Below are 57671 nucleotides of genomic sequence, written 5' to 3'. Positions count from 1 at the left end.
TACGAATCAAATCGATCACCTCTAATCCATAGAGCTTAGGGACCTGATCCTCACGGGCATTGAAAAAGTAGTCGAAGTACTTGGCATTATTCAAATGCCGAAGTGGATCACAATCCTGAAATCGGATGACCACTCTACTTTCTGTCTCTTTGGGATAGTGTTTCTCAGCGTCGTATTCAAACATGGGCTTAATCAATCAGTTCTTTTGATTCAATCAACTTCACTCCTTTTCCCTCCATTTCTTCCAAGGCCAGCTTGCCATCTTCTGGATTTAGATTCACAGCTCTTGTCACATCCTGAAGGAGGTAGGTTTCAAAGCCCAAAGATAAGCCATCCAAAGCTGTAAATTTCACACAATAATCCTGGGCTAAGCCGCATACAAAGATCCTTTCAATTCCTCTTTCCTTCAAATAATCTCCCAAACCAGTATCTCCTCTGCGGGCATTATCAAAAAAACCGGAATAAGAATCTACTCGAGGATTGGTGCCTTTTTGAAATACTGCTTCCCAATTACTAGGATCTAGATCTTCATGGAATTCTGCCCCATGTTCTCCTTGTACGCAGTGAACTGGCCAAAGAATTTGATTGATGCCATCTAAATCAACCTGTTCACCGGGCTTTTTGCCACTGTGATTTGCTGCGAAGCTTAAATGATCTTCCGGATGCCAATCTTGCGTAGCGACTACGCAAGAAAATAAAGGCTGAATGGAATTGATTAGCGGGATGATTTGATCTCCTTCGCTAACCTCCAATGCTCCTCCAGGCAGGAAATCATATTGTACATCAACTATAATTAATGCGTCCTTATCAGTTAGATTCATCTTCAATTTCTTTAGCTTTTAAAACCAAGTCCATGCGCAAATGGTGCAGATTTTCTTCCAAACCAACCGGATAAACATGGGGATTGACTAGTCGCTTATGGGTTTTGTCAAAGGTCTTCAATTGATCCTGAGTCCGCTTCCTGATGGACTGAATATCCGGACATTTATAGACTTTTTTCCCTTTTTCAAAAATCGGCTTTAGCAATTCCTCACTTTGATAAAAAGCAGGCATAATCCGCTTTCTTCGAGTAGCATCAATAGGATCGATGATTACAGTTCCTTTAGAATCAACTTCTTGACCCTCGAGGTAAATCATATCTGCGACAGCTTTTCCGCCTGAAAAATACCTTCGGACATTGTGCACCCCTGGAATATTGATTTTCAGTGATTGCTGGGAAACTTTGATTTTTGGAATCCATTCACCCTCAGGACTCTTAATTCCCGAAAGTTTATACACCGCTCCCAATGCCGGCTGATCAAAGGCAGTGACTAATTTGGTACCTACACCCCAAACATTAATCGAGGCTTCCTGGGTTTTCAAGGAAGAAATCAAGTACTCATCCAAATCATTGGATGCAACGATTTTCGCATTGGGAAAGCCTGCTTGATCTAGGAGTTCACGGGCTTGATTGGAAAAGTAAGCCAAATCACCGCTGTCGATTCGGATTCCGATGAGTTCCTTTCCCATGCTTCGAAGCTTTTCTCCTACTTTGATGGCATTTTTCACTCCCTGAATCGTATCATAAGTATCCACCAAGAAGACAGACTGATCAGGAAACGCATCTGCATAAGCTTCAAATGCCTCCAACTCCGTCTCAAAGGACATAATCCAGCTGTGAGCATGAGTACCAGAAACAGGAATCCCAAATAACCTACCCGCCATGACATTGCTTGTAGAAGTACATCCCCCGATAAAGGCCGCTCGACTTGCGGCAAGCGCTCCGTCAATCCCTTGAGCTCTCCGAAGACCAAATTCAAGGACAGGTTCTCCCTTTGCTGCCAAGGTAATTCTAGCAGCCTTGGTTGCAATCAAGGTTTGAAAGTTCAGGATATTAAGTAGTGGGGTTTCGAGTAATTGACACTGAATCAGGGGACCTTTCACTCGAAGCATGGGAGCATTGGGGAAAACGATAGTCCCCTCTTCCACTGCCTCGATATCACAGGAAAAACGCATCTCACTGAGGTAATCCAGGAAACCCTTTTCGAATTGGGGAGAACCGTCAGGAGCTTTCATCTCTTTCAGGTAATCTAGATCCTTTTCTTCGAATCGAAAATTTCTACAATAATCCACCACATATTCCAATCCGGCAGCTACGGTAAAACCACCATTAAAAGGGTGCTTTCTAAAAAAAAGGTTAAATACAGCCTCCTGATCCCCTTTTCCCGCCTTCCAATAGGCATAAGCCATGGTCAGCTGATAAAAATCGGTAAGCAGAGCAAGGCTGCCAGTGTAGAGGTCTTTGGTGATTTTCATAAAATTTTACTTTCCATCAAAAATAAAGGAGTCAAACGGGTATCAAGAATTTTTTAGGGAATTTTTCAATGAAACAGAAGCCTTTTCTCTTCTAGTCAAGATTTTATTTACCTATTTTGATTACATTTTTACGAGTGAACACGACTTATTATTGAAAGCGGATGAAGCTAGAAAAAAACTTGAGCGATCAAGAAATTACTGAAATGATCCAGAGGAATTCGAATCCGAATAAGGCAATAGCACAGCTTTACGAACAGCATTATGATATGCTAGAAAGCATGGTTATACAAAATTCAGGAACAGAAGAGGAGGCTGCAGATATCATTCAAGAATCCATGCTAGTGATGGTTCAAATGATCAAGTCAGGAAAGTTCAGAGGCGAATCTACGATCAAATCCATGCTTTACAGCATTTCCAAAAATAAATGGATATCCGAAATCAGGAGAAAAAGAAGTAGTCTGGCACGACATGAAAATTACTTGACAAAACATGAAGAAAATGAACTGGATGTCAGCGAGGCAATCACCCGTCAGGAGAATTTAAATTTCGTCATGACTTTGTTTGATAAGCTTGGAGAAACTTGCAAAAAAATACTCAAGCTCTTCTACTACGAAGACATGGCCATGAAAGAAATCTGCGAGAAAATGGAGTTCAGCTCAGAGCAGGTATTGCGGAACAAAAAATATAAATGCCTCAAATCATTAATTGAATCAGTAAAGTCTTCTCCCCAAATCGGAGAGCAACTCTTGAAATCATTAAGAAATGAAAAATAAACTAGACTTATTCATTTTGGAAGATTACCTAGACGGTAAACTCAGCATGGACCAAAAGCAGGCCATTGAAGAGGAAATACAAAACAATCAATCACTGGCTGAAGAAGTCGATGCCTTGAAAATCAGCCGGGAAGCAATAGAATTGGCTGGTTGGAAATCAACAATTCAGGATGTGCAAGCTTCCTACTTATCCGAAAGAAAAGAGAAACCATCCGATGGCACCAAAACCATCTCCAACTTTCAACAATGGAGCATTCGAGTGGCAGCTTCTATGACGATTCTACTTGTAGGCTTAGCCTCATTTTTGGTAATTTCTACTACACCTCAAGGCGTAAATGAAGATTTTCTTTCCTATAATATCCCAGTAATGAGAGGTGAAACCGCTGAGATTTCTTCTTTGAAAAAGGCCTTTAATGAGTCTGATTTTGAAGAAGTGATAGCGCTGGCAAAAGGCAACAATGATTTGACCATAGAGGGAAAATTTATACTAGGGATGGCCTTCCTGGAGCTAGGGGAAGGTAAGCTTGCTGTCGATGAATTACGGGAGATTGAGACTATCAATGAATCCTCTTCTGAGAAAATGTATGTAGAAGAGATAGACTATTATCTCATGCAAGGCTACCTTCTAAGTGGCGAATATGATCTAGCTCAAAATCAACTTGAAAAAATCCGATCAAATCCGAGACACAAGTATCACCAAACCATAAATCGCTGGGATGAACTAAAAATCAAAATTTTGGATTTGAAATATTAATCAGATCAAGCTGAGAAAAAAAATTAAAAAAAATCCTTCGAAGCGGTTACAAATATTTATCCGGCTCCGACCTACTACCAAACAATCAAAAATACTAAACCATGAAAAGATACCCATTAATTGCAGCAGTTGCCACTATGATTGGCTTTGCATCTTGCTCTGAAGAAAATGATCCTATCGCTATCGGAGATGGTGATGTACAAATGGCTGTAGGCGTTAAACTCGCCAATTCATCCAATCCAAATTCAAGAATCTTGGAAGAAGGAGTACAGATTAATTCCGGGTTTATCCAAGTCAAGGAAATCGAATTAGAAGTCGAAGGAGAAGATGACAATGGAAGATTCGAGCGAGAAATTGAATATTCATTCCCAGAGATCAAAAAGATCAATTTTGATCAGTTCTCTTCTGATGCTGACTTTTTCATCAATATAGCCTCAGGTACTTACGAGGAAATCGAGTTTGAAGTGGATCTGATTGATCACCGAAATGAACCAAGTATTTACCTCGAAGGGACATTTACAAAAAGTGACGGCAGCTCGGTTCCCCTACGTCTTGAAGTTTATGGAGATGATGACGATGATTTGGATTTCGAGTTAGAATTGGAAGGAGATGATGATGAGTTATTCTTCTTCGATGGATCCAATAATCCTTTCGCCTTGATGGAGATAGATGCAAGTAATTGGTTTTTAGCTGTATCCATTGGAGATTTAGAGGATGCGGAGCTCACTGATGGTGTTTTGGTGATTTCCAGAGACCAAAATGAAGATATCTACGATAGAATTCTCGAGCGCATAGAAAACTCCTTAGATATCGAGCTAGAGTTGGACTAGGGCACTGACTCTTTCGATCCGATCCGGCAGAGTAATTTGCCGGATTTTTTTATTCTAAATCCGACTGATTTTCTATCTCCGGCGAGAAATTAAAAACCAATAAATCAATCCGGCCAAAATCAGGATAATTCCTACAATGAGAATAAGCTTAATCATGGAATTCCAAATAGATTTCTCCTGAATCTGACCTACCAGGACAAAATTGGTCCAATAAGGAGTATCCCGAAACTGTACCATTTCTGGATCTTGGAGTAAGCTTAGCTTTGCCTCCCTCAGTGCCTCAGCATAAGTCAAACCCGCGTCTAGCCCCTTGTAAAACTCTTTTGATAAATAGGCTGCTACCCGATCTTCTGTGAGCCACAGCGTGGATATAAGATTATCAGCTCCTGCAAATGAAAAAGCCCGAGCCAGACTGACAAGACCTTCTGATTCACTGAATTTGCCAGAGCCAGTCTCACAGGCACTCAAAAACACCAATTCGACCTGGTCAAAAGCTTGATACCTCAATTCATTTTCGAAAAGTCTAAAATCTCCTTCAGGATAAAATGCCACAAAAGATGCCTCATTATCTTCATCAGAAGCGATGGCATGGGTAGCTAAATGAATAACTTTATTTTGATCTGCTTGAGCTAGAAATCGCTGAAGTGTGGCTTCAGCGCCCTGAATCTTCAAGCCCGGCAAGCTCTCAATTTCAGCTCCTGATCCAAGTAAAACAGGAAGTCCCAATCCCTCTGGACCTGAGCTCCTATCAAAAGGTGCAAAGCTTATCATGCTCGATCCATTCCAAGAAGAAAGTTCTTGAGTTTGAATTTGGAGGGCCGAAAATTGGTAGCTGATCGGTAGTTTTTCGATGAGCATCTCTCCATCAACGTAAAGCTCATCAAAGGAAACACCAGAGAAAGCACCGTGTGGAACAATCATTAACAGTTTGGATTGATTGATTTCATTTTCCCAATTTTCAAAAATTCGCACACTCAGTGAATCAATAAATTCAGGGGTTTGATATCGCATCCCAGACTTCCAAGATCTAATTTGCTCTTTCCAAGACAGTACCTTATCTCGATCCTTTTCACTCCAATCAAATAGTTTCCAGTCAAGATTTTTATTGCTCAGCAATGAAATGACTAGGTAATCATCAGCTTCAAAAAAGGATAGTAAAATAGTCTTGTCAGGCAGTCTATTTTGAATGTTTGCTAGAGTAAGATTAGCAGAGTCCTCTTCTGTTTGGGAAAACTCCTTGATCTCATCACGAAGTCTAGATAGGCTGACCTGTAATTCGGTGTATTCAGATTTGAGATCTACGAGCTGAGATTCATCAAAATTCTCATATTGATCCCGATAATTTCTAGCTAGTTTTTGCAGAATCAATTGCTCTTCTTCTAGGAATTTCTTTGGAATAGCTGATTTTTGCCTTCTTTTTGATTCCAGGATACCCAGCCTGAGCGCCGTTGACTTACTCTGCTCTGCCCAAAGGAATACTTGATTTTTGATTCTTTCTTCATTACTGCTTCGGAAAAAAGCTATTAACTGGCTAATTGCAAGTTGGTAGGCTTGCAAAACCTGATCACCCAAAAATATTCTGGCCTCATCATTATCGAAATTCGCTGATATGAATTCGGCTAATGCAAAGGCAGATTCATAAGATTCCCAGCCTAATTCGAAGAATTCGGCTTCTTGGTTTATCCTGTATAAACTCCAAGCTGCATGAGCCTTAGAGACTAAGCTTTCGAAAAGAGTAACTGCACCCATTCCCAAGGAAAGTTCTTTGGGGTTGTCAAAGATATCTTCTGAAATAAAACTGGGATGTAACTCTCTGACAGATAAATGATAATAAGAGACTGCTTCTTGAAGCCTCTCTTGCTTTGATTTAAAATCCCCAAAGTTGGCTAAGAAGATACCCCGTTGATAGTTTTTAGGAGGTATTTGGAGGCTATCCAAGGCAAACTCTGTGGCCTGAAGCAGGCTATCTGCTTTTGATAGATTATTTTGAATTAGATACGCCTTCGTTTGGAGGTTCAAATAGGATAAGTAATTCGTACCAGAAACACCATCGATCTGACTTAGTACTTCCAAAGCATCTCCTCCCCTTTTTTCCTTTAGAAAAGTATTTGCCAAGTTAATCCGAACTTGATTGGAGTTGATGTTCCAATCAAGGAGTTGGAGGTAAATTGAACGCGCACTATCGTATTCTTCTAAATGGTAAAGTGCTGAGGCTTTATTGCTCAAAAAACTATAGCGGGCAAATTGTGCATAATCTCCGGAAGTCTCCAAGTATGACTCTGCCTGTGTGAAATATTGAATACTTTGAAGATAATTCCCGGTCTCGAAGTAGTAGACTCCCAAGGCATTAAAAAGCCGCTCTGGAAAGGTCCCTGTACTGATTTGATCCTGAAGACGTTCAGCTTCTTTCAGGTGAAAAATGGCACTATCTAATCTACTCATCCGAAAAAGCACCTCACCGAGGTACAAGTTTGAGGCATAGACCAAAGTATCTGGCTTTTGAAATGCCTTTGCGAAAAATAAGGCCTTTCGATAGGAATTTGCAGCCTCTGATTGCAAGCCATAAATTACTTGAAGGTTACCCAAGTGCTCTGCGGCCCTTATAAAATCAGTGACTGCCTCAGAATCTGGAACCTCAGAGAGAATCTCAGAATAGATTTCCATGGCCATTCTATCATCAGTCTCCTCTGGATATGGCAAAAAATAAAGAGAATCCGCTTTTTGGATTAATTGATTGTCCTCCTGTCCATTGACATATAGAGGTAGAAAAATAATACTAAAACATAAAAGACGACTCCAAAGATTCGACACAATAAAGGGCTTTTAAAGCCCCTATTGTAGATTTGCCACTATTACAATAAATGGTGGTCTAGGCACTCTTCGGGGCCTGGTTTGATTTGCAATCCTGAAATTAGACGATTTTCCCGATCTAAGTTCATTGATTAGATCACTTTTTTCTTCAATATCATCCAAAAGAGCTTGTGGAATGTCAGCAACTGTTTCATAATAGAAAAAGCGCAATGGAATAGAATTTAATGCTTCTCCACTCAAATCAGCCAGTCTGTAAAACAACTCAACATCAAGAACTTCTCCATTGATTGGAGTCGCTCCAAAAGCACCATTTTCCACTGTCTCCAATAAATCAAAAACTCCATCACTTGAAATCTCGAAGCCTAGATCCTCTAACAACTGACCTGTAGGATTGTCAGTATCAAAGTCACAACTGCTATCGCCATCATCATCATCGTCATCATCACAGGGGAGAGTAAGTCCAGGAACTCCATTGTATATGGGAGCTGCCAAGGTTTGATTTTGATCCAAAACATACACTCCATCCAGGTAATTGACTCCTCCAATAGTCAGAAAAGTCTCACATGTCTGGTTGCTTCCCTGAGGAGTAAATGTGATTTTGTATTTAAGACCTGTTTCACTCGCATTGATATCGATAACTCCTGAACTAGGATCGATTGCCAAGCCATTTGGACTTGCTTCGAAAGTTCCTTGGATAGGATTAGTAGGGCTTACAAGTATATTTTGGGTGGCATTCAAATAATATATCGTATCAGCATAAGCAAACTGGTTACAGTCAAAATTTGACTGACCATTTCCTAGAGGATCTTCCGTTTCTTCTACACAAGAAAAAATGGAAAGGAATATCAGCGCGAATGCTATTAGTGATAGAAAAGATTTAGGGCTCATCTTTAAAGGTTTTCTTTTAAGTCGCATCTCACTTTCAAAATGTAACCACTTCATACTACTTTTCTCTTAAATTCAATAATATTCCCAGTACAACCAAGCCCATACCTACGTAAGAACCAAGCGTAAAAGTCTCTTCGAAAAAGATATATCCAAAAAACAATGCATAAATCATTCCCAAATATGTTAGGCTTGAAACTTTAGACACATTTGAGTTTTGATATGCTAAAGTCAGGAAGTATTGTGCGGCCTGGGTACAGATTCCAATCCAAAGCAATATCGCCCAATCCCAACCCACGGGATTTACCCAATTGAATAATACAATGACTGAGGCAATGGGTAAAGTCACCAGAGGAAAGTAAAAAATAATCACCAAAGGGTGCTCGGTATTCTTCAATTTTCGGATCACATTGTAAGCCAAGCCCGAAAAAAGTGCAGAAATAATTCCTATGCTGGCATAAAGCAAATCCACTCTCGGATCGAAACCTTGCACCACAATCACACCGAGAAAGGCCAAACCAAAATAGAAAAATTGAATAGGCTTGACCCGTTCCTTAACTAGAAATATCCCCAAAATCGTGGTGAAAATCGGCGAAAGGTATTGAATAGTTACAGCACTTGCCAATGGGATTTTTTGAAGGGTGTAGAAAAAGGTAATCAATCCGATCGATCCAACTACACCTCTGATTACCAGTAGTTTTTTATTATTTCCAAAGACATATACACCCTGACTTTTCAGAAAAGCATAACTGAAAATAAGGCTAAAAATGGATCGAAATAGGATGATTTCGATCGCCGGAATATGAGGGATGAACTTTACAGACACATTCATCAAGGCAAAGAATATTCCTGCCAAAATCATGGACTGCACGCCGGATAGTTTCAAGGTCGGGGTATATTTTAATCAGTTGGAGCAAGTAAGAAAGAAAGAATCATTTTTCATTACTTTGAGTTCAAGCTAACAAACAGTTTTAAATACAGTTTCAAACTCATGGCATTAAAAATCGGAACCCAAGCACCAGACTTTTCTGTAAAAGGAACCTCTGAACTTACACTGAATCTACACCAAGATCTATCTGGGAGAAGCTTTGTATTATACTTTTATCCGAAGGACTTCACCCCCGGCTGTACCGCGGAGGCTTGTGAGTTTAGAGATCAATTTGAAGCATTTCGGGATTTGGATATTCCTGTCTTTGGAGTTAGTAGAGATTCTATCGAGACACATGAGAAGTTCAAAAAAACACATAAACTACCCTTTGAGCTTTTGTCAGATGAATCCGGAAAAGTTTGCAAAGCATACGACGCGCTCATTCCACTCATCAAAATGCCCAAGCGAATCACCTATTTCATCGATTCGGACATGAAAATTGCCGGAGTATTTCAGGATATGTTTGAATCAAAAAAGCATATCGAGGCCATGCTGAAAAAGTTAAAAAAATAGGCTAGACCATTACGCCATCCTTCATTTCCAGCTTTCGATCAGCCATGGCTGCCAGCTCTTCATTGTGAGTGACGATGACAAATGCCTGTCCTAGTTCATCCCGAAGCTTAAAAAAAAGCTCATGAAGCTGATGGGCATTTTGCGTATCCAAGTTTCCACTTGGCTCATCTGCGAAGATAATTTTGGGATCATTGATCAAAGCTCTGGCCACAGCCACTCGCTGTTGCTCCCCTCCCGAAAGTGCAGAAGGCTTATGATCCAATCGATGACTGATGGATAGGATTTCCGCTAGTTCTGAAGCCCTTTTTTTCAACTTAGACTCGGATTGCCCTTGGATAAATCCCGGGATCAGAATGTTTTCTAAGGCCGTAAATTCCGGCAAAAGATTGTGAAACTGAAAAATGAAGCCTACCGTCTGATTGCGAAAGGTGGCTAGCTTATCTCGATTCAGGGCGAAGATATTTTTCCCTTCAATCAAAACCTCTCCGGAATCAGGCTCATCTAAAGTGCCCAAAATGTGTAAAAGCGTACTTTTACCAGCACCGGAGGAACCTACGATGGAAACAATCTCCGAAGATGATATTTCAAGGTTTACTCCTTTCAAAACATGAAGGTTTCCGTATGACTTATGAATCTCTCTGGCAGTCAGCATTATAGATTTCTTTCTAAAGGATTAGCAAGTTGGATATTTTTAGAAAATGGGAATTAAAGGCTTTTTTTTGATAAAAAAGGATTTTTTCAGGTTTGATTTATAAAGCTGAAGGGCTTAACTTCGCCAAAAATTTTGAGCAATGAACATACACGAGTATCAGGCGAAAGAAGTATTGAAAGGTTACGGAGTCCGAATTCAAGAAGGAATCGTAGCAGACAGTCCAGAAGCTGCCCACGAAGCTGCAGTTAAGTTGAACGCGGAAACAGGTACCTCTTGGTATGTGATCAAAGCTCAAATCCACGCTGGTGGTCGAGGAAAAGGTAAAATCCAAGAAACCGGTTCAAATGGTGTGGTTTTGGCCAAAAAACTTGAGGAAGTAGGTGAAAAAGCTAAGAATATCCTTGGCGGAACACTTGTAACTCATCAGACGGGTCCAGAAGGCAAGAAAGTGAGCAAAGTTTTGATTGCTGAGGACGTTTACTATCCGGGCGATTCAGAACCAAAGGAATATTATCTATCTATCCTCCTAGATAGAGCCAAAGGTTGCAACGTAATCATGGCTTCTACAGAAGGCGGAATGGATATCGAAGAGGTTGCAGAAAAATCTCCTGAGAAAATCATCAAAGAATGGATCGATCCGAAAGTAGGATTGCAAGGCTTTCAGGTAAGAAAGGTTGCTTTCAAGCTTGGTCTTAGCGGAAATGCTTTCAAAGAAATGGTCAAATTCATCGCTGCTCTTTACAAAGCATACGAAGGAACTGACTCCTCTCAGTTTGAGATCAATCCTGTATTGAAGACTTCAGATGACAAAATCCTAGCAGTAGATGCTAAGGTAAACCTTGACGACAATGCATTGTATCGTCAGAAAAACCTTGCTGAGCTTCGCGATATCTCTGAAGAAGATCCATTGGAAGTGGAAGCTGGTAAATCTGGTCTAAACTACGTGAAGCTTGACGGAAACGTAGGTTGTATGGTGAATGGAGCCGGACTAGCGATGGCAACCATGGATATGATCAAATTGTCCGGTGGTGAGCCTGCAAACTTCCTCGACGTAGGTGGAGGTGCTAACGCTACTACAGTTGAAGCCGGATTCAGAATTATCCTTCAGGATCCTAATGTTAAGGCAATTTTGATCAACGTATTCGGAGGAATCGTAAGATGTGATAGAATTGCTAGCGGAGTTGTTGAAGCTTACAAATCTATTGGCGATATTCGCGTTCCAATTATCGTAAGACTTCAAGGTACCAATGCAGAAGAAGGTGCCAAGATCATCGATGAATCAGGATTGAAGGTCTTCTCAGCGATTACATTGAAAGAAGCAGCTGAAAAAGTACAAGGAGTACTTCAAAGCTAAATCGGAATAAGCACTCGTAGTTCAACTGGATAGAATATCGGATTTCGGCTCCGAGGGTTGAGGGTTCGAATCCTTCCGAGTGCACAAAGCTCAGACTTAGGTCTGAGCTTTTTTTTTGCCTTTAAATCCTTTTTTTCTCCAAAGATTGAAATCTAGAGCCCTTTTTTTTCAAATCTGTACAAACCTCTTTTTTTAGAAAAAGGAAAAAACTTTTTGAAAATTTTTATTTAACTTACTTTTTCAAAATAATCCAATTCAGCTTTTGAAATTGTCGGCAAAATATACGTTTTACACGCTATTACTTACATGTTTATTCGGATGGGGATGTACTGGCACTTCATCCAATTCGCCTGAGTTGGTAGCTGTAGACCAAATCAGCTACAACTTTCATATTCGCCCCATCCTTTCTGATAAATGCTTCGCCTGCCATGGACCCGACGCCAATAAGCGGGAAGCTGGATTAAGATTGGATACTGAAACAGGAGCCATCGAAGCCCTTAAAGAAAACCCGGGTAAATTCGCTTTGGTAGCTGGAGATCCAAATGCATCAGAAGTCTATCATAGAATTACATCGGAAGACCCATCCGAACAAATGCCGCCTCCCGAGTCCAATTTGAAGCTTTTGGATTCTGAGATCGAACTAATCAAAAAATGGATTGAGCAAGGAGCTGCTTACGAACCTCATTGGGCTTTTGTCAAGCCAGAAAAAAAACAAATCCCTGAAGCTTCTGACTGGGCTAGAAATGAAATTGATCATTTCACCTGGAAGAAGATGAAAGAAAAAGGGCTAGAACCCAATCCAGAAGCCGAAGATTATGAATTGATCAAGCGAACGAGTTTGGATCTGACTGGCCTTCCTCCTAGTCCGGAAATTTTGGAACGATACCAGGGTTTTGAAGGAGAAAATACTTACGAAGACTTATTGAATAATCTTCTTTCAGAGCAGAGCTTCGGAGAAAAGTTAGCGATCCTTTGGCTGGATATTTCAAGATACTCGGACAGCTATGGCTATCAAGATGACAATATCCGAACCCAATGGCCCTATCGGGATTGGCTCATTCATGCCTTCAATAATAATTTACCTTACGATCAATTCATCACATGGCAACTGGCAGGGGACCTACTTCCCAATCCGACCAAGGAAACTATTTTGGCCACAGCTTTCAACAGAAATCATAAATACACCGAAGAAGGAGGCGTGATAGATGAAGAATACCGCATCGAATATGTTTTGGATAAAACCAACACCTTCAGCACAGGGGTACTCGGCATTACTATGGAATGCGCACAATGTCACGACCACAAGTACGATCCCTTTTCCCAGAAAGAATATTTTGAACTTTTCGCCTTCTTCAATAATAGTCGGGAAAAAGGTTTTGAAGGAGATGTCAGCGTCTCTCAACCTGCCAAAACACCCATTCTCTGGGTAGAGCAGGAAGACTTGGGAGGAATTTTGGACTTCATCAATCATCCGGACACTACTAAACTGAGTATTTCCGTGATGGGCGAGTTAGATGAGCAAGAAGCCCGTACAACTTACATCTTGGATCGTGGCGTATATGACGCCCCCACTGACCCTGTAAATCCATCCACGCCAGCATCCATCCTGGAGTTTTCGGATGATCTCCCCAAAAATCGACTGGGACTGGCTCAATGGGCAACCAATAAAGACAACCCTTTGACTGCCAGAGTATTTGTTAATTTGATTTGGCAAGAAATCTTCGGAACAGGCATCGTAAAATCGGCAGGGGACTTTGGTATGCAAGGGGACCTTCCCTCCCATCCCGAACTGCTGGATTGGCTTGCTGTAGACTTTATGGAAAACGGTTGGGACATCAAACGGCTTCTAAAACAAATCCTTTCTTCGGCCACCTATCGACAATCTGCTCAAATTACAGACAAACATCTCAAAACCGATCCGGAAAACGTGTATTTGGCTCGAGCTCCCAGGTTGAGATTACCGGCTGAAAATATCCAGGATTTGATATTGGCAAGTAGTGGTCTTCTGGTGCAAAAAGTCGGAGGGCCTAGCGTAAAGCCTTATCAGCCTGATGGAATTTGGGAAGCAGCAACCTCGGGCAGGGGAGAATTGGCAAAGTATGAGCAGGATACTGGAGAAAGCCTTTATCGAAGAGGAATTTACAATTTCATCAAACTGACTGTCCCACCTCCAAAAGCAATCATCTTTGACGCTAGTAATCGAGATCGATGCGAAGTAGGAAGAGGAAGAACCAACACGCCCCTTCAGGCTCTTGTCATGCTCAATGACCCCATGGTTTTGGAAGCTGCTCGTGTTCTGGCGAGTGAGCTGAACGATAAACATTCAGATGCTGAAGCAGCCATTGAAGAAGCTTTCAAACGCATACTCTGTAGACCGATGAAAGCCTCGGAAGCCTCCTTGATTTCTGACTATTTTGAAGATCAGTTGGAGCGATTTGAGTCAGAACCGGAGACTATCAAGCCAACGCTCGATGTGGGTGAATATCCACTCCGGGAAGAGGATGTAAATCCCAGAACTGCTGCACTGATGCAGGTGATTGTCAGTCTCTACAATTTAGAAGAAACGATAACCAAAATATAGACATGGAGAAGGAGTTTTTGGAGCATGGATTAAGTTTGAATCGAAGGAAATTCCTTTCCAGATTAAGTTTGGGCTTAGGAAGTGCCGCCTTAGGTTCTCTTTTGATTCCAGACCTTTTTTCAGGCAAATCAGAAGAAGAAGATGCTATCATGGCCGCTTTGCCACACTTTGCTCCCAAAGCCAAGCGTGTCATTTACCTTTTTCAAAATGGGGCTCCCTCCCAGCTTGAGTCCTTTGATTACAAACCTCTTTTGCAGAAAAACTACGGGATGGATTTACCTGAATCTATCCGGATGGGACAGCGATTGACGGGTATGACCGCCGGACAGGATAAGTTTCCTTTGGTTGGTTCCTATTATGACTTCAATCAATATGGGGAAAGCAGGGCGTGGATTTCCTCGATTTTCCCCTACACCGCCAAAGTAGTAGATGACATCTGTATCATCAAGTCCATGCATACAGAGGCCATCAACCATGATCCTGCTTTGACCTTCTTTCAAACAGGTGCTCAGGTAGGAAACCGACCTAGCATGGGTTCTTGGCTAAGTTATGGACTTGGAAGTGAAAACAACAACCTTCCGGCCTTTTGCGTGCTTCTAAGCCGCGGCAGAGGAAATGGTCAGGGTGTTTACAGTAAGCTTTGGAGCAATGGCTTTTTGGATGCCACTCATCAAGGTGTACAGTTCTCAAATTCAGAGGATCCAGTGCTTTATCTTCGGGACCCTCATTCCATGAGTAGAAATGAACGGAGAAAAATGCTGGATCACATTGCCGCCATGAATGATCTGAGCTTCAAGGAATTCAACGATCCGGCTATCACTGCAAAAGTCCAGCAATACGAGATGGCTTTCCGAATGCAGACTGCTGTACCGGAAATCACCGATGTCTCCAAAGAGCCTGATTCAATCGTCAAGCTATACGGACCAGATTGTCTCGTTCCGGGAACCTATGCTGCCAACTGCCTACTAGCACGAAAATTATCTGAAAGCGGCGTTCGCTTTGTTCAATTGTATCACCAAGGCTGGGATCAGCATGATAATCTCCCCAGTCAAATGGCTATGCAGGCTAAAGATGTAGATCAAGCTTCTGCTGCACTGATTACAGACTTGAAACAGCGAGGACTTTTGGATGAGACCCTTGTTATCTGGGGAGGGGAATTTGGAAGGACTAATTACTGCCAAGGAAAAATAACACTGGAAAACTACGGTAGAGATCATCATCCTCGAGCTTTCTCCATTTGGATGGCTGGAGGTGGCGTGAAGTCTGGAATGGTCTATGGAGAAACTGATGAATTTGGCTACAACATCACCGAAAACCCAGTTCATGTCCATGATTTCCAAGCCACAATTCTTCATTTGATGGGAATAGATCACGAAAGGCTTACTTATAAACATCTTGGAAGAAGGTACAGGCTGACAGATGTTTCCGGTCATGTAGTCAAAGATATTTTAGTCTAAATGGCCCGATCCCGCATTAACGTATCAGCAATTCTAGAAAACCTACTTTTCGTCTGGTTTGGCTTTTCCGCGATTCTATTAGTCGGAATAGAAATCGCAAGCATTCCTCCATTTCTTCAAGTATTGGGAAGAGCTCACCCCCTACTTTTACACTTCCCCATAGTTTTGGTGATGGGTGGATTGTTGTTTTGGATTTTGCCAAGGTCTTACAAAAGTGAAGCATACGCACAGATTGCTCCTTTTCTTCTGCTTTTGGGTGCAAACTTCTCCGGAATCACGGTAATCGCAGGTTTAGTTTTATCCAGTGAAGGATATGAAGGCGATGCGCTCTTTTGGCATCAGTGGGCCGGTATGATCACCTTTTGGGGAGGAAGTTTTTTCTATTTTTTTCAAAAAAGAAAGCAAAAAGCACTTCAAATTCCTTCTATCCTTTTGATGCTTTGTATTGTTTTGACCGGACATTGGGGAGCTGCCATCACGCATGGGGAGGATTTCTTACTAGCTCCACTCAAAACAGCTGAACCTGAGGTCACGCTAGCTGAGGCGGAAGTTTTTGAGCACCTAGTCCGACCGATTCTAAAGAGCAAATGCGAAAGCTGCCATCGAGATGGAAAGGTAAAAGGCGAGCTTCGGATGGATATTGTAGAAGGCTTACAAAAGGGTGGCAAATCAGGACCTTTTGTCCTTGCTGGCGACCTTGACAACTCCCTTTTAATTCAACGAATCAATCTGCCCTTGGAAGAGGAAGAGCACATGCCTCCCAAGAATAAAACCCAGCTCACCGATGAGGAAATGAATATTTTGACTGCTTGGGTCAATTCAGGAGCTAGTTTTGATCAAAAAGTCGCTGATCTTCCTGAAGAGCATGAATTATTTCAATTTGCGTCTAATACTTTCGCTAATAAGCCCGAATACGATTTTGATGCAGTATCTGATGAAAAACTTGAAGAGCTGAATACATTTTTCAGAAAAGTAAATCCCATCTATCCTGAGTCCCCTGCATTGGAACTCTCCTACTTTGGAATTGCCGCTTTTGACCCAAATTCGCTTTCTGACTTGCAGGAGATTAAGACTCAATTGATTTCCTTGAATTTGGACAAAATGCCTCTTGGTAATGCTTCTCTGGATTTTTTAAATGACTTTCCAAATCTTGAAAAGTTATCCTTGAATTTTGCAGAGCTTAGTCAAGATCAATTGGAGCGCTTCCCAAATATTGAGAGCTTAAAAGAGCTTTCACTTTCTGGAATTCAACTTTCTCACGCTGCTTTGGAGAGAATTTCTGGAATGAAAAACCTTGAAAAGCTTTTTCTATGGCAGACAGGCTTATCCGCTGAGCAAAAAGCCGATTTAAGAGCTCAATTACCAAAAACTGAAATTGACTTTGGCTTTGATGGATCGGATGTAATTCTTCCACTTAACCCTCCAAGAATCAGACAGGAGCGAATTTTATTTACAGAAAATCTAGAAATAGAGCTCAGCCATCCCATTCCATCTGTCGAAATCCGATACAGTATTGATGGAACCGAACCGGACAGCTTGTCAAGTCCTGTTTATGAATCGCCCATCTCAGTGATTAGCTCCGGAAAAATAAGGGCAAAAGCTTTTGCAAAAGGGTGGATAGGATCGCAGGAAGTTAGCTCCGTATTTATGAAATCCGGAATCAAACCTACAGAATATCGCTTGTTGACCCAGCCAAACCCAAGATATCAGGGCGATCTTGAAGAGACGCTTTTCGACCAAATCAAAGGTGAAAATAATCACACTTCCGGGGAATGGCTCGGCTACAGCGAGGATCCATTTGCAGCTGAATTGATGCTGAAGGAAAGTCAGTCAATTTCAGAATTGGCGATTAGTTTATTATACAATGAATCAGCCTATATTTTCCCTCCTACTCGGGTAGAAATCATTGGTTGGAAGAATGGAAAAAGCACCATTATTCATTCTGAAAAACCAAAACAGTCCGAAAAAATAGGAGAAATCAGATCCGAACTCCTTTCCTATTCTTTGAAGGATTCTGATTTTGAAAAAATCCAAGTCAAGCTCTACCCCATCCAATCACTTCCACCTTGGCATCCCGGAGCAGGAGCCAAAGGATGGGTATTTGTCGATGAAATCCTTTTAAACTGATTTATGGAAAAAGCATTTGAGCGGTTTCATCAACTCATCCTCTCCAAACTCAAAGGAGCTTTCTCACAGGATCAAGAGATACTTCAGGCTTCAGAATGGATCGCAAGCACCATCCAAAATGAAGGTTGGATTTTCACCGCTGGAACGGGCCATTCCCATCTTTTAGCAGAAGAGATTTTTTACCGCGCAGGGGGATTTGCGAGGGTTTATCCAATATTAGATCCACCCTTGATGCTTCATGAAAGTGCTTCGAAAAGTTCTCTACTCGAACGTGAAGAAGGATATGCCTATAAAATCCTGAGTCAAATAAACTTAAGCTCAAAGGACACCCTTATAATCGCATCAAATTCAGGGAGAAATGCTGTAACGATTGAACTTGCTCAAGCATTCCAAAATCAAGGAGCAAAGGTAATTTGTATTACCAACCTTGCTCATAGTCGATCCGTGACATCACGGCATAGTTCCGGTTTGAAGCTTTACCAAGTGAGTGATTTGGTTTTAGATAATCAGGGTGAAATCGGTGATGCTGCAGTTGAGATTTCAGGGATTCCTGGAAAAGTAGGAGCAACTTCCACTGTGGTAGGAGCAGCACTGCTACAAGGCATCATGGCTCAGGCTGTGGAGAGCTTAGTCAAAGCAGGTACGATTCCAGAGCTTTTTATCAGTGCCAATACCGAAGAGGGAGAAAAGTATAATGACAGCCTTTTGGAGAAATATAAAGCCCAAGTTCCTCCGCTTTAATTTTCCAACCAACTCACATGACTACCTTGGCCACTTTTTGTAAATGCTCTAAATCGGAGTTTTTCCGAAAAAGGAATAGGTTCTGAATAAAGAGAGCTTTCTGCTGTAGGTTCAGAACCATCCGTGGTGAAACGAATAATCAAACCAGGTAGCTCTGTATTAGCATACACCATTCCCTCACGCAATTGAAGTCCTGGAGGTGAAATGCTTATTTGATATCCTTCATTCATTTTCTCAAGCTTAGGAATTTCAATTTGCCCAACTTGGTTGATGAAGATATTCCACTCCAATTCTCGCTTTTCTAATTTTTCCCGAGTAGCGCTGGCTTCCGACCAGTCTGGATCTCCGACCCATGCACGCTCGGCAAGTGCCAAGAAACGAGGTAAAAGGTATGTCTCAAGCATTTCTGGGCTTTTTACTGTCTCCGTCCAAATCTGTCCTTGAATCCCTAGAATATTTTCTTTTCCCCTTTCGGTGAGTTTTTCAAATGATTGCTCCGCAACTTCCCAATCCCAAGGCTTACCTTCCACAGTCTCGTCGTGAGATAGGTAGAATTTCCCCGGGACAGTTTGCCAAGTATTAAATAAGCTCGTGACTCCAGACCAGGTATGTCCCTGATCTCTTGGATCCCAACTTGATGAAAGGTCAAAATAGTAATTGGCGCTGGAGGAGATCACAACAGGATACCCCGCATTAGCCAATCGGTAGGCCATATCTTCCCCTCCCCAACCGGCAACGGCATTCCAAGCATACAGCTGCCAAGAACGATCCGAAAAATCAGCATTAGGGATAACTTCCCTGTCTTCAAGCTTTTGTCCTATCTCTTCCCAACCGGCTTGTTGGATACCTTCACGCTTTAAAAAATATCCAATTCGAGATCGAAAATAATCTCCCAACCCCGCTTTAGACATAGACTTGTTCTCTTTCAAAAACTGCTCGCAAAGCGGAGAATTTTCCCAAACTCCATGAGGCACCTCATCTCCTCCTGTATGGAAGGTTTTCAAGCTAAGTCCTGCATCTTCATAGACCTCTTTAATTTCAGAAACTACCGTTTCAAAAAATTTGTAAACAGACTCTCTACACACACAAATGGTATTATCTCGAAAATTCTGGGCTGATAGATAAGGTGAATTGTCATTGGGATCAATCAAGCGAAATTCCTCAGCTTTTTCAATTTCTCCGAGCTGATTAAATCGCTCGTATCGCTTCTCCATCGCTTTAATAGCAGCTCGAGAATGAGCAGGAAAACCAATTTCAGGAATCACTTCAATCTTTCTTTCGGCAGCATAAAGAAGTATTTCTCTGAATTCCTCTTGGGTATAAAAACCAGAACCGGGTGATTTCCCTTTCTCTACTCCAGATGCATAAAATGGCCACAAAAAGTCGCTTTCATTTTCAGAAAAACCCCGCTGAGATGCATATTCAGTCAATTCAGGGAGTGCTTTGACCTCAAGTCTCCATCCCTCATCATTTGCCAGGTGAAAGTGGAAGGTATTTAGCTTGTACAAAGCCATCAAATCCAGTAGCCGGAAAATCTCATCTTTGGGCATAAAATTACGACCTACATCCAAGAAGAATCCCCGATAGGGATAAGCAGGATGATCAGAAATGCTAATCTGCGGTAAAGTCAATTGATTGGAAAGCCCATCCCAGAAATCCGCTGACTGCAATGCCAAAAAAGACTGGACTCCATAGAAAGCGCCTTTTTCGTCAGAAGCAAGGATCAGCACTCTTCTGTCTCGGATTTCTAAGGAATAACCCTCTGATGGGAAGCCTTCCTTTCTCGAAATTCGAATCTGAACCGGTTTCTCTGCGCGGTCAACTTCAGGGTTATAGTGAGCCTTAATCTGTTTGGTAAGATAGGTCGCCGTCTCTGCAAAGACCTTATCCCCCACCACAGCCAAACCAGCTTGAGTAACCTGAATAGCTTCGCCTTGCCTAGTCCAAGAGCGAGGCGTAGGAATAAAGGGAGGAATCTCATCGATAGAAAGCTCCTTGAGCGATTCGTTTTGGGAAAATAAAATAGCTGGGGTGGGAACTGGCAATGGACTTCCTGCAGCATATTTTTCAAGGTCCCAAACACTCATTTCATGTTTTTGATACCTCAGATTACTAGCAATACTTCCATCTGCTAAGGTAAAAATTAGTCCATCCGGCGCATGGCTATTTTTGAAATGAGGATTACGACTCAGGTATTCGATTTCGAGCTTTTCTCCAACAGGAATCAATCCTACACTCTCTGAACTGGTTAAAACAAAAAAGTCCCCAGCCAAATGCTTGATCTCATAGTCAGGGGATTTGAGTAGAGCATTCAGGTCGAAAAAGACGCTATTGAAATACAACTTCCATCCCGGCTGAATAGCTTCCTCACTCTGATTTTGGATAATAAATTTAGCCTGATGGGAATAGGGCTCAGAAAGCTTATTTTCAACAAGATCCCATTCTATTTTTAAAGATTTTTCGGCTTGATTTTGAGCAGTGCAAGCAAAGGATAGCGAGAAACAAATCATTGAAATAAGGAGAAGTATCCGCTTCATGGTTTTGTGATTTCTTCTTACCGAACTTTAGTTTCCAATGTTAAAAATAAATGCCCGGTACTTCAATAGGGCAACGAAAATTGCTCCACCAAAGGCATTTCCCAAGAGGGCTGTGGATTGAAATGTCAAATAGTCTGAGAGGTGAATTTGATCAGAAACTAGAAAGCCTGAAAACACCTCTATGCTGCCAATAATGCTGTGATGAAGACCTGCAAAAGAAAGAACTGTGGTAATCAGAAAGATGATCACAATCCGGCTTATGGTATCTCTGGAGGAAGCTAAAAGCCAAGATAAAAGTCCCATCAGCCAGCCTGCAATGATTGCGCTGACAAAAATCACAGGGACGGTTCCATGCAATACATGCATCGCGATCGCTTCAACTACTTCATGGTCAAATATCTCCAGCCGCGGTCCCAGCCAAGTCAGAACAAAACTCATAAAATAACCCCCGAGAAGGTTGCCGGTTATGACCAATCCCCAAAGCTTCAACATACTACCAATTGACCGCTTCTTATTAAGCACAGGCAAAGTCAATAAAGCTGTCTGCTCCGTAAAGAGAATGCTCTGACCCAGTACTACCAAAATGAATCCAATTGGATAAACTAATGAAATGGTCTTAAATATCTCCGTTTCATCAGATCGTCCTTCAAGAAAAAAGTAAAATGTACAAAGCAGTAAAAAGCTAAAGCTAATCTCTAATCCTGCTGCAAAAGAACTCAAAAGAATGCTACTGGAATTTTTATCATAAGTCTCCAGAGCCTCAGTGATTTGATCCCGAAGAATTTCTCCATGGGTTTTAGCCCCGTCAGTCTTCTTTTTGGAAGATTTATTGATTTCACGGTCTATTTCCCGCTGCTTTTCTTCTTCGAGCTGTTCGGGTGTCTTATTTTTTTTCCAAATCATAGTTTGACAGGGATCAGCATTTCACTGAAAATTAACTTATCAGTAATTTCTGCAAGCTAAGACAATTTGATTTTCAAAGACCCTATCATTTTTAAGGATATCGAAAAAATCCTCTAAAAACCGCACAGACTCTCGGTACTGACTTGAAGTCATGTATTCTTCATAATTGGACACCACCTCAAAAATCCGCTCTTCTTTTTGCAAAAACTCGTCCCTTACTGTATAGAAAACCTCCTTTTCCCTACAAAAACCTCGATACAATCGATCAGTCACATTTTCTATGTCGACCAAATCACTCACTTGTGCATAAGGCGGATTGACTAAGCCAGTCATATCAAAATCATAGGCCAGTGGAACCAGTTTCTCTTCGGGAAGCATGAGCGTTTTGGAATTATGCTTGAAAAGACCTGAAAAGTCCGTATTACCGATCATCATCTGAAAGAAATCATGTCTAACTGCAGGCAAATCTTCCAGAAGCGTTCCTAAAATCCTTTTGTCATCTACAATTTCTCCATCAAAGCGATCCGCTACATCATCATCATCTTCCAAAAAGAACCCCAACATGACTTCTTCATCACCCTTCTTATCTTCATTGATAAAAGTGACACGCATCATTCGGGTTTCAAAAATATACTCACTCACTTCTTCAAAAAGTTGATAAGCCATAAACTCTTTCGCCAGATAAGATTCTGCTGTTTTAGAGCGTGAGCATGGAAATACCACTTTGATACTTTTATTTTCCTCAAACATCGTCCCCTCACGATTCTTCTTTTTAATCTTCATCCGGAGGGGTGGATAATAGCAGTTGCTGAGACGAAAATTCCCCCTCACGCGGAGCTCGATTGGCATTTCTTCCCACTCTCCGTCGGGAGACTTCACCCAAACCAGTTCATCGGTAAATGTGCTATCATTGGTAGTACTTCGAAGGTCCTTGATTGAAAAGGCCATCTTAATGTCGATGATTTCATTAGAGTCAAATAGATCCTCCTGAGCTAAAGATTTTGAAGCTGTAAAAATCAGAATGAATGAAAAAAAGAGGCATAAAACAGTTGCCCTGGCTAATGAATAAGTCATAAGAAATGATTGTCTTGTTAAAGTTCAATTAATCTAGGAAAAAACACTTGGTTTTCAAGGTTTTAGTCTAAAAAAGTCTAGCGAGGTCTAGCCTCCCAAATACGGATAAAAAGCATATGCGCCATCCTTCGGGCATGTTCTTTGGCATAGTTGGCTTGTTCTCCAACAAAATAGCGGTCAATAGTCTGAAACCACAATTCCAGCCAATTCCCAAAATGAACTTGGTCGACCTGATAGTCTACCTTCGCATCCACTTCCCGGTGAACTTGGGCAGGATTGAATTTTCCTTTTCCCGGCCCCGTATTCAAAAGGATCATTTCCCAGAAATCACTTAAGTGTACAAGATGATGATCCCAATCCGAAACCACATGATTGAAAACCGGTCCTAAATGCTCATGCTTTCGCACTTTTTCGTAGAATCTACGAACCAAAAAATCTACATCCTTTCGACTTTCTATTTCCTTTCGTAGCTCCATCAATCTTTAAGTACGGGTTCAAGTACCTCAAGTTTTCCATCAATATTAGATGGAATAGGAAGTCCCAAAATTTTGCAGATCAATGGGTAAACATGAACGTTTTCAAAAGGCTCAATTACCAAGCCCTCCTTAATTTGAGGTCCTTTAGCGTAGAAAATTCCATGCATAGACTTATAATCAGGGCTATATCCATGCTCTCCAAAAACATCCGTCTTCATAGTTGCTGAACGATTTTGGTAGCGGAAAATTCCGCGATCATCAGTCAAATAGTATCCCAAATCAGGAATAATCAATAAATCACCAAGTAGGTCACGATGCAAGCTCAAATCCTGATAGTACTCCCGATCCTCCACATCCACTACATGAATGTGCTCTCCACGTGCTTCGATAGTCTCGATGATTTTTTTCTTTTCCGATGGGTCTTCCAAATGCAAATGAACCAAAGCTCCTGAGTTGACCACTCGGGCATTAATGCCTTCTACCAAAGGGTCTAAATTGATAAGTTTTTCTTTTGGTACAGCCTGCATTCCATGGTCCGACACCAAAACAACATGTATTGGCAAATCCAAACTTTTCAATCCTTCAAAAAGAGCTCCAAGCTCCCGATCTAACCTTTGCAGGGTATTGCTCAGCTGCTCATCATTATCCGGACCGTATCGATGCCCGGTATCATCCATATCCGAAAAGTACATGGTAATCAACTGAGGTCGCTCATCCTCAGGAAGCTGAAGCCATTCGAAAACTTTCGATATACGCTGGAGATTTGGCACTCTTCCATCATAGTCATAATAGTAAGATGGTCTCACTCCCTGAATATCTGCCTCACTCCCTACAAAAAAGTAACTTGCGGCAGTCATTTCATTTTGCTCAGCTAAAAGCCAAAGTGGCGTCCCTCCATACCAGGTTCCATCGGTCACAACCTCTCGATTGGAAATAGAGTAACGCTGTTCTTTTTCGGGGTGCCAAAAATTATTATCCACGATACCATGATGCTCCGGCTTAAGTCCGGTAGCGATGGTGTAGTGATTTGGAAAAGTCTTGGTAGGAAAGGAAGGAATCATTGCTTCTGCAGCTGTTCCTTCTGAAATAAACTTACTTAAATTTTCCGGCTTAAATCGCTCAACATAATCGTAACGAAACCCATCCAAGGAAATCAAGATCACATAATTTTTGGTACTGTCTTGAGAAAAAACCTTCCCTATGATCAGAAAGAGGAGAAAGGAAATGGATAGTATTTTCCGCATAAATTTTTGTTTCAAAATTACCCTTCCCAACCCGCTAATTCAATCTATTTCGGTTTTTATTTTAAGTGCAAAAAGTCAAAACCCGCTAGAATTATTTATTCAAAATGGACTTCCAATCCAATTAACCGATTAATAAGCCAAATTTTTTTTCAATATCCCTTTTTGAAAAAAGTGCTTTAAATAGCCATTAACGGACATTATCCGACAGCAAACGACTACTATCGGATACAAACGGATACAAACGACTGCTTACCGAGTAATGAAGCGCCCTCATTACAACTTTGGATCATCAAGTTTTCCTCTAGCGTAAACCACAAAACAAAATTTCTAACCAAAACACACGTAATCATGAACACGCTAAGAAACAAAGTACAATTGATCGGTCGCCTAGGTGACAATGTAGAAGTAAAGACTCTTGAGTCTGGAAAGGTATTGGGAAAGGTCAGCTTGGCTACCAACGAAACTTACAAAAACCAACAAGGAGAAAAGGTCACTGAAACCACCTGGCACAATTTGGTCATTTGGGGCAAGTCTGCCGAGATCATTGCTAAATACACTTCCAAAGGATCCGAACTTGCAGTCGAAGGTAAAATCACCAACCGTAGCTACACAGACAAAGATGGCGTAAAGCGCTATCAGACAGAGATCGTTGTCCATGACTTTATGTTCATGGGCGGCGGTAAAAATCAACCCTCAGAAGCCGAAAAAGAGGAAGCAGACCTTCCCTTTTAAAAAATGTTAAATCAAGAGTTTAACTCGAAAAACTTTCAATTTTTCTCAAAAAGTAAAAACCCCCGGGACATTGTCCGCGGGGGTTTTGTCATAAAAAAACCACCAACCTTAAATCAATCATGCCTTTACCTTGCGTATAGCCATATTTAGCTTGTCAGCCAGCAAGTACATAACTGGTACAATTACTAACGTAAGGAAAGTCGCGAAGGTTAGGCCAAATATTACTGTCCAGGCCATTGGACCCCAGAAATCTGCATTGTCTCCTCCGATGTAGAACTGTGGATCAAAAGAACTCAAAAGACTTCCGAAATTAATGTTCATCCCAATAGCCAGCGGAATCAATCCGAGCACAGTTGTGATCGCTGTCAAAAGCACAGGGCGAAGACGGGTTTTACCTGACTCTACAATACTTCCGATTAAGTCTTCATAGCTCAAGAATGCTCCTTTGTCGACACCTAGTTCTTCCCTTCTTCGCTCTCTGACCAGATTGGTATAATCAATCAATACGATGGCATTATTTACCACCACACCAGCTAGGGAAATGATTCCGATACCCGTCATGATTACCACGAAGTCCATATTGAAAATAACAAGACCCAAGAATACGCCAATCGTACTCAAAACTACCGAAGCCATAATGATAAATGGAGTAGTCACGGAATTGAATTGAGCCACGATGATTAGGAAGATCAGTGAAACGGCAATTCCCAATGCACGTGTCAAGAATTCCTGCGATTTGGCTTGTTCTTCCTGCTCACCGGTGAATTTGACCTGAATACGATCCGGTACTTCATAGCTAGCCATCAAGGTCTTGATCTTTTGATTGATCTCAGTAGGATTGTAACCATCCAGTACGTTGGAGTACATGGTAATGACTTTCTCCAAATCCTTACGCTTGACAGATCCATAGGTAGAGCCATATTGAATGTCGGCTACTGCAGAGATAGGAACCTCTCTCTTTGTACCAAACTTATCTCGGAAGCCAATCTTCTTATTGACAAGTGTATTGATATCGTACCGATAGTCATCCATCAATCGAAGTTGGATCGGATAGTCGTCCTCTCCTTCTTTATATTTCGAAACCTCTAGTCCAAATAGTGCTGTTCTGAGTTCTGTAGCAATGGAGGATGTTGATAAGCCAAATCTTCGGGCTTTCTCTCGATCAATATCCAAGATCACCTCAGGACTACCGAGAGAAAGGTCAGTTTTCAATTCCTCTAATCCGGGAATATTCTGATCCTCAAGGTAATCTTTGGCTTTACCAACGTAGTCAATTAATTGCTCATAGTTTTCCCCGATGAATTCAATATTTACTGCCTTTCCTACAGGAGGTCCATTTCGCTGTTTATCGACTGTGATCAGCACACCAGGATACTTTTCCACTAGATCCCTGATCACTTCCATGGCTCTATTGGTATTCACCCCTTGACGATCGATATAATCCACAAAACCAATCGTGATTTTCGCCTTGTGTGGGGTGGTCTCATTGCTTGGTCCTTCGGTAGGGTCTCCTGTACCCTCACCTACTTGAGTGATGAAAGATTCGATAATTGGGTGAAATTCATCCAAAGCCTGATAAACTTCATCTTCCATCCTATCTACAAATTCATCGGTGGCTTCGATATCCGTTCCGATTGGGAATTCCACGAAGACATTGACCAATTGAGGCTGATTGTCAGGGAAGAATAGAATTTTCGGAGATCTTACAAATAAAAGAGCTAGCGAAAGAATCAACAATAGGTTTACTCCAGCAAAGAAGAAATAAGGGTTCCATCCTTTGAGAGCAAACTTGAGGGTTTTCTCATAAGCATTCTCAAGGTTAACCAAAAAGACTGTCTGAAACCACCTGATGGCTTTTCGAAGCACAAAAACATTGAAGATGGTCAGTACACTCGCTACAAGCGCCAAAGATCCAAAGGCCGTCCAACCTAGAAGGTAAAATATGATGGACAATACCAAAAAGATACCCGCTATGATGATTGGCTTTTGCTTTTTCTTCACCACGTTGATATCCTCCACCTTCATGTACAAAGAGGTTAACACAGGGTTAATTACTAAGGCAACAAACAGTGAGGAGGATAAAACGATAATCAGAGTGATGGGCAAGTATTTCATAAACTCACCGACGATATCATCCCAAAACGCCAAAGGCAAAAAGGCCGCCAAGGTAGTGGCTGTTGAGGTGATAATTGGCCAAGCAACCTCTCCTACTCCTTCTTTCGCTGCACGAATTGGATTTTTTCCCTCAGACATCAGTCGGTAGATATTTTCTACAACCACGATTCCATTATCCACTAGCATACCTAGGGCAAGAATCAAGGAGAAAAGCACCATGAGGTTTAGCGTAATTCCAAATGAGTTTAGCACCAAAAAGGAGATAAACATAGAAAGCGGAATAGCCACACCCACGAACAAGGCATTTCTAAAGCCTAGGAAAAACATCAAAACCAAGACCACCAGGATCACCCCGAAGATGATGGAGTTTTCCAAATCACTTACTTGAAGTCGTGTCTGCTTGGATTGATCATTGGTGATAGTAATTTCCAGATCTTGAGGGAATCGATTAGCCTTTGCGTCATCGATAATTACCTTGATTTTATCAGCTGCATTGAGCAGGTTTTCACCTGATCGCTTGGTCACATTGATAGTTACTACCGGGAGATTCTTGCTGCGGGCGTATGAAGAGCGCTCTTTATAAGTGTCTTCTACTTTTGCTACATCCCGGAGGTAAACGATCTTTTGATTGTCTGTTTTGACGATGATGTTTAGCAAGTCCTGAGGATCTGAAAACTCTCCATCAACTCGAAGCGTACGGGTAAAGTCTCCTGAACGGATATTTCCTCCTGAAACAGTCACGTTTTCAGACTGCACCGCACCAGAAATATCGTTGAAAGTCACCCCGGTTGCTTCCATTTTGTATGGGTCCGCATTGATTTGAATCTCACGCTCAACCGTACCAGCGAGATCTGCTTTGGAAATTTCTGGTAACTTCTCGATTTCGTCTTCCAGGTACTCTCCAAATTTCTTAAGCTCAGTCTCTGAATAATCTCCAGAGATATTGACATTCATGATCGGAAAGTCCGAGGTATTTACCTCCACCACATTAGGATCCTGATCGAGGTCCGTTGGCAACTCACTTTTTGCCTTATCTACCGCATCCTTTACGTCTTGGATGGCTTTTGATATTTCAATCCCAGGGTTAAACTCAATAACAATGGAAGAAAAATCCTGGACCGATGTGGATTTGATATCCTTCACATCATTGAGGGACTTCAGTTCCTTTTCAATAGGTCGAGTGATCAGGTTTTCCATATCCACAGGCGAATTACCTGGATAAGGAGTACCCACATAGACCGTTGGAATAACTATCTCTGGAAAACTTTCCTTAGGCATGGTGCGATAAGCACTCAGGCCAAGCACGGTAATAATCAGTGTCAAAATCACCACCGAGGTGGAATTGTCGACACTGAGACTGGATAGTCCAAATTCCCGAGTGGTTTTCAATTTTTGTTGATCTGACATGATTTAACCTTGTGCAATGTTTACGTTGAAATTATCTCCTACTTCTCTGAAACCTTTGTCTACCAAGGTCTCATTTCCTTGAAGACCCTCTAAAATCTCTGCATTGTCGTTGAATGTTTTACCACGCTTGACATAGGTCTTCTTCGCTACACCATCCTGAACGATATAGACGTAGTCACCTTTATTGTCGCTAAGAATCAAATGATTAGGAACAATCACTGAATCATCATTCTCATAGTCTTTGATTTTCATGACCGTCAGCATGTTGGGCTTCACCATTTTCATATTGGGAAGAAACACCTCGACCTTGAAGGTTCGGTTGTTGGGATTGATAATTGCCCCTACCGAACTCACTCTTGTCTTCAGACTTTCACCGATGGAAGGGAAGGAAATCTGAACGCTGTCTCCTTTGCTGAGTACACCAACATAGGCCTCAGACACATCCGCTTCGATGAAAAGATCACTCTCACCCACAAACTGGAACATTGGCATACCAGGCTGCACCAATTCACCAAGTCTCACATCTACAGATTCAATAGTACCTGTAAATGGCGCTCTGATGATAGTTTTATCCAATTGAGTCTTTAGCGAGGCTAAGTTTCTCTCCAAGCCTTCTTTTCGATTCTTCGCTTCCAAATACTGAACTTCCGTACCGATTTCTTGGTCCCAAAGTCTTTTCTGCTTTTCAAAAAGCATGGTAGCCAAGTCTAAAGAGGTCTCCAATTCATCTATATTCCGCTGAATAGACTCTGAATCTACTCTGGCAAGAACAGATCCTCGCTCTACTCTCATACCTTCAATGGCGGGAATTTCTAGTATTCTTCCTCCTGTTTCAGCTGAGATGACTACATTCTTTTTTGACAGCACAGAACCTGTCACCTCTACGAAGTGCTCGAAATTAGCTCGCTGAGCACTTGCAGTTGTAATCAAAACAGATTTTTTGTTTTGAGAGGCAAATTCAGGATCCAAGCTTGCAATCTCAGATTCCAACTGAAGGATTTTGGTCTGAATGGAGGATGCTTCCTGTTGTAAGCTTTCTAATTCAGCCTTTTTTGTTTCAAGTTCAGATTGTTCTGCTCCGCAGCTGTATAAAACCACGGCAGTTAGACTCAGAAATAAAAATTTGTATATCGCTTTCATATTAATTTTACGGAGTTGAGTCCCAAAACTGGGAGTTGGTTTAGTTGATGATGTCATTTTTAAGAATTCCTAATGCTTTTTCTAAATCTACTTTTGCGATCAAACCGTCATAGAGCGCTGATAAATAATTGAATTCTGCCTGAACAAGCGCTGCGTCGGCATCTACTACTTCAAGGTTTGACCCGACCCCTTCTTGATACTTGATTTTAGCTATGTCATATACCTCACGGGCCAATTCCAAATTTTCCCTTTGAACCGTCAGGATTAACAGGTCATTTTCTAAAGTGGATTTTGCTGAGAAAACCTCATTTTTTATGCTTTCTCTCAAGAAATTTCGTTGGTTCTCCAATTGCTGAATTTGAATTCTGTTTTTCTGAATTCGGGCACTTTTAAGTAACCCATCAAAAATCGGAATCTGCATACTCACACCTAGTAAAGAGCTTCCAAACCAATTCTGTTTGTCAAAAACAGTGTCAAATGTATTTCCTGCACCAGAACGTTGCGCATTGGCAATGAAGTCAATTGTAGGCATGTATTGGGCTTGATTATTTTTCAAGTCCAAGCCGATCAGTTCAATATTCGTATTCAGCTGGGCAACCTCAATCCGCTCCACACCTTCATCAATCAACAAGGCATTCAGCTCTTCGATGGGATTTAGCTCTGCTAGTGTTTCGTTTGGACGCACATCATATTCCATGGGGAGGCCCATCTGAAGTTTTAGTATTTGCTCACTTACTTCTAGGGAAGTTCTAGCTCGCTCTACCTGAGAGTAGGTGTTATTTCGCTGCACTTGAATACGGGATACATCGATCTTTTCTGCAAAACCAGCCTGATTCAATGCCTGAGTTTCAGAAAGTAAAGTATCGATCCTAGCCAAGTTTGCTTCTGCCAAACGAATTCTTTCCAGATTGACCAAAACTCCAAAGTAAGCTTTCTTCACAGCCTCTATGGCGTCATTTTCCGTCTTGATCAGATCTAGGTCGGTCAGTTGCTTGTAAGTCTTTGCTGCTCGAAGTCCCACGAAAAACGAACCATCAAAAATCATTTGTCTGAGATTCGCTCCCAAATTGGATTGATAGCTCACACCGAATCGGGCAGGAATCACATCCGATGGAATGTTGGGGTCGCCAAAAGGCGGTTCATTTGGCAGGAAAACAACAGGAATAGCTGGGTTGTAATTCAAATCGAAGTTACCGTTGATCTGAGGCAGACCCGAGGCGGTTGTTTCCTTGACAGTTGCTTTGGAAATCAAAGTCTCTAATTGAGCATTTTTTACATTCACATTGTTTTCCAAAGTGTACTGAAGCGCCTCTTCTAAAGTCAATTCGACTATTTCCTGAGCTTCTACTTTGTAAAAGAAACTGAATAATAAAAAGAAAATAATAGCTGGTATTCTCATTTTTCTGGGGTTGAAACAGATTTTTCTTGTTGGATTTTATAGGCTTCTCGTCCTTTTTCTGTGAAGATTCCATGCAGGAAATGGTCCATCATCTCGAGCTGAACTTTCACGATATCGTATTCCTTATCCTGAAAGTTGGAGGGATCCATAGCATTGGTGATTTGATCTACTCGAATTCGTGCTAAGATGGGGGCTTCTATTTCAGGTCGGAAATAGCCCAATTTTTTCCCGCGCTCAATGATTTCGGTCAGTTCATGTAATATGACTTCTTCCTTATGTCTTGAAAAAACAGACCAAGCTTCCGGAAAATACTTTTGAACTTCATGAATCGTGATGGGGTTGATTGACTGCAAGCGATGCCTCATCATTCGGGATATACTTACAAGAGTCTCGATAACCTGATCATCGGAACTATTCATAATCTCGTCTAGCTTGCACTGATCTTCACTCAAAATCCGTTCAAAGGCAGATTTAACCAGTTCCTTCTTATCCGAAAACTCCTGATACAGCGTCTTTTTCGAAATTCCTAAGTGTCTGGCAATATCATCCATTGTGACACTTCGAACTCCGAATCTAGAAAATTCATCTACCGCCGCATCTAATATCTTCTCTCGCATTTCATGCATCTCTATTGGTATTCAGGTTGCGAAACTATGGAAACGATAGGAAAGTTCAAAGTTTCCGTAGTTTTTTCTAAAATTATATTTGGGTATTTATCAATATTCTTTTTCCAAACTGTTCGTTCACGATCATTTTTGCATATTTTTGATATATAATTTTGTATATTCAATCACGTTCATCTATAAAAATTTGTAGTTTGAATAAAATATTGAAGTTTTAATCCATGACTCGATCTATCGAAACCAAACTTGGAAAGCTCTCCTACCTCACCCATGGAGAAGGCGACAAAACTTTTATCCTATTTCATGGATTTGGACAAACCCAAGAGGATATGGCTAAATTTTTAGAGCTACGCCAAAATGGGTCAAAGTATATCCTGGTTGATATTTTTTATCATGGCAAAAGCCATTGGTTTGATTCTGCGACACCTTTGACCAAAAACACTTGGAAGATCTTTATTGAGCATTTGATGAAGAAGGAGGGCTTTCATGAATTTCACCTGATTGGATATAGCATGGGTGGGAAATTCGCCTTGTTGACTTATGAGCTTTTTGATAAAAAGGTCAAAAGTCTTACCCTACTCGCTCCGGACGGGATTAAAACCGGTCTTTGGTATAGCATCAGTAGCTATCCGGGATCCTTTCACGGAGTTTTCAAAGGAGTTGTATTCAAGCCAAAGCTTTTCTTTGGATTTATGAATGGATTAAATTCAGCGGGTTTGCTCGAAAGCAGCATTGTCAAATTTGTACAGACCCAGATGGAAACTCGATCCAAACGGGCCCAAGTCTATTTCACTTGGAGGGTCTTCGGTGGCATTCAATTGCATTTGGGAAAAATCATTCGCCAACTCCGAAAGAATAAAACCCCTGTTGACCTTTTCATTGGAGAATACGATCGGATGGTTACGGAGCAGAACCTAGCCCGATTTTCATCTAAAGTACCTCATTTAAGACAGCATAGTTTGCCAGTCGGACACGGAAGACTCATTGAAGCTACGGTGGATTTTTTGAAGAAGACCAAAAACTAACTTTCCTTTCGCCTCACAATCAAATACCAATCCCCTTCCAGGGCTAGGTATCCATAATCATAGCAAAAGTGATAGACCGATCCCTTTTTGGTTTCATAGGTATGAGTGAAATAGACAAAATCGAATCCTTCACGCATCAATCTATCCTTTGGAGCTTTGTACATATCCTCTCCGGAAGGAATCAAAGACTCGAGAATGTTTCGGTTTTTCTTTAGTCGGTGGTTTATCCGACGCATAAAATTGCTATTGTCTGCGTACTGTTTGTAGTTGTAATTATTTCTACACTGATCGTCGCAGAACTTCTTATCGGCCCTACCCTGAATAGGGGCTCCACAATTAAGACATGTTTTCTTTTCCATAGCATCAAAAAAAATTCTTTTCAATTTAGATAATTAGTTTAAAAAATCAAGAAAAGCCTTGAAAACTATCGCTTTGCGACTAAACGAATCACCGATGACAAACCATCATGAAACTCTCCTTCCTTGATCTCAAGCACCTTCTTTTCAAAAAACAACCACTCCATATCCCCAAAATCCTCTTCCAACTCTTCTTTTGAAAATAACATACTGACATCTTTGGGACCTCCTGCTTTCGGATTTTTGGAATTGTACTCCAAATGTTCTTTGGAAAAAGCCTCGAGGATGATTTGCCCTCCGGGTTTCAGGAGTTTTTTCAATGATTGATGAATAGTTGGACGAAGAGAGGCTGGGAAATGTGCAAAAATCAAAACAATCAGATCAAAAGAATTCTCCTCGAAGCCTTGTTGATCAAGGAAACCGACTCGGTAATCAATGGAAACTCCTTTTTCCTGAGCCAGTTTATCTGCTTTAATTTTAGCGGATGAGCTGATGTCAAAAGCCGTCACATCCCAGCCAAGAGTTGCTGCAAAGACCGCATTTCTTCCTTCTCCCTCTGCTGGAAAAAGTGCCTTACCTGGCTCTATCCCGACTAATTTCGATTGTAAAAATAGATTAGCTTCTTTCCCGTAAACGTATTCATCAGCGGCATATCGCTCATCCCAAAACTCTTTCATGATCTCTTGATTGATTAGAAATGGAAATAAAAAAGGGAACCCGAAAGTTCCCTTTTTTGGTATTTATTTCTGCTTTCTGATGTCATGCATATTTTACATGTCTTTTCAGAATGCCTCATTTATTCATTTTAGAAATTGAATCCGATCCAGATTAAAGGTATTCCAAATTGATATGCCTGAATCTGTCTTAAGAACAAAATAAAGATCCGCCGTTTCATCGGTTTTCTTCAGTGGAATGACCTCAGTAAAATAGCCCCTTCGATCACCTTGAAGTAGGATTTCAGAAATACCAATCCTTGGGCCCGTCGGAGAACCAAGTCGAATTTCTAACCGGCCTTCTATCCCAGCAGGATTTACAAGAATCTCCACTTGCCTAATTCCCCTTAAGTCAATTTGGTCAAATGCAATCCAGGAATTTCGCTGGGTAAATCGCACAAAATTCAGCCCATTTGCATTGGCTTTTGCTGTGTTTTCAAACTGATCTGCTGTGACCGCTTTCACATCCGGGTGACGGAGAATCAATTGAACATTTCCACGAAGCGGTGCAATCTCGTTGGCACCTTGGTCCGTATAGCTTGCCTGCACCAAATAGTATCCTTCCGGATTATCAGATTGCTTCGGGGAAAACTCTCCCTCTAGAGGCCAGTTGACTTTTCCATAATCAGGATCTTCCAAAGCCAAGATAAAATCGACCATCTGCCCTACTTGCTCTTCCGGTAAGTGAGTATGCCCAGGCATGATGCGCTCGCCTCCCCAAACGCCCCCACCGCCATTTCGGATCTTGTCGATAAGGTATTCTTTGGCATCGGATTGACCTTTGTATTTGGCAGAAACTTCCTGATAGGTCGGCCCAACCGACTCATTAGCTATGGCATGACAAGCTTTGCAACCTGCCTGCGTGATGAAATTTTCACCCACAGAAACCTGCTCCTCTTGATGGCCAGCCTGAATCAGATCAAAGCCCCCCGAGATGTAATCAATAGAAAAATCAATCGCTTCGGAGTCTATTTCACCATCTTCCCGATCTACAACTTGCACTGAATAGTCCACAGGCTGCCCTTCAAAGTAAAAACTTGTATTTCCTGCCCATTCGATAAATACCTGAGGGCGTTCATTTCCTACCTGGATCTCAAGCTTGGTGGAAGCTTTTTCTCCCTCCATATCAGTGACCGTTAATGTCACCGGGTAAATTCCCGGCTTTTCGAAAGTGTGGGAAGGGTTTGGAGTAGTACCAGCCGAGCTACCATCCCCAAAATCCCAAAAATAGGTCAGCTGATCCTCTGGGTCAAAATCCATCGATCCTTCAGCAGAGAAATTTACCTCAAGAGGGGCTGCACCCGTTTGTTGATTCGCCTTGGCTTTGGCTACGGGCTCACGATTCCCTGGAGCAAACTCAATGCGGTACAAACCCGAATCATCGTTCTGAGCTCGCCAGTAAGTTCCATATTCCAACACATAAAGCGAACCATCTTTGGCAAACTGCATATCCACTGGCTTGTCAAAAACGGTTGAGGGCATAAAGCGCTCCATGGTATCGTATTCGAAATTCTCGGTCAGCGAAACAGTGAAAATCCAATTTCGCATCCAGTCATAGATAAAAAGCTTGTCATTATAATAGCCCGGGAATCGAACGGCTGAGTTTTCATAATCCTCCCGATGATAGACAGGGCCTGCCATGGCATTTCTACCGCCTGTGGCGAGCATGGGAAACTCCTCGGATTCATCGTAAGGATACCAAATCAAAGCTGGCTGAGCAGGAGGTAATTGTTCTATGCCGGTAGTATTCGGACTGGTATTGACAGGAGCAGCCGGGTCGAATTCAAAAAGACTTTCCTGAGTTTCGAAATCGTATTTCCAGTAAGGCTTATTATTTCCTACAAAATACGGCCAACCGTAAAATCCAGCCTTTGTAGCTAAGTTGATTTCATCATGACCTTTTGGACCACGACGAGCCGAATCCACGGATGCATCCGGTCCCACTTCACCCCAGAAAAGATTTCCAGTATGCTGATCGACAGAAATCCGATAGGGATTCCGATTACCCATCACATAGATTTCCGGTCGGGTATTGGGTGTACCAGGAGGGAAAAGATTGCCTTCAGGAATACTGTAAGTTCCATCCGCTTCAGGCTTGATTCGGATAATGGCTCCTCGAAGATCATTAGTATTTCCTGAGGTTTTTTGGGCATCTACATTTGCAGGTCTGTCTTGACGCTCATCGATTGGATTGTAATTATCTGACTCAAAAGGGGTCGTATCGTCACCGGTAGACAAGAAAAGCAGTCCATTGGCATCAAACTCAATGGAACCTCCGGAGTGACAGCATCCCCGAAAGACAGGGATTTCAAGCATTATTTTTTCGGAACTTAGGTCAAGCCGATTTTCGACAAAATCAAATCGGGAAAGCCGGTTGACATCAGGACTGTAATTATTGGGAGCGTAATACAAATAAATCCAATGATTTTGATTGAAGTTAGGATCCTTGGCCAAACCCAAAAGCCCATCTTCTCCTTCGATATACACGTCGAGTTCACCCACTACAGTAGTCTCCCCAGTGGCAGCTTCGTATAATTTCAGCAAACCAGCCCGCTCGATGAAAAGCACATCTCCGTTGTCCAGGACTTCAAGCTCCATCGGTTCGTTGAGCTTTTCGACCAAAGTCACTTTAGTAAAGCGAGTCTCGTCAGGTTTGACGGTAGCAAAAGGGTCAACATCTTTTGGGGAGCAATTCCAAAGCAATCCAAGCAGGACCAAACATCCTGAAAAACGACTAAAATTCATGAAGGCAGGTTTTTAGGTTTATTGAGTCTTGAAGATACACATGCCCTCGTAAAAGCCATGAACCAATGGTGGAAATGAATTGATTCCTCTTCAAAAAATCACTCACTCATGACCAATCGATATCGCCACACCTCCCGAACTTGCTCTATCTCTACATCGAAGGGTGGATAGATGGGATTGGAGGAACAGAGCAGAAGCTTTTGATCAGACGGAATACGATTGTAAGCGATTTTAAAGGTCACACCATCCTGCTCAGTCACAATCACATAACGTTCCCCGTCTTTGATCCCAAACCAGTCATCTACGTATTCGCAGACAATCCAGGCTCCATCGGGAATCGGCAGCATAGAATCTCCATCCACCTGAAAGACCCGGTGCTTTTTGTCCATGGGAAGAAAAGGTAGGGAAAAGCGGGGAAGCTCTGAGATAAACTCAGGATCTGCAAAGCCCGCCAGATAACTGGCCTTAGCCCGCTGGGAAACCACCTCAATGAGTTCGCGTCCCTCCGCATCCACTGTTGTCGACAGGATTCGAAGTTTTCGCCCACGAAGAAATTTATCTGTTTCCAGTAATTCCCGGAGTTTGTATTCGGAATAGGAACTCAAATCCTCCTTGATCAGAATATCGAGAGAAACGTTGAAGTATTCAGCGATTTTCACCAAAATCTCCAAAGGAGGAGTAACGGTGAGTTCGTACCCGGCCAGTTTGGACCTAGAAATCCCCAAAGCCTGGGCAAGAGATTCTTGGGTAAGGTTTTTGTTTTTTCGGAGGAATTTAAGGTTCAAATTGAGGAGCATGTTTTTCTGAATTTCTAAGAGATAACAATGGGTAAGCTATTTTCAAGATAGCTTCGCAGATAATTTTTAAGATAGCCCTACGGGCAGATAGTCTTTCATTTTGATGAGTTTTTGTCTTTTGCGTTATAGGCAATTTTAATTTGATGGTTCAGCTTAATCTGAAGGCTCTTGGAAATAATTTTGATTTCTTTGTATTCATCACTTGATACAATTTTTCGCTCAAAACCAAGATCTATCCAGTGATCAACACTTTCTGATAAAGAAGCTCTTGAGATGTAGTAGAATCTAATCCTTTCGAGAAAGTGAAACCTAGCATATCCTTCTGCTATATTAGCTCCTATTGAATCCATAGAACTTATCATTTGATCTCCCCATATTTTCCTTGATTGAAAATCTAACCTTTGGAAAATACTCCAAGCGAATGCAGAAAGCTGCCTTGATAAAATGTAGATATCAAGCTCTTTAAGAGGGATGTATTTTGATTTTTCACTCATGATTGATTCTATTTTAACCTATCTCGCTGAACTGATTGAAGCATATCTTGGTGAAGCCATATCTTTTTATTTCAAGATAGCTACGCAGATATTTTTGAAGATAGCCCTGCAGGCAGATTCCCTATCTCGCTGAACGAAGTGAAGCATATCTTACCGAAGGTATATCTGGCGCAGCCTATCTTTTAATCTTAAGATAGCTACGCAGATATTTTTGAAGATAGCCCTGCGGGCAGATTCCCTATCTCGCTGAACGAAGTGAAGCATATCTTACCGAAGGTATATCTTTCATTGATTGACAACTCCCGACACTTTCTCTAATCCCCTTCCCCAAATCTAACAAAAATGATTAAATTATAAACATTAAAATGTCAACAATATTAACAAAAAGTCATGGAGGGGAAGCGAAGTATTGCGCATATGGATTTGGATACATTTTTCGTGTCGGTGGAGCGGCTTTTTGACAGCAGGCTCAATGGAAAACCCATACTGATCGGAGGCTCAAGTGACCGGGGAGTGGTCGCCTCCTGCAGCTATGAGGCAAGGAAGTTTGGGGTGCACTCGGCCATGCCTATGCGGACAGCAAGGCAACTCTGCCCCGAGGCCATCATCGTCAAGGGGGATTTTGAGAAATACAGCCAAAAATCACATGAAGTCACCGGAATCATCCAAGAGTCGGTACCGCTTTTTGAAAAGTCATCCATCGATGAGTTTTACATCGACCTAACGGGGATGGATCGGTTTTTCGGTTGCTTCAAACTCGCTCACGAACTCCGGCAGCGCATCATCCGAGAGAGCGGACTGAACATTTCCATGGGACTGTCGGAAAACAAAACCGTCTCCAAAGTCGCTACCGGCGAGGCCAAACCCAATAATGAAAAACAGGTGCCCAACGGGCAGGAAAAGCCATTTCTCGCCCCACTCTCCGTGCGTAAAATCCCGATGATCGGCGAAAAAACCTCCCAAACACTCTACAACATGGGCGTCAAAAAGGTCCATACCCTGCAGCAGATGCCTTCCCAACTTCTGGAAGCAACTTTTGGAAAAAATGGAAAGATCATCTGGGAAAAAGCGAATGGTATCGACCGCAATCCGGTGGTCCCCTACTCCGAAGCCAAGTCGGTTTCCTCCGAAAACACCTTCGAAGAAGACACAATCGATGTCAAAATGCTCGAAGCAACCCTAGTGGCCATGACCGAGCAACTCGCCTCCAAGCTTCGTCAGAAGGGCCAACTCACCGCCTGTGTGAGTGTGAAGATCCGCTATTCAGACTTCGAGACGCACAGCATGCAGCAGCGGATTCCCTACACTTCGGCAGACCATAGCATCCTGCCTGTGGTGAAGGAGCTTTTCCGCAAACTCTACAGTCGCCGACTACTCATCCGACTGATCGGGGTGCGCTTCAGTAGCCTGGTCTATGGCAATTATCAAATCAAGCTCTTCGAAGACAGCCAAGAGCAGATCAATCTCTACCAAGCTCTAGACCGACTCAATGTCAAGTATGGAGACAAAACCGTCTGCCGGGCTGTAGCGATGAGTGTAGGAAGACGGCGGTTTAATCCCTTTAATGGGATGGAGGTGTAAAAAAGTAAAAAGTTTAAATTGAGAAGCTTGAAAAGGCAAAATCATCAAATTTCAACTTAAAATTGAAGTCATATTCAGAATCATCGCAAGACTTCCCGACTCATTTCTGTATCTTTAAATGAAATGCCAGAGATTTCTAGATTTTACGGAATTATCATTCGGATGTACTTTCAAGATCACAATCCACCACATTTCCATGCAGAATATCAGGGAATGAAAGCGGAATATGATATCAAAACGTTGGAAATGCTAGCGGGGAATCTTCCTAATCGTGCACACGTTTTAGTCTTGGAATGGGCATCTATGCATAGAGAAAAATTATTAGAAAACTGGGATAAAGCTCAAATCCCTAGTCAAATGGATAAAATCGAACCTTTAAAATAGGAATATGAACGAAGTAGTCGAAATAAAAGCATTGAAGGATTATCGAGTTTGGTTACGTTTCAAAGATGATGAAGTGAAAATAGTTAATCTTCGACCTTTCCTAGGCAAGGGTTTTACCGCTGAACTCTTGGATCCTAGCAAATTTAAAAAAGTTTTTATCGAGCCGGGAGGTGGAATAGCTTGGGAAAATGGTTATGACTTTTGCCCAAATTTTCTGAAAGAACTAGAAGGTGAAAAAGTAGAATTAGCCTAGTTTTTGAAATTTTTACCAGAAATCACAAACTCTTCGAAGACAGCCAAGAGCAGATCAATCTGTATCAGGCCCTCTAAAAACTAAATATTAAGTATGGTGAAAAAAACCTCCGTCGGGCCGCGGCCATAGGCGTAGGAAATAGACGGTTTAACCCTTTTAATGGGATGGAGGTGTGAGAGATTCAAAGGTGCCATCTTTTAGTACTCCACAAAAGGGACTGACTCCTACTCTACGAATACTGTTGCTTTTTCTCCTTTTTCAAGATTGATTTTACCGATTTTACTCGGAATGCTCAGCCAAGCCCGATCTTTGAGACTTCCTGTCAATTCCCCGATCGTTCCCTTGAGAAATAGCTGTCCAGAGCGATAATCCACCGATCCGCTGTCAAGCCCGATGATTTGCAATTGGTGCAGCGGGCTTTTAAAAACCAAAGTATCCATGGTTTGATTTTTAATGATCACCTCACTCTCATCCATGACTAGAATCTGACTGAGGTTTCTCACTTTTAGCATAAAACTCCCATTGGATGCTTGCTGTAACTTATCGATGTACAAGGTATCCTGGCTGACCCGGTAATTTTGAACAGGTTCTGTTTTGGGAGGTTTCACATCCCCTCCATGTATGCTGATGTATTCCAGGTAGGTAGAGTCAGCCTTTACAATCTTCAAGTACTTGGTATTTTGAATTTTCACAGCGGAAAAATCATCTATTTCAAATTTCTCAGACCGAACTTGATCTACGAATGAAAAGCCTCCTTGGGGCGTCATAGCGAAAGAAATAACCAAGGTGATTATCAAGCTAACCCATAAAAAACTTAAATAACCAACGATTAATTTATTGCTCCTTTTCATTTTTTAATATCATTTGAGTGGATAACTGCAAGAAGTGATTCTAGATCTTCTGAATTAAGATTTAAGACTTGAATCTGATGAATAATGGGAGGCAGAACCTCCGAAAAGAATTCTTTTCGCTGAATGCTCAGCAGAGTTGATTTGGCTCCCGTAGATACAAAAAAGCCTATGCCACGCTTATTCTCCAGAATCCCCTCCTCCTCCATCAGCGCATAGCTACGCATGACCGTGTTTCGATTCACTTCGATATCTGCAGCCAGTTCCCGAACAGAAGGAATTTTGTCTCCAGGTTGCAAATTCCCGGTGAGTATCTGATCGACCATCCAATCCCGGATCTGCAGAAAGATGTTTTTATGTTCGCTAAAGTCCATCTTATACCTGCTTTTCGGTCAGTTTGAAATAGGCCACCACATAGGATAAAATCACCGCTAGCCATATCCAGATAGCAGCCATGATGATAATCAAAGGAGTTTCAGGAAGTATTTCAGGCTTATCAACATTGAGGATTTCAAATTTCACCTGCTCATTGACGGTTATAGTTTCTGGAAACATAATCCATGATAGTGCGATAGAAGTCGCACTGATTGCCAAGTAGACCACAATAAAGCTGAATGGCATCCCGATAAAATTATACTTTCCAAAAATCAAGCTTCCCGCCCAAATCAAAGATGGAATCAGAGCAAAAAGACCTAATAGAATCAGCTTTATAAAGAATAACTGCTCTCCGAAATCTTCTATCAGCCAGAACTCCTTCGATTCCAAAATCCCTATATAATCTATGGTGACATTTGTAAAGAAAAGCGGACCAAACAATTGGAATAAGCCCAAACCTAAATTAGAAGCTACCCAAAAAATAATGGGATAAATGATGAACAAGCCGGCCATCTTAATTGAAAGCTCGACTATATATTTCTCTGCATTGCTTGCCGGCAGCATCAAATAGCTTTTTGCATTTTGAGGGTTTCTCAGAGCTAGGAAGCTTTGTCCCACCCAAAGCAAACAAATGACAAAATACCCACTGAGAAATAATCCATGAGCATAGCCAAATATATTTGAAGTTCTGTATGGCTCCTTAAGCATATTCAGCATGCCAGCATTTGAAAATAGAATGACTCCAAACAGAATGCTAATAATCAGAAATATGCTTAGAATAAAAGCTAAATAATGCCCCTTATTTAACTTCCAACTATACCTGAGTAGCAAGCCCATTCTGGTCAAGCTGATAGCGTTAGATGTATTCATATCATAAGAGAATTATTAGTTTCTGAAAGAAAAGAAGCTATTGGAACCCCTGAGGTGACCCCTTCGAAGAGTAATTCTAGGTTCACTACCGTTTGGGCTTGAGTAGTTCGCGCCTGAATGAATTGGACCCCCAAGGCTGAAGATTGAGAAAAAATCGCATCGGGCACCGCTGATTGACTGATTCCAAAATGGAGTGAATCTGCCAGATCGCTGAGGTCTGCATCCAGTTTGATTTGCCCTTGGTCCAAAATCATCACCCGGTCCAGCGTATTCTCCAAATCCCGTATCAAATGCGTGGCAATTATCACTGTTTGATCTTCACTTAGCACTGAAATCAGTTCCTTACGGAATACAGATTTACCCGAAATATCCAGTCCATTTGTAGGCTCATCCAACAGAATCAGGGCACAACCTGAACTCAAGGCCATTGACAATCCAACTTTTTTCTGCTGACCGAAGGATAGGTTTTTAATCTTTTCCTGAGAATTGACTTCAAATCGATCTAGCAACCGTGAAAAAGTTTCCCCATCAAATCGGGGATAAAAGGGCTGTAAAATTTGCCGATACCGCTCAGCAGATAGGTGTCCGGGAAGATAATTTTCATCGGGAACGAAGAATACCTCTTGTAAAAAAGCACTCGCCCTTTCCTCGGGAGAAAAACCCAAAACAGACAGTTGGCCATTGTCTGGAAATAATAAGCCGGCCAGAATTCGAAGAAAGCTGGACTTGCCCGCGCCATTTTTACCAAGCATCCCGATAATATTCCCTGTGCTGCTTTCCCAATTTAACCGGGAAAAGAGTTGAGGCTTCTTTGGATAGGAAAAATCCAAATTTTGTACCTGAATCATAAGCAGTGTATTAGTGTCATAGTGTATTATGACACTAACATAAAGCAAAAAATTTTTCTGTCAAATTTTTTAATTGATTTTTTTTAAAAGTTAAATCTGCGACTCTGGCTAAACTTCCTGTATCCTATTTCTCACCCACTCCAGAATCAACCTCAAGACCTCTTCTCGGTCCAAATCATTTAATAGCTCATGATAAGCGCCTACAAAAGTCCGCATGGCCTTATCGCTAGCAGGCGAGCGGTCAAAGAGCAATTGAGAACCCTCAGGATTGGTCAGCCGATCGGCTGTCCCATGCATAATCAAAAAAGGAAAATCGAATTCACTCGCCTGAGTTTGAATAAATCTCATCATCTGTAGAAGTTCATATCCGGTTCGCACCGGGATTTTATCCTGGTAAACCAAGGGATCGTTTTTGTACTTCTCCACTTCGTCAGGAATCCGGGAAACTCCCTCAATATCTAATGCCAAGGCTTTCAGTTTTGGGGCGATTTTATTTAGAATTCCAGAAATCGCTACCAAAAGCGGCGAGGTCCCGGCAGCTTCTTTGATAGCTGGAGCAGATAGAATAATGCCGCTTGTATCAGGTTTAAACTTCAGTGCATAGGCTGCCGCCAATCCCCCACCCATGCTATGCCCAAAGATAAAAGTTGGAACGCCGGGCACATAGGCTTTCACTTTCCCATACAAGGCGTGAATATCTTCCAAATAAGTCTGATAAGAATCAAAATAAGCACTGGGACTGGGAAGATCTGACTTTCCATGTCCTCGCCCATCAAAAGTAAAGACTGCCACATCCAACTCCCCTAGCCCATTTACCAAGGATTCATATCTTCCGCTGTGCTCACCAAGACCATGAATGAGAAGTAGAGCCGCTTTGGGTTGATCTGGCATCCAAGCTTGAAGATAAAGTTTCACTCCATCTGGAGATTGGTAACTTGTTTCGAGATGATTCATGGGCTTCGTATTCAGAAATTGAAAAATACAAAATATTCGATCTCCTTAGGGAGAGAAGACGATTTAACATTTCGCCTTTTCAAAAAAATCTAAAAATACGAGCCAAAAAATACTGTTCGTATCGGCTACAAAAGCCATTTCTGTTCGAAAATGAGTATTTTTTTTAATCCTGAAATTAAACCGATGGACAGGAAAAAAGCCCTGAAATCATAAAAATCCCAAAAGCCGGAACCCAAAACTGTTTTCTGTAGTATCTGATGTTACTATGTCGCATTAAGGTTTTGCTGCTCATACGGAGAGTAAGGCTTTTCTTATAGTTTAGTTGATCAAGACATGGTATAGAAAGCTCCATTAGGAGCTTTCTTTTTTTCCTGACAATCCATTTCCAAAGAGAATACTTTTATGACTTAAATTAAGTTGGTTTGCCTTGGCTACCAGGAAAAAAAGCCGCCAAATTTTATTGCTGTTTTTCTGATATTTTAAACTGATTTAGCTCATTATTTTACTCATAATCAGATTTTTTTATTCTTTTATTTCTTAATTTTCATCACTTTAAATCGAAAAAGATGAAAAAAATTATTTTAATTTTTGTTCTGGGAATTCTATCCAATTCCCTAAGTGCCCAAGAGTTTAGGGTCAATGCCTACGGGGGCTACATTTTCAAAGATCAATTCAACTCTTATTTCTCACCTAGTTCATATTACAATGGAATTATCCAAGATGGTTTTCGTTGGGGTCTGGGTGTTGAATATGTGATTCCGAGAAAAGGTGGTTTGGAGCTACAATATTTGCGACAGGATACGAATGCTCCTACAATTTACCAAAGTGGAAATATAATGAATGGGGATCTTCAGTCCACTGATTTTGATCTTGGCTTCAATTGGATCATGCTAAACGGAACGAGATATATCCCAGTAAATGAAAAGGTCGAGCCTTTTGCAGGACTTGGAGTTGGAATGGGAATCTTTTCAATTAAAAATCCTGATAACAACACCCAAAGAACATCAACAAAACTCGCTTGGAATGTCCGAGCTGGCTCAAATTTTTGGGTTTCATCCAATGTAGCTATAAGGCTTCAGGCCTCTTTGTTTTCAGCTGTAGAAAGTGTTGGTGGTGGATTCTATTTCGGAACAGGTGGAACTGGAGCCGGGTTGAGTACCTATTCCACGATGTATCAATTTGGATTAGAAGGAGGCTTGGTTTTCAGAATACCCTAAACAGAGCATTTAATCAAGTCCTAAAGTTTTTACCCAATTCGATTTACCCCTCACAACTATGAAAAAGATTGTATTATTTCTCAGTATCGGGCTTTTTTATTCAACCACCCTATTTGCTCAATCAGTCGATGATGAAATCACCCTCATCCAAGCAGAATTTGGAATGGGAAAAAGACAACTGGTGGAGGCAGTCATGGACCTTCCCGAGTCTGTGGCTCCTCTTTTTTGGACTGTTTATCAACAATACGAAGCCGAGCGGCAGCTTTTGAGCAGAGAAAGGCTTTTGATCATCAATAATTACTTAGAAAACTATGATTCCATTACTGATGAGCTTGCAAATACACTCGCGAATGGGATCCTGAAAAATGACGCCGCTCTTGCAAAGCTTCACTCTAGGTATTTTAAGCGATTCAAAAAAGCTACCTCAGCAAGAGATGCGGCAAAGTTTCTTCAATTGGACGATTACATCCACAATACCATTAGAAACTCCATTCAGCAAGAATTGCCTTTCATTGATGAATATTGAAAGTATTTAGATTATTCATAACGAAAGCAGGATGCTGGTTTTCTTTGCTTTCCAGTTGGGAAGAAGGAAGGTTGAAGAAATTGGCCTATGTTCCTTCTTTTAGGCCTTAGTTTTCAGTTTATCGAAAGAATTCGAAAAAAATATTAAAAACCACCAATCAAAAAGACTCATTATGAAAAGGTCTCTTTTACCCATCATCTTAATTGCTCTACTCATAAGTGCATGCGGAACAAGCGTTCGTATTTTAGGCTCATGGTCTAATCCCTCGAAACCTGCCACAGGGTACCAAAGCGTATTTGTAACTGCATTGACACAGAATGTACTGGCTAGACAAGCTGTAGAGAGTGATTTGGAGCAATTGCTCAATTCCAAAGGAGTAGAAGCTGTCAGCAGTTTTGAGGTAATTCCCCCCGGATTTAAAGCTGGTGAAGAAAGAAAAGAAGAAGTACTGAATAAAATCAGGGAACTCGGAAGTGAAACCATTCTTACAGTCACTCTTCTGGATCAGACCAATGAAACACGCTACGTACCGGGTACGACCATGTACACCCCCATGCGATACGGATACTATGGCAGATTTTGGCCTTATTACAATACCTATAGTCCTTACATGTACGAACCGGGCTACTACACCACCGACAAAAATTATTACCTCGAAGCAAATCTATACGATGCCAATTCGGAGGAATTAATTTGGTCTACTCAATCTGAGACTACAAACCCCACCTCGCTTGAGGATTTTTCGACAGCATTTGCCAACTCCATCGTCAAGCAACTCATAAAGGATGGGATAATTGTAGAATAACAGAAAGATAAATGCATAAAAAAAGCTCCCAGATTTGGGAGCTTTTACTTTAGGCGGCATTTCTTGCGGCATTGATGATTCCAAACATACTTCGCAAAATCAATTTTTGAAGCGTTTTATCATCTTTGCCCTCTTCGAGCATGGTTTGAATAGCATATTGCTGAATGGTGATTAGAGGCAAAACTATTCGTTCACGAATGGAAATGGATGTGCGGCTCACCGGATTGTCTCTCATTAGCTCTTCCATCTCAGCCACTTGCTTGATAGCAGCAATAGATCGCTGATATTCCTCATACATAAGCTCCCAAAATTCACCATAATCCTTATTCTCTCTAAGGTAAGCGGTAGCGGGATAAAAGCATTTGTTCAAAGATTGCATAGAGTTACCTAGCAGAGTCCTGAAGAATAAACTGCGCTGGTATAAATCTCTGAGCTCAGCAATTCTACCCTGTTCTTCCAATTCAGAAATTGCCGCTCCTACTCCGTAGAATCCAGGAATATTCTGCTTCATCTGAGCCCAAGAACCCACAAAAGGAATAGCTCTAAGATCTTCAAACTTCAATCCATCTGATTTGCCCCGCTTCAAAGGTCTTGAACCAATATTGGTCATTCCAAAAAACTTCAAAGGGGTCACATGCTCTAGATATGGCACAAACTTAGGATGGTTTTTAAACTCTTTGTAGGCTTCATAGCCTCTATCAGCCAGCTCTGAAATGAGTACACGTTGGCTTTCTGAAAGGTTTCGCTCTTCATCTGAGTACAGGTGATTTTCCAAACCTGCACTTAATAACTGCTCAAAATTGTAGACACAAGAAGCCTGCTTTCCATAGTTGGCCGAGATGGTTTGACCCTGAATCGTCACTTGGATTTCTGCATTTTCTACCCGCTCTCCAAGGGAAGCATAGAAATTATGCATATTACCACCTCCTCGAGCTGGCGGTCCACCACGCCCGTCAAAAAAGACTACTTCGATGCCATTTTCCCGGGAAACCCGAGTCATTTCCTCTTTTGCTCTCAAGATGGACCAATTGGCCTTGAGATAGCCACCGTCTTTGGTTCCGTCCGAAAAGCCCAACATGATCGTTTGCTTATTTCCTCTGTGTTGAAGGTGTTTTTGATAGACAGGAAGTTTATAAAGGAAAGACATGATTTCCGGTGCCGCCGCTAAGTCATCGACCGTTTCAAAAAGAGGCACAATATCCAAATTCATCCCTTTATCATCTGGGTCAAGACTAAGTTTGGTCAGTTGAAAAACCTCCAACAGATGTTTTACAGATTGACAGTTAGAAATGATGTATCGGTGCAGAGCATCAGGGCCATTCCTGTCTTGAATGGTACCAATACTTTGAATAGAACGAAGCATTTCCTGATGAAATTCATCTTTGAACTTCTCTACTTTTGGTAGGGATTTTAAGGATAGAATTTGGTCAATTTGATCCTTTTCATCTTCCTTCCAAGATACACCCTCTATCTGCAAAAGCTCATCCCAAAGCCCATCATGCTTTCGACTATCCTGCCGCATATCCATGTATGAAAAATGAAAGCCAAAAATCCGAACCTTCAAGATGAATTCGTCCAGAAGCTCTAAGAATAGTCCATCATGATATTTGATCAGCGCTTCTCTTGCAGTCAGCAATTCTCCTAAAAGCTCTTCTGCGCTGTTATATATCGGTTTTTCCTCAAATAAGGTCACATAAATGCCGCGCTCTACGCGGAGCATCACCTCCTCCACATGTTTGAAAGTTAGACGGCGTCTGAGTTTTCTAAGATCTCGATAGTAGCAGCGTAGAATCCATTTTTTTAGTCTTTCGGCTACTTGGAGTGTAGTCTCGTGGGTCACAAATGGATTCCCATCCCGATCACCTCCCGGCCAAAATCCAATTTTCAATAAGCCTGGGTTTTCCCAAGTATGCAGTGGTTGATCCAAGCTTTTTAGCAAACGGATCATGATATCTGAAATACTTTGGTAAAAGACGTTTTCCAAATACCAAATCAAGCTCACTGCTTCATCAAAAGGAGATGGCTTTTCCCGATTGATAAAGCCAGTTTTTCCTAGCTGCTGCAAAAGCAAATTGATCCGACCAATATCATCATGACGAATGGCATCTTCTAAATCCGTGATAATTCCCAGAACATTCCCGGGGTAAAATTGAGTTGGGTGGGCTGTCAAAGTCAAACGCACGGAAAAAGTCTTCAGCTTTTCAATTAAAGCTTCTTTCTTCCGGTCGCCTTCTGCCCTTGTAATCAAGGCTTTGATCGAACCCTTTCCTCCCAAATCATTGATTTTCTCATAGGCTGCATCTTCGATGGAATCAAATAAAACCACCTGCCGCTCTACGTACTGAATCATTTGGAATAGGAGATCACTGCGTTCCTTCTCGGAATTGTTTGGCATCATCTCGTTGAAAAACCCCTCTATGATTGCTCGGGGAGATTTACCTTCTTCAAAACCTTTCGTACAGGAAGTTGCCAATAAGGGAAGCATAGTGCCTGTTCGAAAAATATGATCAAAAGGAAGATCTAGAAAAAGTGAATTATAAATAGTAAATCGCTTGGCTACTTCAGTCTCGTAGGGTGTTTGCATATTATTTGGTTTGTAAAGCTTGCTCAAATTACGAATTTTTCTGCTTTTTGGCTAAATTTTTACCAATTCATCAATTCCAAAGTCGATTTATTTAGCATTAATCAGCCGAGCAAAGCTCCTTTAGATTATTGACTTTTTTCGTACTTTCCCAGATGAAAAATATCTTAGCGGCCTTCTTATTCTTAGCGACTTTTTCCTGCGCAGAAAAATCTAACATCGAAAATGAAACAAGCATGAAATATAACTTTCTGGTAGGCAGTTATACAGATAGTCCCGAGGAAGGTATCGGACTGCTGACCTTCAATCCAGAAGATCAAGAAATAGCATATAAGGTTATTGCACCGGGAGTTAGCAACCCTTCCTTTGTTCTTGAATCTGGGGAATTTGTTTTTTCTGTGGAAGAAAATGACAAAGGGGCATTAAAATCCTTCAGCTGGAACGAAGAAAAAACGCAGCTTTTTCAAATCGATAGCATATTCAGCAATGGAGCCAATCCCTGTCATATTGCTGCGAAAGATGGGCTTTTGGTAATTAGTAATTATAGTGGGGGGAATTTTTCCATTTACCGACTGGCTCCTAAAGGCCAGCTAGAATACCTTCAGTCGATCCAACACACTGGTAACAGTATCAACGAAGCCCGACAGGAATCTGCTCATGTTCACAGTGCAAATTTCAGTCCTGATGGGAGATTTTTGCTTGTTGCTGATTTGGGGACCGATCACATTTATACCTATCAAATTGACAGAAATAGTTCGGAGCCAGTTAGCCTCCTATCCCAAACGGCCATGACTCCAGGAGATGGTCCTCGACACTTGGCATTTTCACCAAATGGGGATGAAGTTTATGTGGTTCAAGAACTGACCGCCACTTTAGAGGTTTTTGCTTTTCAGGATGGAAACCTCATTAGTCAGCAAAGGCTGTCACTTTTGGAGCCTGATTTTGAAGGAGCGGTGGGAGCAGCGGAAGTTCGGGTTTCAAAAAACGGAAAATTCATCTACGCCTCCAACCGTGGTGATGCGAATACAATTTCTGTATTTGCAAAGACTGAAGAAGGTAAATTTGAAACAGTGCAGCATATTTCAAGTGGAGGGAATATGCCCAGAAACTTTTCACTGACCTATGATGAAAAATACCTTTTGGTGGCGCATCAGGCCTCAGAAGATGTGGTTGTTTTCGAGCGAAATATCGAAAATGGCATCCTCACTCCTACCTCTATTAAAGTATCAGCGCCAAAACCAGTATATTTATTTTCACTAGAAAATTAACGAGGCTCTTCCCAACTTAAATCCTTTTGGTAGCGGATATGACCACCAGAAATCACTAGTGGTGAGTTTAGATTATTGTGGTAAAGCTGACCGGTACCTAGGCCCTGAGGAACCGTCGGATTGAATTTCGATGCTAATTGTGCGATCGCATTTAGTCCAATATTGCTTTCCAAAGCCGAGGTCATCCACCAACCAATCGCTCGTTTTTCGGCCTCTTCTATCCACTCTTCCGATTCCAAAAAGCCACCAATCAGAGTTGGTTTTAAAATGATATGCTGTGGTTTAATATGGTCTAAAAGCAACCCTTTATCTCGAATCCCTATCAATTCCTCATCAAGTGCTATGGGTAGTGGGGTCTTGGCGCAAAGCTTTGACATTTCGGCCCATTGCCCTGCTGCGATTGGTTGCTCTATGCTATGGATTCCTAGCTCTGCCAATCGTTCGAGCTTGGAAAGAGCCTCCATGGTACTAAAAGCCCCATTTGCATCCACTCGGAGGGTCAATTCATCCTCAGAGAAGCGCTCCCGGATATAGCGAAGCAATTCCAATTCCTGCTCGAAATCGATAGCTCCGATTTTCATTTTGATACAAGTGAAACCTTGACTGATTTTAGCATCGATTTGCTCTCGCATAAACTCTCTATCTCCCATCCAAATTAAGCCGTTGATCGGTATCGGCTTTTGCCCATCGTAGAAGTTGTTTGGGAAAAATCGCTTTTCTCCTTCCTGCAAAAGGTCCATGATAGCCATCTCAAGGCCAAATCGAAGAGAAGGAAAGTCGGAGGGAACTATATCCTTTATAAAGTCCAACAAGGATTCTTGCTCCTCAGGAAAATCATAGGTTGAGAACTCATTTAAGAAATCCTGCACCTTTGGCTCAAAATCCGGTCTATCATCAACGCTCAGCCTTACCAGTGGAGCAGCCTCTCCCCAGCCTATTCGGGAGTCCTTTGAATTTACAGCCTTGATCCACCAAATATTGCGGGTCTTCAGTACCCCTCGGGAGGTACCTGCGTCAAATCGGAAATTCAAAGTGCGGGGTACGAGCTGAAATTTTAAAATCATGGAAACGAATGGGTATTAAATGAGTTTGAAAGTATGAACTATATTTGCGGCCAAATTGATTGAGATCGTGCAAAAAGTAAACCTCCAAGAATACGAATATACGCTTCCTGAAGAGCGAATCGCAAAGTATCCACTTGAAAAACGGGATTCTTCCAAGCTACTTCATTACCAATCCGGAAAGATTTCCCATCATCATTTTTTCGATTTACCTGATTTTTTGGATAAAGGAACCTTGCTTGTGTACAATGATACCAAGGTGATACCGGCACGATTGATCTTTCAGCGGGAGACGGGAGCTCGCATAGAAATATTTCTACTCAATCCCGTCCAGCCTACCACGGTGATTCCCGAGATCATGCTTTCGACCCAGCCAGTGACTTGGCAAACGATGATAGGCAATGCCAAAAAGTGGAAAAGCGGTGAGATTCTAAAAGGTGTGATAGAAATCCAAGGCCATACAGTGGTCTTAGAAGCCAGATTGGTGGACAAAGAGAATAAATGGGTAGAATTCGATTGGAATAGCGAAAGTGTACCTTTTGTAGACATCGTCGAATCAAGCGGCGAGGTTCCGCTTCCTCCCTATCTCAATCGAAAAGCGGAAGAAAGTGACAAGGACCGCTATCAAACAGTTTATTCCGAAAAGGAAGGAGCTGTAGCAGCGCCTACTGCCGGTCTTCACTTTACCGAGGAAGTATTTGAAAAGCTTCGTAAAAAGGGAATAGAGGAAGCTCAAGTGACTTTACACGTGAGTGCGGGGACCTTTCAGCCTATCAAAGTGGATGATGTGACTGCCCATCCTATGCACAGTGAGCAAATTCACCTTCAGAAATCAACCATTGAAAAGCTTTTGAATCAGCAGGGCTCAATCGTGGCTGTTGGCACCACCTCGGTCCGCACACTGGAAAGTCTTTATTGGTATGGTGTCCAGCTTTTGGAAAACAAGGGCACTGCTTTTAAAGTCGCTAAGTTGATTCCCTATGATTCCAGAGAGAGTCTACCTTCAAAGAATGAAGCCCTTCAAGCAGTTTTGAATCAAATGGAGGCAGAAGGGAAAGTAGAAATCATGGGAGAAACAGAAATTTTCATTTTCCCCGGATATCAGTTCCAGATGATTGACGGATTGATCACTAATTTCCATCAACCGGGGACCACTTTGATGCTATTGATCGGCTCTTTGATTGGCGATGATTGGAAAAAAGTCTATCAGGAAGCTTTAGATAATGATTATCGCTTTTTGAGTTATGGTGATAGTAGTTTGCTTTGGATCAATAAATAAAAAATTATTCACTCGACAGACGCTGAATTCCATCAATTAAACGCTGATAATAAGTACGACCTACCGGAACCATATCCTCTTCAATTTTCACCTCCCGGGTAGAAATCACGGATATTTCATCTAAGCGAACCATATAGCTTTTATGAACTCGCATAAACTGATCTTTTGGCAAAGCGTCTTCAAAGTCTTTGAGAATATTCCGTACAGAAATCACAAAATTTCTGGTGACAAGGGTCGTGTAATTTCCGTCACCTTTCAGCCACAAGATATCCTCATACTTGACTTTCACTAGAGTACCTTCTTGACGGACAAAAAGGGCGTCTTTAATCAAAAGAGGTTTCTCCTTTTCCAAAGAAGCCTCTCCCCGACCATTGCCATTCCCACTACCGTTTCTTTTGATATTTTCTAGAAGCTCTTTCATTGTCTTGGAATTTATTAGGCAACTTACTGTTGAATCGCATTGTTTAGAATTCGTACTTTAGCATTTAAGATTTATTGGCTAGCGATATCTGTATGAAAATCAGACAGTTTTTTATTCTGTTTTATTTAGTTTTTTGGGCATGCAATCCTAAAGAGGATCCAAATCCTAACCCCAATCCTCCGATTGAAGAAGATCAATCCTTAGTATCCTTTGAAGGAATTGATCTTTTGAATGGCCAATATTGGGGAAAACAAAAGTTTGAAGAAACATGGGAATTGGAAATCAAAAACCTTGAAAATCAGGCTTCTCAAATCATCACTTTAACCCCAAATGAATCGCCTATTTCCTCACCTATTTCACTCCCTTTCGGCAAATACAGTTACACCTATCGATCAGCAGAAATCCCTGAATTCTCTGAGCTTCTTCCAGTGGATATTCTGGGTGAATTTGAATTAAAAAACCCTACAGAAACTATCAGTTTACAAGCAACGGGACTCAGTGAGCAAATCAGGGTGAATGCAAACTTTGACCAAGGGGCTCCTCAGGTAATTGCCCCCTTTGAACGAAACCTATTCTCCTTTGATGGCAGCTTTCAAGCCTATTTGAATTCCGAAGAGCTATTAAAAATCAAAGTCCCTTTGCCCGGTTCAATTGACCACCTGATTCAATTTCACAAAGCGGAATCTACAGAAAATTACTCCATCGAGTATCCGGTCTCAGCCCCGGGTTTATACGAAAGAAAAATCAAATTGAATACGGATGGCTTCCCTTGGTCCCTTATTCCCACACCATTAAATACACTTGATGAAGAACTCGACGAAATCTCAGGCTTAGCTTTCCATCAGAATCGACTTTTTGCCATCAATGATGGAGACAATCCAAATCAAATCCTCGAATTGAATCCATCAACGGGAGCAATCCTTCGAAAAATCACTGTAGAGAATGCCACTAATGTGGATTGGGAAAGTTTAGCTCAGAGTGAAGAACACCTTTTTATTGGAGATTTCGGGAATAATCTAGGGACTAGAAAGAATTTGACCATTTATCGTGTGAAATGGGAGGATGTCCTAAACGAAGAATCTGCAGCAGCTGAAAGAATCACATTCAATTATCCCAATCAACAGGATTTTAGTCCTCGGGAAAATCACCGTTTTGATTGCGAAGCTTTCTTTTTTGCGAATAATCAGTTGCACATTCTTACCAAAAACAGAGGAACCGATGACTCCGATTATCACCGGATACCGGCTAACCCAGGAGATTACGCTACTGAATTGATTGAAACTTTACCGACAGATGGCCTAGTCACAGGGGCAAGCATTCATCCTCAAACCGGAAAAATCATCTTTATTGGCTATAAAATACCGCTAGAAGGATTCGTCTGGCTAGTTGATGGTTTTGAAGAGAATGGACTAACAAAAGACATCAATAGAATTCAGATAGAAGTTTTTCCAATGGGACTGACCGAAGGAATTGTCTTTCGGGAGGACGGAAATACCTGGTATAGTTCAGAGAGAGTTACGCTAGCGGGTATTTACGACATTCCACCGCGCTTGTCTATCCTAGGCGTAGAAAACCTTTACTAGTCAAACCTAGAAGCTCTTTCAGCAGAAACTCGAATCTCATGATCCAGTTCTTTGGCCAAAGGCTTCATGTATTTAAAGTACTTTTTGTTTTCGGAGTCGAGTTTTCCCTCATCAATCAAATCCAATAGTCCCAACATGGACGAAAGTGGAGATCTGAGAATATGAGAAGGCTTCAAGACCAACTCACGAAGAAGTTTATTCTCTTCCTGTAAAAGTTGAATCTGTTTACGCATTTTGCTTAACTCAAAGCCCTGAACCAAAAAGACTCCTGATCGATGAAATGCTTTTATTCGCAATTGATAAAAAAGTTGTTTGTCATCTACCTCAATAGACCAATCAATTTGAGAATCTAATCCCTGTGATAATTTTTTATGAAATTTTTCATAAAAAACGGGCTTTTGTGACCAATCGATCAATTCTCCAATTTTTGGCTTTCTTCCCGTACTGATAGAAATTAGGTCTTCAGCCGCACTATTTAATTGAACAAGATTCAGGCCCTCGTCTACCAACCATACTGGCCCTGGCATCAATTCCAATAAATCTCTATCCCAAGATTCATTTCTCGAGCTATCAATCCTTGAAAAACTATTAGCCTGAATGAATAGAACTACAGTGTCATTTTGCTTCAAGAAGATCAAACTCAAATTATTTGAAAGCTTGAACACCTTCCATGGGCTATCCCATTTTTCAGCTTGAATAGAATTGATTATTTCATCTGAAAAATCAAAATAGTCAAATAGGCAATTTCCTTCCAGGTCAGTTTGATACACACCAAAGGCATCATCAATTGATCCTTCGACTTCCACAATTTCAAAATCTTCTGATAGCGTAATCTTTACAGAATTCAGTAAATCCAGAAGATTGAATAATGATAAATCTGAATGATGTAGGTTCAATGAAACCCCCAAGCCTACCAATCCGATTGGATCATTTTGATCATCTATAAGCATGGAAAACTCCCAACGGATAGGTTGAATTTTTTCATCCTTCCAGAAAAGAATAATGGATTCCTTACGTTTCGGATTTGCCATCAAGGCATTCAATGTCTCCAAAAGTGCCTCCGAAGAATCATCTCTTAAATAGCCCGAGAGAAGGCTGTTTCTGATAATTCCATGATTTTCAATCGCTGGATTTAAATCAGAAATTCTTCCGTCCACATCGAGAATAGTGCAGAAAAAGAAGTCTGATTTTTTGATGAAATCAGGGATTAAACTACTGTCTGTGGTCAGGCTTACCAATTCTTTGAGGTGTTGAATTCAGAAAATACACCCGAAAGTGAATAAAAATTTTTATAAAAAAAACAGGGCTTTTTATAAACAAAATTTTGAAAACAACTGATTATCAAAAGCTTATTCGTTTCAATAAAAGAAAAAGCAAGAACTCTTACTAAAAATGCTTTTTGTCAAAAAAATGAGTTCTGAAAAAAAAGTGATTTTTTTTTAAATAAATTTTTCCAATTCATGGAAATCAATGTAGTCAATCTCCTTTACAAGCAAGATTAAAGAATTGGCAAATTCCTGTCGGCAGGAATAAACCTCAAATCTCCACTGAGCCTCCTGAGATTGTTTCACCTTTTCAGATCCAAAAAGTCTGGCTAGCTCCGCACGGTTATTAGATTTGATAGAAATGAAATCTTTTTTCTCAGGCAAGCCTGAAATCAAGTACTCAGCTTTGTTTGTTTGTATAATCATTGAGAATAATTTGATCAAATATAAAAAACCGGCTAAGTGAAAAAAATACCATAAAGTGGGTATTTTTAATTTATTGTGAAGATAAGTGTCAGATTTCCAAGCGCCCTGAATCTAAGTGTGAAATAATTCTTGTTTTAGGGATATTTCACCTTGAAATAAACTTGTGAAAGTCTTTTCAATTGAATTATATTTGCAACCGCTAACAAGGTAAAAGGGCTTTGTTTGAGTGTCAGAGGTACTCAATCGAATAAGGAATTTCAAAATTGGGTTGAAGGCTCTGGCAAAGTAAAACAGAAAGAGAGTTGGGTGAGTGGCTTAAACCAGCAGTTTGCTAAACTGTCGTACGGGTCAAACCGTACCGGGGGTTCGAATCCCCCACTCTCTGCCAAGCGTCTAAATTTAAACATTTAGGCGCTTTTTTTTGTCCGTTAAGCTCTAGGATCTTTCGGGGGGATGAGCCCCCCCCCTGGGAGTAGTATCATGATTTGGACTAGGTGTAGTTTGGCTGCCCTGCAAACTGGCCTCTCGCTAAAAAGCTTTCCTAAAGCTTTTTGTTACGCTCGATCCTACCTTTCTATACAAACAAATTTGTAATTTGCTGATATATAAAAAAAATGTCTTATGGGAGAGGCCTATCAGATAAGA

The 57671-nt window shown here is 41.4% G+C and carries 51 protein-coding genes and 2 tRNA genes (1 of these 53 running past the window's edge); 22 read left to right on the top strand and 31 right to left on the bottom strand.

Annotation, left to right across the window (positions count from 1 at the left end):
* The 3 genes in view from CDH51_RS00270 to CDH51_RS00260 are tightly spaced (at most 4 nt apart) and all read right to left on the bottom strand, a layout consistent with a single transcriptional unit that may run on beyond the window.
* Window positions 1–184, bottom strand: partial view of an acyl-CoA thioesterase gene (locus CDH51_RS00270; protein ID WP_024282734.1) — the beginning only. Its footprint begins 335 nt before the window's first position; 184 of the gene's 519 nt are visible here — the first part of the coding sequence; it begins with the start codon at window positions 182–184; its stop codon lies off the left edge, out of view.
* 4 nt (window positions 185–188) lie between these two features.
* On the bottom strand, window positions 189–821 hold the full coding sequence (gene pncA / locus CDH51_RS00265; protein WP_100626742.1) for a bifunctional nicotinamidase/pyrazinamidase: 633 nt from the start codon (window positions 819–821) through the stop codon (window positions 189–191).
* Window positions 808–2295 carry a nicotinate phosphoribosyltransferase gene (locus CDH51_RS00260; protein WP_100626741.1) on the bottom strand — a complete coding sequence of 496 codons (1488 nt, stop codon included), beginning with the start codon at window positions 2293–2295 and terminating at the stop codon, window positions 808–810. Before CDH51_RS00260 ends, pncA begins: the two co-directional genes overlap by 14 nt.
* A 179-nt stretch (window positions 2296–2474) precedes the next feature.
* On the opposite strand from CDH51_RS00260, the gene CDH51_RS00250 reads away from it, so the two are divergent.
* The 3 genes from CDH51_RS00250 to CDH51_RS00240 all read left to right on the top strand — a co-directional run bounded on the left by CDH51_RS00250 (window position 2475) and on the right by CDH51_RS00240 (window position 4652).
* Window positions 2475–3068 (top strand): RNA polymerase sigma factor, encoded by a 594-nt coding sequence (locus CDH51_RS00250; protein ID WP_198514239.1) that lies wholly within the window; start codon window positions 2475–2477, stop codon window positions 3066–3068.
* Window positions 3058–3822, top strand: a complete 765-nt coding sequence (locus tag CDH51_RS00245) for a hypothetical protein (RefSeq protein ID WP_100626738.1) — start codon at window positions 3058–3060, stop codon at window positions 3820–3822. The genes CDH51_RS00250 and CDH51_RS00245 overlap by 11 nt, the downstream gene beginning before the upstream one ends.
* Before the next feature lie 101 nt (window positions 3823–3923).
* Window positions 3924–4652, top strand: a complete 729-nt coding sequence (locus CDH51_RS00240; RefSeq protein ID WP_157807014.1) for a hypothetical protein — start codon at window positions 3924–3926, stop codon at window positions 4650–4652.
* Window positions 4653–4724: 72 nt separating this feature from the next.
* Here the strand turns inward: CDH51_RS00240 and CDH51_RS00235 are convergent, their stop codons facing one another.
* Genes CDH51_RS00235 through CDH51_RS00225 form a run of 3 tightly spaced genes read right to left on the bottom strand, consistent with a single transcriptional unit; the run spans window position 4725 to window position 9234 of the window.
* A complete protein-coding gene (locus CDH51_RS00235; RefSeq protein ID WP_100626736.1) occupies window positions 4725–7463 on the bottom strand; it encodes a CHAT domain-containing protein in 2739 nt (912 codons plus the stop codon).
* A 21-nt stretch (window positions 7464–7484) separates the two neighbouring features.
* Window positions 7485–8351: a hypothetical protein gene (locus tag CDH51_RS00230; RefSeq protein ID WP_157807013.1), complete on the bottom strand. Its 867-nt coding sequence runs from the start codon at window positions 8349–8351 to the stop codon at window positions 7485–7487.
* 55 nt (window positions 8352–8406) lie between these two features.
* Window positions 8407–9234: a DMT family transporter gene (locus tag CDH51_RS00225; RefSeq protein WP_262494510.1), complete on the bottom strand. Its 828-nt coding sequence runs from the start codon at window positions 9232–9234 to the stop codon at window positions 8407–8409.
* 105 nt (window positions 9235–9339) lie between these two features.
* Between CDH51_RS00225 and CDH51_RS00220 the strand changes: the two genes are divergently transcribed.
* The gene (locus CDH51_RS00220; RefSeq protein WP_100626733.1) at window positions 9340–9789 is read left to right on the top strand and encodes a peroxiredoxin; all 450 of its coding nucleotides are present in this window, start codon (window positions 9340–9342) and stop codon (window positions 9787–9789) included.
* Between the two features lies 1 nt (window position 9790).
* Here CDH51_RS00220 and CDH51_RS00215 read toward each other — a convergent pair whose 3' ends face one another.
* Window positions 9791–10441 (bottom strand): ABC transporter ATP-binding protein, encoded by a 651-nt coding sequence (locus CDH51_RS00215; RefSeq protein ID WP_100626732.1) that lies wholly within the window; start codon window positions 10439–10441, stop codon window positions 9791–9793.
* Between the two features lie 139 nt (window positions 10442–10580).
* Between CDH51_RS00215 and sucC the strand changes: the two genes are divergently transcribed.
* From sucC to CDH51_RS00185, 6 genes are all read left to right on the top strand, one after another.
* On the top strand, window positions 10581–11795 hold the full coding sequence (sucC, locus tag CDH51_RS00210; RefSeq protein ID WP_026946642.1) for an ADP-forming succinate--CoA ligase subunit beta: 1215 nt from the start codon (window positions 10581–10583) through the stop codon (window positions 11793–11795).
* Window positions 11796–11805: 10 nt separating this feature from the next.
* Window positions 11806–11879 (top strand) — tRNA-Arg (locus CDH51_RS00205).
* Between the two features lie 178 nt (window positions 11880–12057).
* Window positions 12058–14376 (top strand): PSD1 and planctomycete cytochrome C domain-containing protein, encoded by a 2319-nt coding sequence (locus tag CDH51_RS00200; protein WP_232724712.1) that lies wholly within the window; start codon window positions 12058–12060, stop codon window positions 14374–14376.
* Between the two features lie 2 nt (window positions 14377–14378).
* Window positions 14379–15833 (top strand): DUF1501 domain-containing protein, encoded by a 1455-nt coding sequence (locus CDH51_RS00195; protein WP_100626731.1) that lies wholly within the window; start codon window positions 14379–14381, stop codon window positions 15831–15833.
* Window positions 15834–17960: a c-type cytochrome domain-containing protein gene (locus tag CDH51_RS00190; protein WP_100626730.1), complete on the top strand. Its 2127-nt coding sequence runs from the start codon at window positions 15834–15836 to the stop codon at window positions 17958–17960.
* Window positions 17961–17963: 3 nt separating this feature from the next.
* Window positions 17964–18701: a sugar isomerase domain-containing protein gene (locus CDH51_RS00185; protein WP_100626729.1), complete on the top strand. Its 738-nt coding sequence runs from the start codon at window positions 17964–17966 to the stop codon at window positions 18699–18701.
* Here CDH51_RS00185 and CDH51_RS00180 read toward each other — a convergent pair.
* From CDH51_RS00180 to CDH51_RS00160, 5 genes are all read right to left on the bottom strand, one after another.
* Window positions 18698–21238 (bottom strand): family 20 glycosylhydrolase, encoded by a 2541-nt coding sequence (locus CDH51_RS00180; protein ID WP_100626728.1) that lies wholly within the window; start codon window positions 21236–21238, stop codon window positions 18698–18700. The two genes, CDH51_RS00185 and CDH51_RS00180, sit on opposite strands and share 4 nt — an antisense overlap.
* Before the next feature lie 27 nt (window positions 21239–21265).
* On the bottom strand, window positions 21266–22141 hold the full coding sequence (locus CDH51_RS00175) for a formate/nitrite transporter family protein (protein WP_100626727.1): 876 nt from the start codon (window positions 22139–22141) through the stop codon (window positions 21266–21268).
* A gap of 39 nt (window positions 22142–22180) precedes the next feature.
* Window positions 22181–23215, bottom strand: coding sequence for a hypothetical protein (locus tag CDH51_RS00170; RefSeq protein ID WP_100626726.1), 1035 nt, complete (start codon window positions 23213–23215; stop codon window positions 22181–22183).
* A 77-nt stretch (window positions 23216–23292) separates the two neighbouring features.
* Window positions 23293–23691: a group III truncated hemoglobin gene (locus CDH51_RS00165; RefSeq protein ID WP_100626725.1), complete on the bottom strand. Its 399-nt coding sequence runs from the start codon at window positions 23689–23691 to the stop codon at window positions 23293–23295.
* Complete coding sequence (locus CDH51_RS00160; protein WP_100626724.1) at window positions 23691–24935, bottom strand: alkaline phosphatase family protein; 1245 nt, start codon at window positions 24933–24935, stop codon at window positions 23691–23693. The genes CDH51_RS00165 and CDH51_RS00160 overlap by 1 nt, the downstream gene beginning before the upstream one ends.
* 348 nt (window positions 24936–25283) lie before the next feature.
* Here CDH51_RS00160 and CDH51_RS00155 point away from each other — a divergent pair, with 348 nt between their 5' ends.
* Entirely contained in the window at window positions 25284–25667 is a 384-nt protein-coding gene (locus CDH51_RS00155; RefSeq protein WP_100626723.1) for a single-stranded DNA-binding protein, read from the top strand.
* A 117-nt stretch (window positions 25668–25784) separates the two neighbouring features.
* Here CDH51_RS00155 and CDH51_RS00150 read toward each other — a convergent pair whose 3' ends face one another.
* From CDH51_RS00150 to CDH51_RS00135, 4 genes are read right to left on the bottom strand one after another with little or no spacing between them, the layout of a single operon-like run.
* A complete protein-coding gene (locus CDH51_RS00150; RefSeq protein ID WP_100626722.1) occupies window positions 25785–29189 on the bottom strand; it encodes an efflux RND transporter permease subunit in 3405 nt (1134 codons plus the stop codon).
* 3 nt (window positions 29190–29192) lie between these two features.
* Window positions 29193–30329: an efflux RND transporter periplasmic adaptor subunit gene (locus tag CDH51_RS00145; protein ID WP_100626721.1), complete on the bottom strand. Its 1137-nt coding sequence runs from the start codon at window positions 30327–30329 to the stop codon at window positions 29193–29195.
* A 40-nt stretch (window positions 30330–30369) separates the two neighbouring features.
* A complete protein-coding gene (locus CDH51_RS00140) occupies window positions 30370–31728 on the bottom strand; it encodes a TolC family protein (RefSeq protein WP_100626720.1) in 1359 nt (452 codons plus the stop codon).
* The gene (locus tag CDH51_RS00135) at window positions 31725–32345 is read right to left on the bottom strand and encodes a TetR/AcrR family transcriptional regulator (protein ID WP_100627750.1); all 621 of its coding nucleotides are present in this window, start codon (window positions 32343–32345) and stop codon (window positions 31725–31727) included. The genes CDH51_RS00140 and CDH51_RS00135 overlap by 4 nt, the downstream gene beginning before the upstream one ends.
* Before the next feature lie 227 nt (window positions 32346–32572).
* Between CDH51_RS00135 and CDH51_RS00130 the strand changes: the two genes are divergently transcribed.
* Window positions 32573–33376: an alpha/beta fold hydrolase gene (locus tag CDH51_RS00130; protein ID WP_100626719.1), complete on the top strand. Its 804-nt coding sequence runs from the start codon at window positions 32573–32575 to the stop codon at window positions 33374–33376.
* Here the strand turns inward: CDH51_RS00130 and CDH51_RS00125 are convergent.
* The 5 genes from CDH51_RS00125 to CDH51_RS00105 form a co-directional block, all read right to left on the bottom strand.
* Window positions 33373–33735: a DUF2116 family Zn-ribbon domain-containing protein gene (locus tag CDH51_RS00125; protein WP_100627749.1), complete on the bottom strand. Its 363-nt coding sequence runs from the start codon at window positions 33733–33735 to the stop codon at window positions 33373–33375. The genes CDH51_RS00130 and CDH51_RS00125 overlap by 4 nt on opposite strands.
* A 65-nt stretch (window positions 33736–33800) precedes the next feature.
* Window positions 33801–34409: a class I SAM-dependent methyltransferase gene (locus tag CDH51_RS00120; RefSeq protein WP_100626718.1), complete on the bottom strand. Its 609-nt coding sequence runs from the start codon at window positions 34407–34409 to the stop codon at window positions 33801–33803.
* A 123-nt stretch (window positions 34410–34532) separates the two neighbouring features.
* Window positions 34533–37190: a PQQ-dependent sugar dehydrogenase gene (locus CDH51_RS00115; protein WP_100626717.1), complete on the bottom strand. Its 2658-nt coding sequence runs from the start codon at window positions 37188–37190 to the stop codon at window positions 34533–34535.
* Window positions 37191–37288: 98 nt separating this feature from the next.
* Window positions 37289–37987 carry an XRE family transcriptional regulator gene (locus CDH51_RS00110; protein WP_100626716.1) on the bottom strand — a complete coding sequence of 233 codons (699 nt, stop codon included), beginning with the start codon at window positions 37985–37987 and terminating at the stop codon, window positions 37289–37291.
* A gap of 95 nt (window positions 37988–38082) precedes the next feature.
* Entirely contained in the window at window positions 38083–38481 is a 399-nt protein-coding gene (locus CDH51_RS00105) for a four helix bundle protein (RefSeq protein ID WP_100626715.1), read from the bottom strand.
* 390 nt (window positions 38482–38871) lie between these two features.
* On the opposite strand from CDH51_RS00105, the gene dinB reads away from it, so the two are divergent.
* The 3 genes from dinB to CDH51_RS00090 all read left to right on the top strand — a co-directional run bounded on the left by dinB (window position 38872) and on the right by CDH51_RS00090 (window position 40699).
* Window positions 38872–40062, top strand: a complete 1191-nt coding sequence (gene dinB / locus CDH51_RS00100; protein WP_100626714.1) for a DNA polymerase IV — start codon at window positions 38872–38874, stop codon at window positions 40060–40062.
* A 123-nt stretch (window positions 40063–40185) separates the two neighbouring features.
* On the top strand, window positions 40186–40446 hold the full coding sequence (locus CDH51_RS00095) for a DUF4160 domain-containing protein (protein ID WP_100626713.1): 261 nt from the start codon (window positions 40186–40188) through the stop codon (window positions 40444–40446).
* A 4-nt stretch (window positions 40447–40450) separates the two neighbouring features.
* Entirely contained in the window at window positions 40451–40699 is a 249-nt protein-coding gene (locus CDH51_RS00090) for a DUF2442 domain-containing protein (RefSeq protein WP_100626712.1), read from the top strand.
* Window positions 40700–40923: 224 nt separating this feature from the next.
* Here CDH51_RS00090 and CDH51_RS00085 read toward each other — a convergent pair whose 3' ends face one another.
* From CDH51_RS00085 to CDH51_RS00065, 5 genes are all read right to left on the bottom strand, one after another.
* On the bottom strand, window positions 40924–41466 hold the full coding sequence (locus CDH51_RS00085; protein WP_157807012.1) for a hypothetical protein: 543 nt from the start codon (window positions 41464–41466) through the stop codon (window positions 40924–40926).
* Window positions 41467–41546: 80 nt separating this feature from the next.
* The gene (locus tag CDH51_RS00080) at window positions 41547–41921 is read right to left on the bottom strand and encodes a GntR family transcriptional regulator (protein ID WP_100626710.1); all 375 of its coding nucleotides are present in this window, start codon (window positions 41919–41921) and stop codon (window positions 41547–41549) included.
* Window position 41922: 1 nt separating this feature from the next.
* The gene (locus CDH51_RS00075; RefSeq protein WP_100626709.1) at window positions 41923–42792 is read right to left on the bottom strand and encodes a hypothetical protein; all 870 of its coding nucleotides are present in this window, start codon (window positions 42790–42792) and stop codon (window positions 41923–41925) included.
* Window positions 42789–43640: an ABC transporter ATP-binding protein gene (locus CDH51_RS00070; protein WP_100626708.1), complete on the bottom strand. Its 852-nt coding sequence runs from the start codon at window positions 43638–43640 to the stop codon at window positions 42789–42791. Before CDH51_RS00070 ends, CDH51_RS00075 begins: the two co-directional genes overlap by 4 nt.
* 108 nt (window positions 43641–43748) lie before the next feature.
* Window positions 43749–44594, bottom strand: a complete 846-nt coding sequence (locus tag CDH51_RS00065; RefSeq protein ID WP_100626707.1) for an alpha/beta hydrolase — start codon at window positions 44592–44594, stop codon at window positions 43749–43751.
* 566 nt (window positions 44595–45160) lie between these two features.
* Between CDH51_RS00065 and CDH51_RS00060 the strand changes: the two genes are divergently transcribed.
* The 3 genes from CDH51_RS00060 to CDH51_RS00050 all read left to right on the top strand — a co-directional run bounded on the left by CDH51_RS00060 (window position 45161) and on the right by CDH51_RS00050 (window position 47142).
* Window positions 45161–45811, top strand: coding sequence for an outer membrane protein (locus CDH51_RS00060; RefSeq protein ID WP_100626706.1), 651 nt, complete (start codon window positions 45161–45163; stop codon window positions 45809–45811).
* Between the two features lie 58 nt (window positions 45812–45869).
* On the top strand, window positions 45870–46337 hold the full coding sequence (locus tag CDH51_RS00055; protein WP_100626705.1) for a hypothetical protein: 468 nt from the start codon (window positions 45870–45872) through the stop codon (window positions 46335–46337).
* Window positions 46338–46509: 172 nt separating this feature from the next.
* On the top strand, window positions 46510–47142 hold the full coding sequence (locus tag CDH51_RS00050) for a hypothetical protein (RefSeq protein ID WP_100626704.1): 633 nt from the start codon (window positions 46510–46512) through the stop codon (window positions 47140–47142).
* Between the two features lie 49 nt (window positions 47143–47191).
* Here the strand turns inward: CDH51_RS00050 and CDH51_RS00045 are convergent, their stop codons facing one another.
* A complete protein-coding gene (locus CDH51_RS00045) occupies window positions 47192–49726 on the bottom strand; it encodes a phosphoenolpyruvate carboxylase (RefSeq protein WP_100626703.1) in 2535 nt (844 codons plus the stop codon).
* Window positions 49727–49959: 233 nt separating this feature from the next.
* On the opposite strand from CDH51_RS00045, the gene CDH51_RS00040 reads away from it, so the two are divergent.
* On the top strand, window positions 49960–50991 hold the full coding sequence (locus tag CDH51_RS00040; protein ID WP_157807011.1) for a lactonase family protein: 1032 nt from the start codon (window positions 49960–49962) through the stop codon (window positions 50989–50991).
* Here CDH51_RS00040 and CDH51_RS00035 read toward each other — a convergent pair.
* On the bottom strand, window positions 50988–52055 hold the full coding sequence (locus CDH51_RS00035; RefSeq protein WP_100626701.1) for an o-succinylbenzoate synthase: 1068 nt from the start codon (window positions 52053–52055) through the stop codon (window positions 50988–50990). The two genes, CDH51_RS00040 and CDH51_RS00035, sit on opposite strands and share 4 nt — an antisense overlap.
* Before the next feature lie 58 nt (window positions 52056–52113).
* On the opposite strand from CDH51_RS00035, the gene CDH51_RS00030 reads away from it, so the two are divergent.
* Window positions 52114–53331 (top strand): S-adenosylmethionine:tRNA ribosyltransferase-isomerase, encoded by a 1218-nt coding sequence (locus CDH51_RS00030; RefSeq protein WP_232724757.1) that lies wholly within the window; start codon window positions 52114–52116, stop codon window positions 53329–53331.
* A gap of 4 nt (window positions 53332–53335) precedes the next feature.
* Here CDH51_RS00030 and CDH51_RS00025 read toward each other — a convergent pair whose 3' ends face one another.
* Window positions 53336–53752 (bottom strand): LytR/AlgR family response regulator transcription factor, encoded by a 417-nt coding sequence (locus CDH51_RS00025; RefSeq protein WP_100626699.1) that lies wholly within the window; start codon window positions 53750–53752, stop codon window positions 53336–53338.
* Window positions 53753–53844: 92 nt separating this feature from the next.
* On the opposite strand from CDH51_RS00025, the gene CDH51_RS00020 reads away from it, so the two are divergent.
* Window positions 53845–55335: a hypothetical protein gene (locus tag CDH51_RS00020; RefSeq protein WP_100626698.1), complete on the top strand. Its 1491-nt coding sequence runs from the start codon at window positions 53845–53847 to the stop codon at window positions 55333–55335.
* Here CDH51_RS00020 and CDH51_RS00015 read toward each other — a convergent pair.
* The gene (locus CDH51_RS00015) at window positions 55332–56573 is read right to left on the bottom strand and encodes a nitrogen regulation protein NR(II) (RefSeq protein WP_100626697.1); all 1242 of its coding nucleotides are present in this window, start codon (window positions 56571–56573) and stop codon (window positions 55332–55334) included. The two genes, CDH51_RS00020 and CDH51_RS00015, sit on opposite strands and share 4 nt — an antisense overlap.
* A 201-nt stretch (window positions 56574–56774) precedes the next feature.
* Complete coding sequence (locus CDH51_RS00010; RefSeq protein WP_100626696.1) at window positions 56775–57026, bottom strand: hypothetical protein; 252 nt, start codon at window positions 57024–57026, stop codon at window positions 56775–56777.
* 296 nt (window positions 57027–57322) lie between these two features.
* On the opposite strand from CDH51_RS00010, the gene CDH51_RS00005 reads away from it, so the two are divergent.
* Window positions 57323–57414: transfer RNA gene (locus CDH51_RS00005), tRNA-Ser, on the top strand.
* Window positions 57415–57671 lie beyond the last annotated feature (257 nt).

This window comes from Algoriphagus formosus (assembly GCF_002807035.1).
Lineage (GTDB): Bacteria > Bacteroidota > Bacteroidia > Cytophagales > Cyclobacteriaceae > Algoriphagus > Algoriphagus formosus.
This window is presented reverse-complemented; position numbering and strand designations above follow the sequence as displayed.

Excerpts from the sequence above, each read along its gene's own strand:
- pncA (WP_100626742.1), bottom strand. The coding sequence starts at position 821 with ATGAATCTAACTGATAAGGACGCATTAATTATAGTTGATGTACAATAT.
- CDH51_RS00260 (WP_100626741.1), bottom strand. The coding sequence starts at position 2,295 with ATGAAAATCACCAAAGACCTCTACACTGGCAGCCTTGCTCTGCTTACC.
- CDH51_RS00245 (WP_100626738.1), top strand. The coding sequence starts at position 3,058 with ATGAAAAATAAACTAGACTTATTCATTTTGGAAGATTACCTAGACGGT.
- CDH51_RS00240 (WP_157807014.1), top strand. The coding sequence starts at position 3,924 with ATGAAAAGATACCCATTAATTGCAGCAGTTGCCACTATGATTGGCTTT.
- CDH51_RS00230 (WP_157807013.1), bottom strand. The coding sequence starts at position 8,351 with ATGAGCCCTAAATCTTTTCTATCACTAATAGCATTCGCGCTGATATTC.
- CDH51_RS00220 (WP_100626733.1), top strand. The coding sequence starts at position 9,340 with ATGGCATTAAAAATCGGAACCCAAGCACCAGACTTTTCTGTAAAAGGA.
- CDH51_RS00215 (WP_100626732.1), bottom strand. The coding sequence starts at position 10,441 with ATGCTGACTGCCAGAGAGATTCATAAGTCATACGGAAACCTTCATGTT.
- sucC (WP_026946642.1), top strand. The coding sequence starts at position 10,581 with ATGAACATACACGAGTATCAGGCGAAAGAAGTATTGAAAGGTTACGGA.
- CDH51_RS00195 (WP_100626731.1), top strand. The coding sequence starts at position 14,379 with ATGGAGAAGGAGTTTTTGGAGCATGGATTAAGTTTGAATCGAAGGAAA.
- CDH51_RS00190 (WP_100626730.1), top strand. The coding sequence starts at position 15,834 with ATGGCCCGATCCCGCATTAACGTATCAGCAATTCTAGAAAACCTACTT.
- CDH51_RS00185 (WP_100626729.1), top strand. The coding sequence starts at position 17,964 with ATGGAAAAAGCATTTGAGCGGTTTCATCAACTCATCCTCTCCAAACTC.
- CDH51_RS00180 (WP_100626728.1), bottom strand. The coding sequence starts at position 21,238 with ATGAAGCGGATACTTCTCCTTATTTCAATGATTTGTTTCTCGCTATCC.
- CDH51_RS00175 (WP_100626727.1), bottom strand. The coding sequence starts at position 22,141 with ATGATTTGGAAAAAAAATAAGACACCCGAACAGCTCGAAGAAGAAAAG.
- CDH51_RS00170 (WP_100626726.1), bottom strand. The coding sequence starts at position 23,215 with ATGACTTATTCATTAGCCAGGGCAACTGTTTTATGCCTCTTTTTTTCA.
- CDH51_RS00165 (WP_100626725.1), bottom strand. The coding sequence starts at position 23,691 with ATGGAGCTACGAAAGGAAATAGAAAGTCGAAAGGATGTAGATTTTTTG.
- CDH51_RS00160 (WP_100626724.1), bottom strand. The coding sequence starts at position 24,935 with ATGCGGAAAATACTATCCATTTCCTTTCTCCTCTTTCTGATCATAGGG.
- CDH51_RS00155 (WP_100626723.1), top strand. The coding sequence starts at position 25,284 with ATGAACACGCTAAGAAACAAAGTACAATTGATCGGTCGCCTAGGTGAC.
- CDH51_RS00150 (WP_100626722.1), bottom strand. The coding sequence starts at position 29,189 with ATGTCAGATCAACAAAAATTGAAAACCACTCGGGAATTTGGACTATCC.
- CDH51_RS00145 (WP_100626721.1), bottom strand. The coding sequence starts at position 30,329 with ATGAAAGCGATATACAAATTTTTATTTCTGAGTCTAACTGCCGTGGTT.
- CDH51_RS00140 (WP_100626720.1), bottom strand. The coding sequence starts at position 31,728 with ATGAGAATACCAGCTATTATTTTCTTTTTATTATTCAGTTTCTTTTAC.
- CDH51_RS00135 (WP_100627750.1), bottom strand. The coding sequence starts at position 32,345 with ATGCGAGAGAAGATATTAGATGCGGCGGTAGATGAATTTTCTAGATTC.
- CDH51_RS00130 (WP_100626719.1), top strand. The coding sequence starts at position 32,573 with ATGACTCGATCTATCGAAACCAAACTTGGAAAGCTCTCCTACCTCACC.
- CDH51_RS00125 (WP_100627749.1), bottom strand. The coding sequence starts at position 33,735 with ATGGAAAAGAAAACATGTCTTAATTGTGGAGCCCCTATTCAGGGTAGG.
- CDH51_RS00120 (WP_100626718.1), bottom strand. The coding sequence starts at position 34,409 with ATGAAAGAGTTTTGGGATGAGCGATATGCCGCTGATGAATACGTTTAC.
- CDH51_RS00115 (WP_100626717.1), bottom strand. The coding sequence starts at position 37,190 with ATGAATTTTAGTCGTTTTTCAGGATGTTTGGTCCTGCTTGGATTGCTT.
- CDH51_RS00110 (WP_100626716.1), bottom strand. The coding sequence starts at position 37,987 with ATGCTCCTCAATTTGAACCTTAAATTCCTCCGAAAAAACAAAAACCTT.
- CDH51_RS00105 (WP_100626715.1), bottom strand. The coding sequence starts at position 38,481 with ATGAGTGAAAAATCAAAATACATCCCTCTTAAAGAGCTTGATATCTAC.
- dinB (WP_100626714.1), top strand. The coding sequence starts at position 38,872 with ATGGAGGGGAAGCGAAGTATTGCGCATATGGATTTGGATACATTTTTC.
- CDH51_RS00095 (WP_100626713.1), top strand. The coding sequence starts at position 40,186 with ATGCCAGAGATTTCTAGATTTTACGGAATTATCATTCGGATGTACTTT.
- CDH51_RS00090 (WP_100626712.1), top strand. The coding sequence starts at position 40,451 with ATGAACGAAGTAGTCGAAATAAAAGCATTGAAGGATTATCGAGTTTGG.
- CDH51_RS00085 (WP_157807012.1), bottom strand. The coding sequence starts at position 41,466 with ATGACGCCCCAAGGAGGCTTTTCATTCGTAGATCAAGTTCGGTCTGAG.
- CDH51_RS00080 (WP_100626710.1), bottom strand. The coding sequence starts at position 41,921 with ATGGACTTTAGCGAACATAAAAACATCTTTCTGCAGATCCGGGATTGG.
- CDH51_RS00075 (WP_100626709.1), bottom strand. The coding sequence starts at position 42,792 with ATGAATACATCTAACGCTATCAGCTTGACCAGAATGGGCTTGCTACTC.
- CDH51_RS00070 (WP_100626708.1), bottom strand. The coding sequence starts at position 43,640 with ATGATTCAGGTACAAAATTTGGATTTTTCCTATCCAAAGAAGCCTCAA.
- CDH51_RS00065 (WP_100626707.1), bottom strand. The coding sequence starts at position 44,594 with ATGAATCATCTCGAAACAAGTTACCAATCTCCAGATGGAGTGAAACTT.
- CDH51_RS00060 (WP_100626706.1), top strand. The coding sequence starts at position 45,161 with ATGAAAAAAATTATTTTAATTTTTGTTCTGGGAATTCTATCCAATTCC.
- CDH51_RS00055 (WP_100626705.1), top strand. The coding sequence starts at position 45,870 with ATGAAAAAGATTGTATTATTTCTCAGTATCGGGCTTTTTTATTCAACC.
- CDH51_RS00050 (WP_100626704.1), top strand. The coding sequence starts at position 46,510 with ATGAAAAGGTCTCTTTTACCCATCATCTTAATTGCTCTACTCATAAGT.
- CDH51_RS00045 (WP_100626703.1), bottom strand. The coding sequence starts at position 49,726 with ATGCAAACACCCTACGAGACTGAAGTAGCCAAGCGATTTACTATTTAT.
- CDH51_RS00040 (WP_157807011.1), top strand. The coding sequence starts at position 49,960 with ATGAAATATAACTTTCTGGTAGGCAGTTATACAGATAGTCCCGAGGAA.
- CDH51_RS00035 (WP_100626701.1), bottom strand. The coding sequence starts at position 52,055 with ATGATTTTAAAATTTCAGCTCGTACCCCGCACTTTGAATTTCCGATTT.
- CDH51_RS00025 (WP_100626699.1), bottom strand. The coding sequence starts at position 53,752 with ATGAAAGAGCTTCTAGAAAATATCAAAAGAAACGGTAGTGGGAATGGC.
- CDH51_RS00020 (WP_100626698.1), top strand. The coding sequence starts at position 53,845 with ATGAAAATCAGACAGTTTTTTATTCTGTTTTATTTAGTTTTTTGGGCA.
- CDH51_RS00010 (WP_100626696.1), bottom strand. The coding sequence starts at position 57,026 with ATGATTATACAAACAAACAAAGCTGAGTACTTGATTTCAGGCTTGCCT.